This window comes from Aquimarina celericrescens, assembly GCF_042682765.1.
GTDB classification, from domain to species: Bacteria; Bacteroidota; Bacteroidia; order Flavobacteriales; family Flavobacteriaceae; genus Aquimarina; species Aquimarina celericrescens.
The window spans coordinates 346,029-387,689 of the sequence record NZ_JBHUHY010000016.1 but is presented as its reverse complement, the minus strand read 5'-3'; the positions used below and the strand labels follow the sequence as shown (position 1 = coordinate 387,689).

41 protein-coding genes (1 of these 41 cut by a window edge) are annotated in these 41,661 nt (G+C 33.2%); 22 read left to right on the top strand and 19 right to left on the bottom strand.

All coding sequences use genetic code 11. The features are described 5' to 3' along the window. Positions 1 to 146: 146 nt before the first annotated feature. Positions 147 to 983, bottom strand: coding sequence for a hypothetical protein (locus ACFSJT_RS16735; RefSeq protein ID WP_378321485.1), 837 nt, complete (start codon positions 981 to 983; stop codon positions 147 to 149). Between the two features lie 292 nt (positions 984 to 1,275). Here ACFSJT_RS16735 and ACFSJT_RS16730 point away from each other — a divergent pair, with 292 nt between their 5' ends. Next, complete coding sequence (locus ACFSJT_RS16730) at positions 1,276 to 1,785, top strand: DinB family protein (protein ID WP_378321484.1); 510 nt, start codon at positions 1,276 to 1,278, stop codon at positions 1,783 to 1,785. 26 nt (positions 1,786 to 1,811) lie between these two features. Here ACFSJT_RS16730 and ACFSJT_RS16725 read toward each other — a convergent pair whose 3' ends face one another. From ACFSJT_RS16725 to ACFSJT_RS16680, 10 genes are all read right to left on the bottom strand, one after another. Next, a complete protein-coding gene (locus ACFSJT_RS16725; protein WP_378321483.1) occupies positions 1,812 to 2,045 on the bottom strand; it encodes a DUF6095 family protein in 234 nt (77 codons plus the stop codon). Further along, positions 2,032 to 2,847 (bottom strand): N-acetylmuramic acid 6-phosphate etherase, encoded by an 816-nt coding sequence (gene murQ, locus ACFSJT_RS16720; protein WP_378321482.1) that lies wholly within the window; start codon positions 2,845 to 2,847, stop codon positions 2,032 to 2,034. Before murQ ends, ACFSJT_RS16725 begins: the two co-directional genes overlap by 14 nt. A gap of 53 nt (positions 2,848 to 2,900) precedes the next feature. Continuing rightward, positions 2,901 to 3,722 (bottom strand): DUF4249 family protein, encoded by an 822-nt coding sequence (locus tag ACFSJT_RS16715; protein WP_378321481.1) that lies wholly within the window; start codon positions 3,720 to 3,722, stop codon positions 2,901 to 2,903. Between the two features lie 4 nt (positions 3,723 to 3,726). Then, positions 3,727 to 6,111 (bottom strand): TonB-dependent receptor, encoded by a 2,385-nt coding sequence (locus ACFSJT_RS16710; RefSeq protein WP_378321480.1) that lies wholly within the window; start codon positions 6,109 to 6,111, stop codon positions 3,727 to 3,729. 276 nt (positions 6,112 to 6,387) lie between these two features. Beyond that, complete coding sequence (locus tag ACFSJT_RS16705; protein ID WP_378321479.1) at positions 6,388 to 8,613, bottom strand: NADP-dependent isocitrate dehydrogenase; 2,226 nt, start codon at positions 8,611 to 8,613, stop codon at positions 6,388 to 6,390. A gap of 966 nt (positions 8,614 to 9,579) precedes the next feature. Beyond that, entirely contained in the window at positions 9,580 to 9,930 is a 351-nt protein-coding gene (rplS, locus tag ACFSJT_RS16700; RefSeq protein ID WP_378321478.1) for a 50S ribosomal protein L19, read from the bottom strand. A 128-nt stretch (positions 9,931 to 10,058) separates the two neighbouring features. Then, the gene (gene trmD / locus ACFSJT_RS16695) at positions 10,059 to 10,736 is read right to left on the bottom strand and encodes a tRNA (guanosine(37)-N1)-methyltransferase TrmD (RefSeq protein WP_378321477.1); all 678 of its coding nucleotides are present in this window, start codon (positions 10,734 to 10,736) and stop codon (positions 10,059 to 10,061) included. Positions 10,737 to 10,803: 67 nt separating this feature from the next. Further along, entirely contained in the window at positions 10,804 to 11,418 is a 615-nt protein-coding gene (locus tag ACFSJT_RS16690; RefSeq protein WP_378321476.1) for a tRNA (guanine-N1)-methyltransferase, read from the bottom strand. 317 nt (positions 11,419 to 11,735) lie between these two features. Beyond that, positions 11,736 to 13,184, bottom strand: a complete 1,449-nt coding sequence (locus ACFSJT_RS16685) for a glyceraldehyde-3-phosphate dehydrogenase (RefSeq protein ID WP_378321475.1) — start codon at positions 13,182 to 13,184, stop codon at positions 11,736 to 11,738. Between the two features lie 144 nt (positions 13,185 to 13,328). Further along, the gene (locus tag ACFSJT_RS16680) at positions 13,329 to 14,753 is read right to left on the bottom strand and encodes a trypsin-like peptidase domain-containing protein (RefSeq protein WP_378321474.1); all 1,425 of its coding nucleotides are present in this window, start codon (positions 14,751 to 14,753) and stop codon (positions 13,329 to 13,331) included. A 162-nt stretch (positions 14,754 to 14,915) separates the two neighbouring features. Here ACFSJT_RS16680 and dapF point away from each other — a divergent pair, with 162 nt between their 5' ends. From dapF to ACFSJT_RS16660, 4 genes are all read left to right on the top strand, one after another. Beyond that, complete coding sequence (dapF, locus tag ACFSJT_RS16675; protein WP_378321473.1) at positions 14,916 to 15,701, top strand: diaminopimelate epimerase; 786 nt, start codon at positions 14,916 to 14,918, stop codon at positions 15,699 to 15,701. Next, positions 15,695 to 16,222, top strand: coding sequence for a GNAT family N-acetyltransferase (locus tag ACFSJT_RS16670; protein WP_378321472.1), 528 nt, complete (start codon positions 15,695 to 15,697; stop codon positions 16,220 to 16,222). Before dapF ends, ACFSJT_RS16670 begins: the two co-directional genes overlap by 7 nt. Next, positions 16,212 to 17,255 carry an endolytic transglycosylase MltG gene (gene mltG / locus ACFSJT_RS16665; protein ID WP_378321471.1) on the top strand — a complete coding sequence of 348 codons (1,044 nt, stop codon included), beginning with the start codon at positions 16,212 to 16,214 and terminating at the stop codon, positions 17,253 to 17,255. Before ACFSJT_RS16670 ends, mltG begins: the two co-directional genes overlap by 11 nt. A 351-nt stretch (positions 17,256 to 17,606) precedes the next feature. Continuing rightward, on the top strand, positions 17,607 to 18,257 hold the full coding sequence (locus ACFSJT_RS16660; protein WP_378321470.1) for a peptidoglycan-binding protein LysM: 651 nt from the start codon (positions 17,607 to 17,609) through the stop codon (positions 18,255 to 18,257). A 6-nt stretch (positions 18,258 to 18,263) separates the two neighbouring features. Here ACFSJT_RS16660 and ACFSJT_RS16655 read toward each other — a convergent pair whose 3' ends face one another. The 3 genes from ACFSJT_RS16655 to dnaA form a co-directional block, all read right to left on the bottom strand. Next, positions 18,264 to 18,992, bottom strand: coding sequence for an SAM-dependent methyltransferase (locus ACFSJT_RS16655; protein ID WP_378321469.1), 729 nt, complete (start codon positions 18,990 to 18,992; stop codon positions 18,264 to 18,266). A 116-nt stretch (positions 18,993 to 19,108) separates the two neighbouring features. Further along, entirely contained in the window at positions 19,109 to 19,573 is a 465-nt protein-coding gene (locus ACFSJT_RS16650; protein ID WP_378321468.1) for a low molecular weight protein-tyrosine-phosphatase, read from the bottom strand. Positions 19,574 to 19,599: 26 nt separating this feature from the next. Continuing rightward, on the bottom strand, positions 19,600 to 21,027 hold the full coding sequence (gene dnaA / locus ACFSJT_RS16645) for a chromosomal replication initiator protein DnaA (RefSeq protein WP_378321467.1): 1,428 nt from the start codon (positions 21,025 to 21,027) through the stop codon (positions 19,600 to 19,602). Between the two features lie 194 nt (positions 21,028 to 21,221). Here dnaA and ACFSJT_RS16640 point away from each other — a divergent pair, with 194 nt between their 5' ends. Beyond that, positions 21,222 to 21,626 carry an acyl-CoA thioesterase gene (locus ACFSJT_RS16640; protein ID WP_378321466.1) on the top strand — a complete coding sequence of 135 codons (405 nt, stop codon included), beginning with the start codon at positions 21,222 to 21,224 and terminating at the stop codon, positions 21,624 to 21,626. Here the strand turns inward: ACFSJT_RS16640 and ACFSJT_RS16635 are convergent. The 4 genes from ACFSJT_RS16635 to ribD are packed head-to-tail and all read right to left on the bottom strand — an operon-like array spanning position 21,623 to position 24,758. Continuing rightward, complete coding sequence (locus ACFSJT_RS16635; RefSeq protein ID WP_378321465.1) at positions 21,623 to 22,237, bottom strand: IMPACT family protein; 615 nt, start codon at positions 22,235 to 22,237, stop codon at positions 21,623 to 21,625. The two genes, ACFSJT_RS16640 and ACFSJT_RS16635, sit on opposite strands and share 4 nt — an antisense overlap. 10 nt (positions 22,238 to 22,247) lie before the next feature. Then, complete coding sequence (locus ACFSJT_RS16630; protein ID WP_378321464.1) at positions 22,248 to 23,117, bottom strand: EamA family transporter; 870 nt, start codon at positions 23,115 to 23,117, stop codon at positions 22,248 to 22,250. Further along, the gene (locus ACFSJT_RS16625; RefSeq protein ID WP_378321463.1) at positions 23,114 to 23,722 is read right to left on the bottom strand and encodes an HAD family hydrolase; all 609 of its coding nucleotides are present in this window, start codon (positions 23,720 to 23,722) and stop codon (positions 23,114 to 23,116) included. The genes ACFSJT_RS16630 and ACFSJT_RS16625 overlap by 4 nt, the downstream gene beginning before the upstream one ends. Beyond that, positions 23,715 to 24,758, bottom strand: coding sequence for a bifunctional diaminohydroxyphosphoribosylaminopyrimidine deaminase/5-amino-6-(5-phosphoribosylamino)uracil reductase RibD (gene ribD / locus ACFSJT_RS16620; RefSeq protein WP_378321462.1), 1,044 nt, complete (start codon positions 24,756 to 24,758; stop codon positions 23,715 to 23,717). Before ribD ends, ACFSJT_RS16625 begins: the two co-directional genes overlap by 8 nt. Before the next feature lie 313 nt (positions 24,759 to 25,071). Here ribD and ACFSJT_RS16615 point away from each other — a divergent pair, with 313 nt between their 5' ends. The 16 genes from ACFSJT_RS16615 (at position 25,072) to ACFSJT_RS16540 (ending at position 41,084) form a co-directional block, all read left to right on the top strand. Then, positions 25,072 to 25,560, top strand: coding sequence for a GNAT family N-acetyltransferase (locus ACFSJT_RS16615; protein WP_378321461.1), 489 nt, complete (start codon positions 25,072 to 25,074; stop codon positions 25,558 to 25,560). Between the two features lie 15 nt (positions 25,561 to 25,575). Next, positions 25,576 to 26,430, top strand: coding sequence for a peptide chain release factor N(5)-glutamine methyltransferase (prmC, locus tag ACFSJT_RS16610; RefSeq protein WP_378321460.1), 855 nt, complete (start codon positions 25,576 to 25,578; stop codon positions 26,428 to 26,430). 11 nt (positions 26,431 to 26,441) lie between these two features. After that, complete coding sequence (locus ACFSJT_RS16605; RefSeq protein WP_378321459.1) at positions 26,442 to 27,032, top strand: LOG family protein; 591 nt, start codon at positions 26,442 to 26,444, stop codon at positions 27,030 to 27,032. A 47-nt stretch (positions 27,033 to 27,079) separates the two neighbouring features. Beyond that, complete coding sequence (ligA, locus tag ACFSJT_RS16600) at positions 27,080 to 29,074, top strand: NAD-dependent DNA ligase LigA (RefSeq protein WP_378321458.1); 1,995 nt, start codon at positions 27,080 to 27,082, stop codon at positions 29,072 to 29,074. Beyond that, complete coding sequence (locus tag ACFSJT_RS16595; protein WP_378321457.1) at positions 29,071 to 29,760, top strand: lysoplasmalogenase family protein; 690 nt, start codon at positions 29,071 to 29,073, stop codon at positions 29,758 to 29,760. Before ligA ends, ACFSJT_RS16595 begins: the two co-directional genes overlap by 4 nt. A 2,019-nt stretch (positions 29,761 to 31,779) precedes the next feature. Continuing rightward, on the top strand, positions 31,780 to 32,082 hold the full coding sequence (locus ACFSJT_RS16590) for a hypothetical protein (RefSeq protein ID WP_378321456.1): 303 nt from the start codon (positions 31,780 to 31,782) through the stop codon (positions 32,080 to 32,082). A 447-nt stretch (positions 32,083 to 32,529) separates the two neighbouring features. Next, positions 32,530 to 32,859, top strand: a complete 330-nt coding sequence (locus ACFSJT_RS16585; RefSeq protein ID WP_378321455.1) for a hypothetical protein — start codon at positions 32,530 to 32,532, stop codon at positions 32,857 to 32,859. 119 nt (positions 32,860 to 32,978) lie between these two features. After that, the gene (locus ACFSJT_RS16580; RefSeq protein WP_378321454.1) at positions 32,979 to 33,500 is read left to right on the top strand and encodes a DUF6913 domain-containing protein; all 522 of its coding nucleotides are present in this window, start codon (positions 32,979 to 32,981) and stop codon (positions 33,498 to 33,500) included. Between the two features lies 1 nt (position 33,501). Beyond that, on the top strand, positions 33,502 to 34,377 hold the full coding sequence (gene dapA, locus ACFSJT_RS16575; RefSeq protein ID WP_378321453.1) for a 4-hydroxy-tetrahydrodipicolinate synthase: 876 nt from the start codon (positions 33,502 to 33,504) through the stop codon (positions 34,375 to 34,377). A gap of 12 nt (positions 34,378 to 34,389) precedes the next feature. Next, entirely contained in the window at positions 34,390 to 35,331 is a 942-nt protein-coding gene (locus ACFSJT_RS16570; protein WP_378321452.1) for an ion channel, read from the top strand. Positions 35,332 to 35,450: 119 nt separating this feature from the next. Further along, the gene (locus ACFSJT_RS16565) at positions 35,451 to 36,245 is read left to right on the top strand and encodes an outer membrane protein assembly factor BamD (RefSeq protein WP_378321451.1); all 795 of its coding nucleotides are present in this window, start codon (positions 35,451 to 35,453) and stop codon (positions 36,243 to 36,245) included. A 15-nt stretch (positions 36,246 to 36,260) separates the two neighbouring features. Next, a complete protein-coding gene (locus ACFSJT_RS16560) occupies positions 36,261 to 36,593 on the top strand; it encodes a DNA-directed RNA polymerase subunit omega (protein ID WP_378321450.1) in 333 nt (110 codons plus the stop codon). Positions 36,594 to 36,597: 4 nt separating this feature from the next. After that, positions 36,598 to 37,809, top strand: a complete 1,212-nt coding sequence (gene coaBC / locus ACFSJT_RS16555; RefSeq protein ID WP_378321449.1) for a bifunctional phosphopantothenoylcysteine decarboxylase/phosphopantothenate--cysteine ligase CoaBC — start codon at positions 36,598 to 36,600, stop codon at positions 37,807 to 37,809. Beyond that, positions 37,802 to 38,689 (top strand): type IX secretion system protein PorD, encoded by an 888-nt coding sequence (porD, locus tag ACFSJT_RS16550; protein ID WP_378321448.1) that lies wholly within the window; start codon positions 37,802 to 37,804, stop codon positions 38,687 to 38,689. The genes coaBC and porD overlap by 8 nt, the downstream gene beginning before the upstream one ends. Positions 38,690 to 38,771: 82 nt before the next feature. Then, positions 38,772 to 40,430 (top strand): DNA repair protein RecN, encoded by a 1,659-nt coding sequence (gene recN / locus ACFSJT_RS16545; protein ID WP_378321447.1) that lies wholly within the window; start codon positions 38,772 to 38,774, stop codon positions 40,428 to 40,430. A 156-nt stretch (positions 40,431 to 40,586) separates the two neighbouring features. Beyond that, complete coding sequence (locus tag ACFSJT_RS16540) at positions 40,587 to 41,084, top strand: CAP domain-containing protein (RefSeq protein WP_378321446.1); 498 nt, start codon at positions 40,587 to 40,589, stop codon at positions 41,082 to 41,084. Between the two features lie 29 nt (positions 41,085 to 41,113). Here ACFSJT_RS16540 and ACFSJT_RS16535 read toward each other — a convergent pair whose 3' ends face one another. Next, on the bottom strand, positions 41,114 to 41,661 hold the 3' portion of the coding sequence (locus tag ACFSJT_RS16535; protein ID WP_378321445.1) for an OmpA family protein. The gene runs 1,387 nt beyond the window's last position; the window shows 548 of its 1,935 coding nt (coding positions 1,388-1,935); its start codon lies beyond the right edge, outside the window; its stop codon occupies positions 41,114 to 41,116.

Below are 41,661 nucleotides of genomic sequence, written 5' to 3'. Positions count from 1 at the left end.
GATGGTTGGTCTTCCAGACTTGTGTGCGTTTCATATCTAAAAATACAAACAACACAAATCTTATCAAAAAAAAAAAGAAGCTGCCTTTTTAGACAGCCTCTCTTGAAAAATTTTATTTTGGGGCTCAAAATAAAATTCAGCATTAATTAATTTTCAACCATGTTGAAACTAGCAAATTGTTGCATAGCCGTTTGGGTAAGTTCTTTAGCTCTATTCACATAAAAAGTTTTTGTATCATCAAGAGATTCATTTTTCAATTCATTTTCACTTCTTAAATAATCTGCTTGTGATTCGAATGTAGACTCTTCATTGAGTACTACACTAAGTTCTTGCAATGCATTTTCCAGTTTTTTCAATGCATTTTCTGCTTTCGATTTTATTAATGTCTGCTCTTTTAGCTCAGCAGCACGTCTCGCTTCAAATTCAGCTTTCTGTCTATTCTGCTCTGCTATTTGTTGCTCTAATTCTCTTTGTTCAATTTCTAATTGGTGTCGTTTTTCTTCTAGTTCTTTTTGTTTACTAGATACTTCATGACTAATTTCTGCCATTACATTCTCCTCTTCAATTTCATTCTCCTCTTCGATCGAAACTTCTTCGTTATATGCATAATCACCAACATTAGCTTGACAAAACGTTAATTCCTCTAATAATTTAGAACCTAACTCTTTTGCGCGCTTCGCAAAAAATCTGCTTCGTTCATAAGTATCTTGTTCTAATGAACTTTGCATATCTACTTTAGCTTGATAAGCAGTCTCGTTTGCCTTTTTACAACCACATTGGTTTGCTAGATTTTCTACCTTTTCAAACGCTTCTATAGCTTTATCAGCATATTCCTGAGTGTGATATACATTATTCGATCCATGTGCTTTTTTACTGTGCGAGTACGCATAGCTGGCAGCAGTCAATGCATCGTCATACACGTTTTGAGCATTGATTTTGGGGATAAAACAAGATAAGAATAAGATAAATGCAATTTTTTTCATTCTATTGGGGCTTTTAAATCACGAAACAATAATACAATATTTTTTATGTATCATCCAAAAAAAAACGTCATTAATCGATAAAATACGTATTTTATCTTAAATTTTACGGGTAAACCTTAATTTTGGTGATAAATATCTTACTGTTTTGTAATAGAAGAACTTTATTATAACTTGAGTCTTTTGTTAAACGATATTATTGAATTAATATTTTAATATCACCTAAAAAAATAAATTTATATTTTCAAAGTATTTAATATGTAAGCTAATTATGTATATTACGTCTAAATGCCCTATGAAACGACAAATCATATCCTCTATCAATAATAATCTTAACCATGCTATCACCCTTTTAGATATGATAGATTCAAAGACTTATCAAGATGCCTCTACAGGACCCTATTATTCTAGTATAGGTTCTCATATTAGACATACTTTGGATTTTTTTGATTGTATTATTAATGGTTTAGATACTAATAATATTGATTTAACAGCACGTAAACGTGATGAGATCTTGTCTACAGATAAAGAAGCTGCAAAACATCAAATACATAATCTCCAGGAAAAGCTAGCTTCTTATGTTGATGTAAATACAGACTATCTCATCCATGTTACAGATAACATGGGACAAGGAAAAATAACTGTTAATTATACCCTTGAAAGTATTCTTGCTCATGCCAACAGCCACACTATTCATCATTATGCTACCATTGGGTATATCCTTAATAATCTTGGTATAGAAATAAAGATTCCTGGATTTGGCTTTAATCCTACGTCGCCAGTTAATAAGAGAGAAGGAATTTAAAAAATGGTTTCTAAATTGCGTGAGGTTTATTTTTTTCCAAACATCGATTCCATTATGGTTCGTATGCCTTTAAAGGCCATGAATATGGCAAATCCTGCACCTGCCAATCCCAAAAGTAGAATAGGAATATATAATGGGTGGTCTTGATTTTTGAAAGCAGAGTGAATAATCACAGGACTAATGAACATAAAAATAAGCGCGATTGCCATGCGTTGCACTCCTTTACCAAGTAATTCTTTATCGGTTCTATTTGGTTCCATAGTTGTCTATTGCATTACGAACACTGCCATACTTTTTTAACAATTCTGCAGCTTGTTCTCTATTGATATCGAGCTCCTCCATAATCATTCTCGTACCTCGATCAACTAATTTGTTATTACTAAGTTGCATATCTACCATTTTGTTACCTTTTACTCTACCCAATTGGATCATAGTGGCTGTAGAAAGCATGTTTAATACTAGTTTTTGAGCTGTTCCTGCTTTCATACGAGAACTTCCGGTAACAAACTCGGGTCCAACAGTTACTACAATAGGAAATTTTGCAGTTTTTGCCAAAGGACTTCCTTCATTGCAAGTAATACAACCTGTAATAATATTTTCTGTATTACAAATCTCTAATGCACCTATAACATAAGGAGTAGTTCCCGAAGCTGCGATGCCAATGACCACATCTTTTTCTGAAATATGGTGGTCTTTTAAATCTTTCCATCCCTGGGTGGTACTGTCTTCAGCAAATTCTACCGCTTTTCTAATTGCATGATCTCCACCAGCTATTATTCCAATTACCAAGTCATGAGAAACTCCAAAAGTTGGTGGACATTCACTGGCATCAACTATTCCTAATCGGCCACTTGTTCCCGCTCCTATATAAAAAAGCCTGCCACCATTTTTAAGCTTTTTCACGATTTCAGCTACTAAAACCTGGATCTGGGGAATAGATTTTTCGACAGCGATAGGTACTGTTTTATCTTCATTATTAATGTTGATAAGCAGCTCACTAACATTCATCTTTTCCAGATGATCATATTTTGAGGCTTGTTCTGTGGTTTTGGTAAAATTCATGCTCCAAAAATACTCATTTTTAAGGTGAAGATACTAGCTTCTGTTTTTAAATACTATCGTTCTTCTATACTAAACTCAAATCGATTGGCTTCAGAAAGATTAAAATATCCTAAAGGATAGTTGTCTTGGTCAGTAGTATTAATGATGTTGCCTCTAAGTACAGACGGTGGTGTTTGAAATGGATTTCCTCCTTCTTGATCACTTTGTTGTATAAGTAAGTCTGAATATTCAAAATAACGTTTGTCTATTCCAAGTATTTTTATGGTAACGTCTTGACCGGCGACCATATCTTCATAAAAATATGAAAAGTTAAATGCTTGTCCTTGGTAAAAACGGTCCTCACTTGGAAGGAAAAGGTTAAAGTCAAAATCAAAAAGGTAGAAATCGTCACGATTTCCGTTATCAGTAAAGAAAACGATTATTTCTGTTTCGTCTCCATCAAATAGGGTGCCGTCACCTTGTATAATATCGTCAATAGGAACGGTAGGTATAAGTTGTGCAGTAGCGATATAAGTTTCATTATCATAAACAACTGTTAGTTGATATGAAGTATCAAATTCAGGAACAAATTCCACGGTATCGGGTGTAAAAAGTCCTGGTTCTGAAGATTCAGAAAAGTTAATAATTGAATTATCATTTAAATTTGTGATAAACACTGTTGCATCACTTACTGTCGGAACTTCGTTATCAAAAAAAGGAGCTGATAAGGTAAGTTTTACTCCTCCTTCAATAGTTGTTGGATTTTCATTTCGATAATACTCAAATGATGCATCTATAACTAGTCTTGGTTCTCCTGTTGGAACATCTACTTCGATAACATCTTCACAGCTCGAAAATATTAGTGTCAGGACGAGTATATGAATTATTTTTTTCATTTTCTTAGAATTTAAAATTGTAGGTTACGGCAGGTATGATTCCAAAAATTGAGGTTCTAATAGCTTCGTTTCTAAACGTGTCTTCATTTCTTGTAAAGTTAATGGAAGCTGCATTTCTACGATTATACAGATTATAAATGCTAAATACCCATTCTCCTTGCCATTTTCGGGTTTTGTTTTTTCGCGGGGTTAAGGTAGCCGAAACATCTATTCTATGATACGCCGGTAAACGCTCGCTATTTCTTGATCCATCGAATACAGGTACTACTAGTCCTTGGTATTCAAATTGTCCAGAAGGATAATTGGTGGGTTGCCCGGTCTGAAATACAAAATTAGCACCAAATTTCCATTTTTGATTTAACTCATAAGAGCCATTAAATGATATATCATGTGTTTTGTCAAAAGGTGTATTGTACCATTCATTATTATTAATTCCTGGTTCTAGAGCTGTCCTGCCTGGCGTTCTTTGCTCAGACTTTGATAAGGTATAGGCTAGCCAACCTTTAAACTTTCCTTCGTTTTTGCGTAATAAAAATTCTAGACCATAAGCTCTAGCTTTTCCATTAAGAATATCTTGTTCGATGGCATTATTAGCAATTAAATCTGCTCCATCTATATAATCGATACGATTTTCGATATCCTTATAGAAAACTTCGGTTTCCAAAGAATATTCTCCATCATGTATACTCTTGAAATATCCAAGCGCATATTGATTAAGTAACTGTGGTTTTATGTATTTACCACTAGGGGTCCATACATCAAGTGGAGTAGGAGAATTAGTGTTTGAAAGCAGATGTAAATATTGAGCCATTCTATTATAACTTGCTTTTACCGAAGTATTATCGTTAAAAGCATACGCGAGAGCAACTCTGGGTTCTAAATTTGTAAAGGTTTCAATCTGATCGCTTCTGCTAAAAGTTTCGGTGCCAATAGGTTCTGCAGATTCATAAATCTGAAGTTCTTCATTAAATAAAAGGGGATTGTCATTTTCATAAATATTTAATTCATCTTGCCCTAGTCTTATAAAATTACTTAGTCTTAGTCCATATTGTAGCGTCAAATTATTAGAGATCTTATGCTCTGCATCGATATACGCTCCAAATTCGTTTGCATATTTGTCGATAAGTTTTTCTCGATTAATACCAGAATCTTCACTATTGGGTCTGATCTCTCCCGGGTTGAACCTATAGTAGATATTATTGATTCCGTAGTTGAGCTTAAAGTTATCACTAAGATAATGGTTCAAATCATATTTTATATTGAAATTTCTGATTCCAGAATCCCATTCAAAGCCTACAAAGTCTAGTTCCAATCCATAAAAGTAATCTGAGTATATTAGGGATAGGTTAGAGAACAGCTTATCTGAAAACAGATGATTCCATCTTAGATTTAGCACCGTATTACCGTAGGTGTTTTCAAAACTTTCGCTTATAGCAAAAACATCACGTCCAAAATATCCTGAAAGAAACAAGTTATTGTTTTCATTGAGCTTATAATTCAGTTTTGTATTTAAGTCATAAAAATAGGCTACGTTGTCGTTTCCGTCATCAACGATAGGTAGAAAAAGATGAGCGTATGAGGCTCTTCCACCGACCAAAAATGCACCTCGATTTTTTTTAAGAGGCCCTTCTGCCAATAACCTACTGGACACTGCTCCTAAGCCGCCACTCATTCTAAACTTTTTACTATTTCCTTCTTTCTGATATATATCCAATACCGAGGATACTCGACCTCCATATTTTGCTGGTATGCCACCTTTATAGAGTTTTATATCCTTTATTGCATCGGGATTAAATACAGAGAAAAATCCAAATAAGTGAGAGGAGTTAAAAATAATAGCCTCGTCTAGTAAAATTAGATTTTGATCTGCTGCACCTCCCCGAACGTTGAATCCCGATGCTCCTTCACCACCACTTGTAACGCCAGGCAAAAGAACGATCGATTTTATTACATCGGCTTCACCAAGAACGACAGGAATTTGCTTGATCGTTCCTGCAGTTAGTTTATTAAGGCTCATCTGGGGGGTTTTAATATTTAGTTTTTCTGCTTTTTCGGTTATCACTACTTCATCAAGCATTTCTGAAGCTTCAATCAATTGAAAATTCATTTTTTTATCCTCGCTCAGGTCTATTTCTTGTGTGATATCTCGAAAACCTAAATAACTTATTTGGAGCTTATAAACACCTTGTGGTAGGGTTATAGAATAAAATCCATATTCATTGGTTACTACTCCTTTTCCTATTTCAGGAAAGATTATATTGACACCGATTAGGGTTTCGTTACTGGACTGTTCAGAAACTGTTCCGCTTAGTGTAAACTTTTCTTGAGCAAAGATTGAGAATGGTATTATGAATGTGATTAATAAGCTAATGAAGGTATGCTTTTTCAAAAGGAAGATATTTTAAATTTATAATAGCTGGTATAGAATTTTATAATGCATGTTAGTCTAAATTAGATTGCAATTATTTTTTATCAAAAAATAATATACTAACTCTTAAAATCTATCTACCAATCTTATTCTACTGGCCATACATAGTAACGATCAAAACTAAGGACTATTTCAATAAGTACATGTTATTTAATTATTAAATCATGTGCGTAGAAGAATAAAAAAAACCCGTATGATCATTTCATACGGGTTTGATATTATCGATATTTTTTAATCTTATGCGTCTATGATCGCGTTTAGTGTTTCACTAGGACGCATTGCCTTTAATACTTTATTTATATCTGGCCAATAATATCCTCCCATATCTACTGGACTCCCTTGCGCATTATTTAGCTCGTCAATGATTTTGGTTTCATCATCAGCTAATTGTTTAGCAATTTCGGCAAACTCTTTTTGTAGATCAGCATCCTGAGTTTGTTCTGCAAGTGCTTGAGCCCAGTATAAAGCCAAGTAAAAATGACTTCCTCTGTTATCAAGCTCATTTACTTTTCTGGAAGGAGATTTTTTGTTATCCAGAAATTTTATTGTCGCCTGGTCCAAGGCTTCTGCCATTATTAACGCTTTGGAATTATTATTTGTTTCGCCCAGATGTTCAAGGGAAACGGCGAGTGCTAAAAACTCTCCTAAAGAATCCCAACGCAGGTGTCCTTCTTTATTAAATTGCTGAACATGTTTTGGAGCAGAACCACCGGCACCGGTTTCAAAAAGTCCACCACCATTCATTAAAGGTACAATAGAAAGCATTTTTGCACTGGTTCCTAATTCTAGAATAGGGAAGAGGTCTGTATTATAATCACGTAATACATTTCCAGTAACCGAAATAGTATCTTTTCCATCCTTAATTCTTTCTAGTGAAAAACGTGTAGCTTCTACAGGAGACATAATTCTTATATCAAGTCCACTGGTATCATGTTCTGGTAAATATGCGTTAACTTTTTTGATTAACTCGGCATCATGTGCTCTATCTTTGTCTAGCCAAAAGATAGCAGGAGTATTAGTGGCTCTTGCTCGATTTACTGCAAGTTTTACCCAATCTTTGATTGGGGCGTCTTTGGTCTGGCACATTCTCCAGATATCGCCTTCTTCTACATTATGTTCTATTAATATGTTTCCAGTAGTATCGGTAACACGAACAATTCCATCACTTTTTATCTCAAAAGTTTTATCATGCGATCCGTATTCTTCGGCTTTTTGAGCCATTAAGCCAACATTAGGTACTGTACCCATTGTAGTAGGATCAAAAGCACCATGTTCTTTACAGAAATCTATAGTTTCTTGATAAATACCAGCATAACTGCTATCTGGAATAACAGCCTTGGTGTCCTGTGTATTTCCGTCTGCATCCCACATCTGACCAGAATTTCTAATCATAGCAGGCATTGAAGCATCAATAATAATATCACTGGGTACATGAAGATTTGTAATCCCTAGGTCAGAATTGACCATTGCTAATTTAGGCCCATTCTCATAACACGTCTGTATATCAGCTTCTATTTCTTTCCTTTTCGCTTCAGGTAGTTTCTTAAGTTTATTGATAAGATCTCCGAAACCATTATTAATTTCTACACCAATTTCTTCTAAGACCGTTGCATGTTTTTCAAAAACATCTTTAAAAAAAACTTCTACAGCATGTCCAAATATAATAGGATCAGAAACTTTCATCATTGTTGCTTTCATATGTAATGAAAACAGCACATCTTTTGCCTTGGCATCGGCAACTTGTTCCTCCAGAAAAGAGATAAGTGCCTTTTTGCTCATTATGGTAGCATCGATAACCTCTCCTTTAAGTAATGCTATTTTTTCTTTTAGTATTGTTGTGTTTCCATTATTATCGATGAACTCAATTCTAATATCTCCAGCTTCAGATACTGTTACTGATTTTTCGTTTGAGCGAAAATCTCCATTCGACATCGTAGCAACATGAGTTTTAGAATTTGAACTCCAAGCTCCCATTGAATGAGGATTTTTTCTGGCATATTCCTTTACCGGTTTAGGAGCTCTACGATCAGAATTACCTTCTCTCAAAACAGGATTTACGGCGCTACCTTTAATCTTATCGTATCTGTTTTTGATTTCTTTTTCAGCATCATTTTTTGGTTCTTCGGGATAATTTGGTAAATCAAATCCCTGAAGTTGTAATTCTGCGATTGCAGCTTTTAACTGAGGTATAGAAGCACTTATATTTGGAAGTTTAATAATGTTTGCCTCTGGTTTTTGTGCAAGCTCACCAAGTTCTGCAAGAGCATCAGATTGTTTTTGTTTGTCTGTTAGTTTCTCAGGAAAATTAGCGAGAATTCGAGCGGCAAGTGAAATATCTTTTGTTTCGATAGTGATATTTGCAGCTTTTGTAAATTTTCTAACCAGGGGTAAAAAAGAGTAGGTGGCTAAAGCAGGTGCTTCATCGGTTCTTGTGTAAACAATTTTTGAGGTATTAACTCCCATATTTCTTGTTTTTTATAGAGGTATCTAGATTTTTTTACGACTTAGGATTTTGATACCTAATACATTATTCTATTTTTTATGGAAATGATTAGTCGCTTAATTTTTCTAAGACAAACAATACCGTTGGTATTTTTACTATGTCGTTACATATTGACAATTTGCCATAGAATTTTCCGTGCGCGAAGATACAAATCTAGTAATGTAAATGCAACCTATGTGTTGTTAGTTTTGAGTTAAAGGAATGTAATTGGAATTTCTTAAAATAAAGAAGGAAATAAATAATGGATGAATAATTTTTAACTTGATTTTCATTAAATTCATAAAAATAAAAAGCCATATCAAGAATATAAGAATATTTTGATATGGCTTCATTGAAAATAATAATCTACCATGTTAGCTGTTTTACCCGCTATAAAATAAAAACTTTCGTTTTTTATACCATACAATCGTTATTTCCAATTTTGAGTAGATTTAAATTTTTCAAATGATAATTTGATTAATTTATACACTACTCTTACGACTAATAGAGGTGTCTGAATTTATATAAATTACGATTGCAATTCTTCAGTTTTTCACTTACATAGTCTGATGCCATCTAAAATTAAAAAGGTGTCAAAACTTAATTTTTTCTTTTGAATTTCATTTTGAAATTATTTCAAAGTAAAGCCCTTAAATTGATTTCAAGGATGTACTCAAAAAAATAACTTTCGTTTTATATTTATTTTAATTTCAAATTGGTCTTTTAATTGTTCAAAGAACGTATTGTGTGTATTACAAAGTTTAGGAATCCTTTTGTCATCTCTTGAAACTTGTAATTTTGTTATTTAAAGATAATAAAAATTGATTAGTTGAACAATACTTGTTACTGTATTAGTTATCAACGTTTTATGAACTTATGTTATGAACTTTTGTTCATAAAAAAAGGTTGCATTTTTGCAACCTTTTACCTTGTATAAGAAATAAAAATTAACTTCTTTTTTCTTTTATACGTGCTTTCTTACCAGTAAGTCCTCTAAAATAGAATATACGTGCTCTACGTACTTTACCTCTTTTGTTTACTTCAATTTTTTGAAGAGCAGGTAAGTTTAAAGGGAAAATACGTTCTACACCAATTGTTCCAGACATTTTTCTAATGGTAAAAGTCTCTGTAGCACCAGAACCTCTTCTCTGGATTACAACTCCTCTAAAGAACTGTGTACGTGTTTTGCTTCCTTCTTTAATTTCATAATACACAGTGATTGTATCACCGGCTGAAAATTCAGGAATTTCTTTTTTTGTCACAAATTCGTCTTGTACGAATTTTACTAAATCTTCCATTTTATATAGTTTCTTTGGTTTTGTTAAAGCAACATTCACGGTTTTCGCCAGAGGTTGTTCTAATCAGGGTGCAAAAATAATGATTATTTGATTACATGCAAGCGTTTTACAAATGAATTTTAATTGCTTTAATCGTCTAATAGGTCCGGTCTTCTTTCTTGGGTTCTCCTATAGGCTTGTTCTTCTCTCCAGGTTTCAATTTTTGGGAAATTCCCAGAAGTCAGTACTTCGGGAACTTTCCAGCCCTTATAGTCTGCCGGTCTAGTATATATTGGTGGGGCTAATAGGTTATCTTGAAATGAATCAGTTAGTGCAGAGGTTTCGTTTCCTAAAACTCCCGGGATTAATCTTATGACTGCGTCACATAGAATTAAGGCTCCTAGCTCGCCACCAGATAAGACATAATCGCCCACAGATATTTCTTTGGTTATAAAGTGATCTCTCACGCGTTGGTCTACACCTTTATAATGACCGCAAAGGATTATTAAATTACCTTTTAATGATAATTGATTTGCAATACCCTGGTTTAGTGTTTCTCCGTCTGGGGTCATGTATATAACTTCATCATAATCTCTTTCTGATTTTAACTTAGAAATACATTTATCTATGGGTTCTATCATCATCACCATACCAGCACCACCACCAAATTGATAATCGTCGACCTGTTTATAGTTGTCTGTAGTATAATCACGTAAATTATGCAAGTGTACTTCTACTAATCCTTTTTCTATAGATCGCTTCATAATAGAAGCTTCAAAAGGACTTTTAAGTATATCAGGTACAACAGTAATAATATCTATTCGCATCTCATTCAAATTCGCTGTAAAGAGTGCAAAGATGCAAAAGAATCTATTAAAAATCTAAAAAATGAGGTTACTTGGCTCCAGCCTTGCGTTGTTTGTTTATTTCGTCTTGCAGTTTACGCATCACCTTTTGTTCGCGTTCAAGTGATCTTCTTCTGTGATCTTCAAATTCCTCTTCTGTCTCAGCCAAAGCTTTTTTGGCCTGTATGGTTATAGTATTACTATTTTTGAATTTATAAATAAAAAATCCCAAAAGTGCGAGAAGCGCTCCTACGATAACCCACATAATGGTTTTGTAGCTTGATTTAGAAACTGAAGCTCCGAAAAAACTCATACTGTCTTTTTCCTGAGTCACCAAAGCTAAATCTCCGTTTGTTTTAGCTAGTGATTCTTCTAGACCAGTTATAGTGGTTTGTTGATCAGCAATTTGCTTATTGGTAGTGGTTAGTTTGGCTTCCAGCGTCTTTAATGAATCCGTTACATTGGCCTTAAGTTTGTTTATCCATACTTGTTTAATGACCTTGTATTCCTGATATCTTCCAGATTTTTTAATTACAATATTAAATTGATCTTCTATCTTTTCTTGTTTTAACGCTTGCTCAACAGATACGCTTTCTTGTCCATATATTCCTGCAGAAAAAGATAATAGTGCGATTAAAACTAATAGATACTGTGGTAATTTCATGTGATTATTCTTCTTATTTTAATGGTTGTATGTTGTTCATACCTACTAAAAGGTAATCCCTCTGACAATCAAAACAGTGAGTTTTAGTATTACTGTGTGATTTGTATTCTTCTAAGACTTCTTTTATTTGTATGGGACTAATTTCTTCTGTAACGACAATAAATGTACGATATTGTGGATAATTAAAAAGTTTTTTTTGAGAGAATTTAAGGGAAGGTGAAAATGTTGTTAATTTATTGAAAATTAACACTTTGAATAAAGGAGATAAAAAAAGCCGCTATCAATAGCGGCTTTACAGATTTTTACAAATTTTTCTATTAATAATATGTGAATCGTCTTACTTTGGCAATGTATTTTGATAATCGTATTACCTGGTGGCTATATCCATACTCATTATCATACCATACATACAAAATAGCATTGTGTCCACTGGCATCAACAATCGTCGCGTTACTATCATATATTGATGGGGCAGAAGATCCTACTATATCACTCGACACCAACTCGTTATCAAGAGAATACTTGATTTGTTCTACCAGGTTTCCTTCTAAAGCGTATTTTTTTATTATTGCATTCATACTTTCTTTAGAGGTTTTCTTTTCTAAATTAAGATTTAGGATTGCCAATGAGCCGTTTGGAACTGGAACTCGAATTGCATTTGAAGTTAATTTTCCTTCAAAGCTTGGTAATGCTTTAGAAACTGCCTTACCGGCACCAGTTTCTGTAATCACCATATTAAGCGCAGCAGCACGACCTCTACGGTATTTTTTATGCATATTGTCTACCAGATTCTGATCATTGGTATAAGCATGGATAGTTTCAAGATGACCATTGACTACACCAAAACTATCATCAACAGCCTGTAAAATAGGTGTAATGGCATTGGTTGTACAAGATGCAGCAGAGAAAATGTCTACTTTATCAGGATCATATTTTTTGTGATTTACCCCATGTACGATATTAGGAACTCCTTTTCCGGGCGCTGTAAGTAGAACTTTATCTACGCCTTTGGCTTTTAAGTGTCTTCCCAAAGCTTCTTTGTCCCTAAAAGCACCGGTATTGTCAATAACAAGTGCATCTATGATTCCGTAAGCAGTGTAATCTATATCTTCTGGATTATTAGCATTTATAATATTTACAGTGGTACCATTAATGATAAGAGCATTGTTTGCTATATCTGTTTCTACAGTTCCTGCAAAATCTCCATGAACAGAATCATTTCTTAATAATGAAGCTCTTTTCTCCAGAACTTCTTCGGTTACTTCTCCTCGAGTAACAATGGCCCTAAGTCTTAACTGACTGCCTTTTCCTGTAATGGTCATGAGCTCTCTGGCAACAAGACGGCCAATTCTTCCAAATCCGTAAAGAACTACATTTTTAGGCGAAATGGGTTTTACCTTTTTTGCATCTTTAAGTTTATCCTGAACAAAGCGATTTATAGAACCATATTCATCATTTGACAAATGATATTCGTACGTAAGTTTACCTATATCTAGTTTTGACGGTGGTAAATCCATCAATTTTATTGCCTGTGCAATTTCAGCAGAGTCAAAAATTGATATTGGTTTTTGTACAAATTCGCCAGCGTACTCATGTAGATTTATAATCTCACTTACATTTTTATCAATCAACTGATTTCTGAAAAGTACCAACTCGATAGAGTTATCGTACCATAAATCGCTTACAGTTTTAATAAATGCTACCGTTGCGCGGCGTCTATCTGCTTGAAAAGCGAGTTCTTTTTCATAAACTTCGTTAGAGCTCATAATTTTGTTGTGTTTTTTACAGTCTTGAAATTTCGTGCAAAAGTATATATTTCAAACGTTTTCGTGAAACCTTTTTTCATAAAAAAATCCCATCACTCTACTAAAGCAATGGGATATACTGTTTTTTTATGGTTTGCTGCTTAATTATTGAAAGACAAATTCTCGTTTATCACCATCTCTGTCGATCAAGCTTATAGTAATATCTTCATTTGGATACTTACTTTCGATAATTTCCTTAACTTCTAAGACACTTTTTACTTTTTTTCCATCAATTTCACTAATAATAAGACCTTCTAGATTATATCTTTTCATTCTCGAGCTCAGTGCTTTGCTAATTACAACTCCATGATCTAGATTAAATTTCTTCAAATATCCTTTAGGAGGGTTAACTACTTCAACGCCAACATCATTTAGATTATAGTTTTGGATTTCATATTTAGTCAAAGTAACGGGTAAAACAAGTTCTTGATTTTTTCTTAATACTCTCACATTGATTACGTCATTTGGTCTTTTACTATTTACATAACCCGTAAGATCGGCAAACTTTCTGATAGGTAAACCATCAATTTCCTTAATAACATCACCCTCTTTTAATCCAGCTTTTTTAGCTCCGCTATCTTCAGCAACAGAAGCAACAAAGACTCCTTGTGATGTTGAGATATCGTATTCTTCGACCGCTTTAGGGTTTATGGTTCCTCCTGTAATACCAATGATACCTCTTTGCACATCCCCAAATTCAATAATATCATCTATTATTTTTTTGGCATTATTGGAAGGCACAGCAAATGCGTATCCTACATAACTTCCAGTCTGGGAAGTAATCGCGGTATTGATACCAATCAATTCGCCCTTTACATTTACCAGTGCACCACCACTGTTTCCCGGATTTATAGCCGCATCGGTCTGAATAAACGATTGAACATTATTATCATATTCATTTAAATCTCTTGATTTTGCGCTGATAATACCTGCTGTTACTGTTGATGTCAAATTAAAGGGGTTTCCTACTGCCAACACCCATTCTCCAATTTTGGCCGAGTTAGAATCTCCAAATGGAATATACGATAGCTTTTGATCAGCCTCTATTTTTATTAACGCAATATCAGATTGTGGTGCGGTACCCACTACTTTGGCTTTGTAGGACTTGTTGTTGTTTAAAGTAACTTCAAGATCTGTTGCTCCATCGATTACATGATTATTGGTTACAATATAGCCATCTTCAGTTATAATTACTCCAGAACCTGCTCCTTGGATTCTTCGTTCTTGAGATCCTCCATTTCTAAAAAATTCCATTAAATTTCTGGGAGCACGAGTAACTCCGTATTGCTTAACATGTACTACTGCATTAACGGTTTTTTCTGCGGCTATCGTAAAATCGATACTCGCTGCCGAAGCAGTTGTACCGGCTGTGGTATTTAAAGATGCATAATTTACCGGAATCGTGCTTGTTTTAGCTTCACTTTCATGTATAACCACAGTTTCGGGTTCAATAAATAATTTATATGCGCCTAATGTCATAACTCCTGCCAGGATCGCTACGACTAATAAACCTAAAAATCTTTTCATCATCTTTTCTTTTTTTTGTTTAATTTAATTAGTTCTATATAAATAGACTGTACATTACATTTAAAATTACAATTATAGTATACTTTTTTTAAGATATTTAACTCACAATTAACAACGTTTTTATGTCTGCATTCTTTGTACCTTTGTCTTTGTAATTAAATAATAATGACGCTTACTTTTTATAAATATCAGGGTACAGGTAATGATTTTGTGATCATTGATAATCGAGAATCTATTGTATCCAAAAATAATACCAAACTGTTTGCCAGACTTTGTGACAGAAAATTTGGCATAGGTGCAGATGGTTTAATGTTGTTAGAATTGCCTGAAGATGACAAAGATGATTTTACCATGGTATATTTTAACGCCGACGGAAACGAAAGTTCTATGTGTGGTAATGGAGGGCGATGTTTGGTTGCTTTTGCAGCTTTTCTAGGGGTTATAGAGAATAAGGCTATTTTTACGGCAATAGATGGTAAACATCATGCCGAAATTAAAGATGGATTGGTATATCTACAAATGCAAAATGTTTCAGAAATAGAAAAGTACGATTCTCATTTGTTTTTAGATACGGGATCACCTCATCATGTTACCATGGTAGAAGGGTTGGCAAGTTTTGATGTAGAAAATATAGGCAGAGAAATAAGAAATGGTGCTCCTTATTTTGATTTGGGAAGTAATGTGAACTTTGTGGAAAAAAGAAATGGAAACTCTTTTGCGGTACGAACTTATGAAAGAGGAGTAGAAGATGAAACCTTGTCTTGTGGAACAGGAGTTACAGCGGTAGCTCTATCTATGCATGCTATGCAATTAACCGATAAAGAGCAGGTTTGTATACAAACACCAGGAGGAGAGCTTAAAGTGACCTTTACAAAAGGTGAAAATGGATACGAAAATATTTTTTTAATAGGTCCTGCAGAACAGGTTTTTAAAGGAGAGATCAAATGTTAACTTTAAAAGGAAAAAATATCTTCCTGAGAGCTCTTGAACCAGAAGACTTAGATTTTGTTTATGTCATAGAAAATGATGAACAAATTTGGGAGATGAGTTCAACACATACACCATATTCTCGTTTTTTGATTAAACAATACTTAGAAAATGCCCATCAGGATATTTATGAGGTAAAACAATTGCGACTGGTTATTTGTACTAATGATGAGGCATCCATAGGGCTTATTGATTTATTTGATTATGATCCAACACATAATAGAGCAGGGGTTGGCATTGTTATCGCTGAAAAAGAAAACAGAGGTAAGGGTTATGGTGCAGAGGCTTTAGATTTAGTCATGAAATATGGATTTACACATCTTCGGCTACATCAGTTATATGCTAATATATCTGAGGATAATTTCACAAGTATCAAATTGTTTGAAAATTGTGGTTTTAATAAAGTGGGAATAAAAAAGGAATGGAATTTAATCAATAACTCGTATAAAGACGAGCTTTTATATCAACGAATATATGTACATTAAAAAAATACTATTAGGAATTGCTTTATTAGGCCTAGTTGCAGGAGGAATTTTTGCTTACTATGTGTATCAGGCCATTTTTTCACCAAATACTAGTTTCGAAACTGAAACGGCAACTGTATATATTCCTACCGATGCCACATATACAGAACTTATAGAAGAGATTAGTCCTTTGGTTGAGGATATTTACAGTTTTGATCGAATTGCAAGAAGAAAAGGATATATCAATAATATAAAAGCAGGGCGCTACATCTTAAAAAAAGGACTTAATAATAATGATATGATTGGTGTTTTACGTAGTAAAAATACTCCTATTGATGTTAGTTTTAATAATCAAGAGAGACTTGAAAATCTTGCCGGAAGAATTGCAAGCCAGATCGAGGCCGATAGTATTTCTTTGGTGAAGTCGTTTAGAGATTCTACTTTTCTTAAAAATAAAGGTTTTTCTGAAGAAACTGCTCTTTCTATGTATATCCCAAACAAATATGAATTTTTCTGGAACACCTCTGCAGGCCAGTTTAGAGATAGAATGTTTAAGGAGTACAATCGTTTTTGGAATGATAAACGTACTGCAAAAGCGAAAGAAATAGGGTTAACTCCAAATCAGGTGATAACTTTGGCATCTATAGTGCAAAAAGAAACATCCAAGGTTGATGAACGGCCTCGGGTTGCGGGTGTCTATATGAATAGATATACCAATGGCTGGAAATTGGATGCAGACCCAACAGTAATATATGCAATAAAAAAACATCATAAGGACTGGGATACGATTATCAAACGTGTTTTATATAAAGATTTAGAATTAGATAGTCCTTATAACACATATAAATATGCCGAATTACCACCTGGTCCAATTACAATGCCAGACATATCTTCTATTGATGCGGTACTGAATTATGAAAAACATGATTATTACTTCTTTGTTGCTAATGTAGAGAATATGGGATATCATAAATTCGCGAAGACGATTAGTCAGCATAATCAGAATAAAAAACAATACGTAAATTGGATTAATAAACAAGGAATAAAGAGATAATATTTGAGAGTTAATTTTGTAGGAAAAAAATAGATTTTTTTTGTAAAAGACTCAAAATTGAATCTAAGTTATTAACAAATTTATCATTTTTTTGTGAACTACTCCCTAATTGATACAATCAGTTTTTTTCGGTTAAAATACACAATCTGACGTTTAAGTGTCTTTTTTTTTGGTTTTTTTAAGATTTTTGGGGCTTTTTCCCCTTCTTTTTTTGTGTAAATAACTGTTTTTCAACATTATAATTATTTTAACACATCTTTCTAATTTGTTTTAAAAAAAACCGTATATTTGCACGGCAAAAATTTAAGTAGATGGGACCATTTTTTTAGTGGCTACTTAGAAATTTTTTATATGATAAAGAGGATAGCAGGATTATCTATTTTACTTACAATTGGGGGAATACTTTTGCTAAGTTTTACAACGAAAGAAAAGACTGATTTTAGTTCATACAGTACTGCAGGTTTAGACTTATATTATGTCGCTCCTAATTTTAATGAAATAGAAGATAGTGACGACTTTATCTCTCCTGAGTTAGGGAAGTCGTATTTAGGATTTAAAGAAGCTGTTGCTTTTAAAGAGTCTAGAGGCGATTATGGAGTGGTAAATCAATTTGGTTACATGGGAAAGTACCAATTTGGAAAAGGAACTCTGGATTTAATTGGTATTAGAGGAATAAGCAAAAACGACTTTCTTAATAATCCTGCGCTTCAAGAAAAAGCATTTTATGCATACCTTTCTAGAAATAAATGGGTTTTACGAAGAGACTTAAAATGGTTTGTTGGTAGAACAATGAATGGGGTAGAGGTAACAGAATCTGGTGTTCTTGCTGCTGCACATCTAGCAGGGCCAAATGCGGTTAAAAGATATTTACGTAGTGGGGGTGTTGATGGGTTTGCTGATGCATTTGGTACCACTATCCGATATTATATGAAGAGGTTTGGAGGGTATGACACTTCTTTTGTGCTGCCTAACAGAAAGGCAAAAGCACAGCTAGAGCTTTAGTTTTTATCAATCTCTTTGGATTATGTATATGGTTGGTCTTTTATGAAGATCAAGTTCTTCTTTCTTCCATTCTTCAACAGTTTTTGTGGCAATAAATTCTGTAGTTAATGTAATATCACACGCTATACATAAACGTGTGTTTGCGTGTAGTATGGACTTCAAATCAGCGAACATTTTGTCATTTCTATAGGGAGTTTCAATAAAGATCTGAGCTTGGTTTTTTTCTAAAGAAGTTCGTTCTAAATGTTTTATAGTAGATTTTCTTTCATTTTTGTCAATAGGAAGATATCCATTAAATGTAAAGTTTTGACCATTCATTCCGCTACTCATCATAGCTAATAGGATAGATGATGGACCTACCAATGGGACGACCTGTATCCCTTTTTCGTGTGCAATTTTTATAACTTCTGCTCCGGGATCTGCAATACCTGGACAACCTGCATCAGATAATAAGCCAATAGATTCTCCATTAAGACATGGGGTTAAGTAACCGGGTATCTCTGATACGTCTGTATATTTATTTACTGTATGAATAACTAAGGAGCGCTGTGATTTACTGGGACTTACCTTTTTAATAAATCTACGAGCGGGTTTTTCATTTTCTACAATGTAGTGATTCACCTGTTCTAATACCTTTTTTATAGATATCGGAAGTACTTCTAACGGGACGTCATCACCTAATCTGGTAGGGATTAAATATAATTTTCCTTTGGGATCTAGGGGTTTAAGCTCCATATAGGGTGTATTTGATACTAGTTTGGTTAAGTTTTTCTATTAATTCTTTGCTTACTTGCTAAAATATAGCTTGTATATGTAAATTTAAATATACAAAAACTTTAAGTCTGAAAAAGTTAATACGATCTCTCAAGATTATAAACGATAAGATCACAAGCTTTATTGAGCATTTGATAAACATCTTCAAAACCTTGTGCTCCTCCATAATAAGGATCTGGAACATCTAGGCCGCTATCCGGGTGAAGTTCTTCGAGAATTAGCTTTACTTTATTTTTTTCAAGATCACTGCTGGCAAGCTTTAGAATGTTTTGATAATTAGAATTATCCATAGCATAGATATAATCGTATTTCTTGAAATGACTGGTAGTAAATTGCGCTGCCCTTTGGTCTGTAATATCGATTCCATGTTTGTTGGCGATGTCAATTGATCTTTTATCTGGTTTGCTACCAATGTGATAACTGCTTGTACCACAAGATTCCACTATATATTTGTTAGGATCTAATTTAGATTTTAGAATTCCTTCTGCCAATGGAGATCTACAGATATTGCCAAGGCATACCATTAAGATGTTAATTTTCATTTTTGGTAAAGGATTTTACTTGGCTTTTACAGCGTGAGTTTCTTGCCTAAGTCTTCTACATATTTTCTAAACTGCTTATCTGTAGAAGATAGGTTGTCTACAGTTTTACAGGCATGAAGAACAGTGGCATGATCTCTTTTTCCGATCTGTGTTCCGATACTGGCTAATGATGCCTTTGTAAGCTTTTTTGCAAAAAACATAGCCAGTTGACGAGCTTGAACGATATGGCGTTTACGTGTCTTCGACTGTAGTGTTTCAACATCCATTTGAAAATAGTCGCTTACTACTTTTTGAATATAGTCGATTGAAACTTCACGTTTTGTATTCTTTACATAGTTGTCAACTATTGCTTTTGCAAGATCAATAGTGATATCTTTTTTGTTGAAGGATGAATGTGCGATTAAGGATATAATTGCTCCTTCAAGTTCACGAATATTTGTTTTGATGTTATTCGCGAGAAATTCTACTATTTCCTCTGGCATTTCAACACCATCACGATACAGTTTGTTTCTAATAATAGAAACTCTTGTTTCAAAATCGGGCTGGTGTAGCTCTGCAGATAATCCCCACTTAAAGCGAGAAAGCAATCGCTGTTCGATATCCTGCATATCCACAGGAGCCTTGTCACTGGTTAAAATAACCTGCTTTCCGTTTTGGTGTAAATGGTTGAATATATGAAAGAATACATCTTGAGTCCCGGCTTTACCAGATAATAGTTGTATGTCGTCTACAATTAATACATCTATAATTTGATAAAAATGGATAAAATCGTTTCTATTATTCTTTTTTACAGATTCTATATATTGCTGAGTGAATTTTTCTGCAGAAATATACAGCACTGTTTTTTCAGGATAATTATCTTTTATGTTCACCCCAATTGCATGGGCCAGATGTGTTTTACCAAGTCCGACTCCTCCAAAAATAAGTAATGGATTAAACGATGTTCCCCCTGGTTTATTGGCAACAGCCATTCCAGCAGAACGAGCTAATCTATTTGAGTCTCCTTCTAAAAAATTTTCAAAATTATAACTGGGATTGAGCTGGGATTCTATTTTAACATTCCTTATTCCAGGAATAACGAATGGATTTTTTAACTCTGGATTTTTACTTTTAATAGGTACATCTACCTCTTGAGAGTTAACTGCAGTACGATTAGCACTAGGAATCTTCTCAGTAAACGGTTTTTTATTGCCGTATGTATTTTCCATTTTAATAACATAAACCAACTTTGCGGTTTCTCCTAACTCGCGAGTAAGAGACACCTTGAGTAGATTCACATAATGCTCTTCCAGCCATTCATAAAAGAACTTACTGGGTACTTGGATACTAAGCGCGCCATCTGTAAGTTTTACAGCTTTGATTGGTTCGAACCAAGTTTTAAAAGCTTGTGGTGTAATGTTATCTTCTATAAAAGATAAACAATTATCCCAAACTGATTGCGCAGTTACATTCATTCGAGTGGTTAGATTTACTTTTTTGTTAAGTTACTAAAAAGAAATTGTGAAAAACTCCTTACTGTTTTTGCATGACAAATATGTGAACAAAAAATGTAAAAAAAAAACGTTTTAGGTGTTGAATTTTAATTATTTTTTTTGCATAATTTGATAGTACTACTTTTAACAACGTTAATAATCTTTCAATTAAATACATGTCAATCACTTCAGAAACTAAATTAAAAGTACGGTATTCCGAAACTGATCAAATGGGTATCGTTCATCACGGAAACTACGCACAATACTTAGAATTGGCCCGAATTGACTGGTTATCCCGTTTGGGAATTTCTTATAAATCAATGGAAGAAAATGGTATTATGCTTCCTGTGTTTACTTTAGACCTTAAATTTAAGAAATCTGCCTTCTTTGATGATGAATTGACTGTTAAAACTTTGATGAAGAAAATTCCTACAGTCAAAATTATTTTCGACTACGAAATTTTCAATAGTAATCAAGAATTATTAACAGTTGCTTCTACAACACTGGTCTTTGTTGATAGTAAAACAAGAAAACCTATCGCATGCCCTTCTTATTTACTTGAAAAAATAAAAAACTATTAACGCTCTAGTTTTTTAATTTTCACTTGATACAACGGGGAAAAAACTTCTTTTATTTTGTTTGAAACCTGTTTTCTTACCGAAATGTAAATTTTACAATCTAATCCAAGTTCTTGCTTTGTGATATTTAGGTTGTTTTCTTTTATAATACGCATCACTTTATTCATGTCCTTATATTCGAAAGAGATGAGATAATCGAGATTAATCGTTTTTTGTATAATTTTAGATGCCTCAAGCGCCATTTGAGCCGTAGTTCTATATGCATTGATTAATCCGCCAACACCTAGTTTAATACCTCCAAAATAGCGAACAATAACTATTAAGATGTTAGTTATTTCAAAAGATTGTATTTGACCATAGATAGGTTGTCCTGCAGAATTCGATGGTTCTCCGTCATCATTAATTCGATATCTAATGTTTTCTGTCCCTATTTGCCAGGCATAGCACCAATGTCTTGCAGAATGGTGTTGTTTTTTGAGATTTTCAATGATATTTTTTACGTCTTCTTCAGAAGAAACAGGAAAAGTATATCCAAAAAATTTACTGTTTCGGTCTTTGAAAAGGACTTCTTCTCCTTTGGTTTGAATTGTTTTGTATGTATCTTTTATTTCCAACTCATGCAAATTATATAGAAAACGCGACTAATAAAATACTTAGTACTGCCAGAGCAATACCTATCCAGTTTTTGAGCGTTAATTTTTCTTTAAAAAATAAGATCCCTGCAAGAGTAGAAACCAAAAGTATCGCTACATTGTTAATGGTAAATACCGTTGAACTATCCATATGCTCATGACGTAGTGCCTGTATTAGAAAATATATTGAAAAATAATTAGGGATCCCTAATCCAATTCCTGCGATAATATTTTTTGCGGCTATTTTCAAGGTTCCTGTTATTCTTTTGTAGCATAAGGTAAAAAGGCCAATAATTGCAGCAAATCCAAAAATGGTTGCCGAAAAAATAGGAACATCATCTTTGGCTACAAAGTGAGTTTCAAAATATTTTAGGCTGGTGTCAATAATACCACTTCCAATAAATACCAATAATGGAAAAATTAGATTCTTTTTTGTTATTGAAACCCCTTCACCGGTTTTCATAGAGGTCAAATAGACAGCTATAAGAGCAATAAGAATGCCTGTTATCTTTAATAAACCGGTACTTTCGTTGTACACTACTACCCCGAATACAATAGGAATAGCCAAACTCATTTTAGTGGCAACTGCAGCGACCGACAGTCCATTTCTTTGTGTAGTAATAGCCATTAAATTAAAAACAGCTATAAAAATTATCCCCAATACCATAGCGCCATAAAACCAGCCTTGTGTCGATATTTCAGTTATATGTATGGGCTGAGAGTACGCTATAATCCCAGAGATACACGCTACAATATAGTTTATAATGATTGCTTGTAGTGTATCTACATTATACTTAGAGAACAACTTGAAAATTATAAAAATTAAGCTAGAGGCTAAAACACTAAGAATTAGGTAGATCAAAATAAATGAGATTTTAAAGTAAACAAATTAGTAATATCTTGGGATTTAGGGTCATTATTCCAAACATGAATACCAAGTTGTGCTGCCGAATCTGTATTTTCTTTAGTGTCATCAATAAAAATAGTTTTAGAAGGCTCAATTTGATGTTGTTCTAATACAAATTCAAAAATATCGATGTTCGGTTTTCTTAAGTGTATCTCGTGTGATAAGTAAAATGCATCAAAACATGATCTAAATGTTTCATAAAACGAAATGGTTTCCTTAACCTTATCAATATGCAATTCATTAGTATTGCTCAAAAGTATAAGTTTGTAATTTTGACTTGAAACCAAATTTTGCAGAAAATCTAAACGATATTTTGGAAAATCAAGTAAAATAGCATTCCAGGCTTCAATTAATTGCTGTTGAGCAGCGTTAGGAAATATTTTTTGGTAATTATTCAGAAATTCACTGGTAGAAACTTTGCCCACTTCATATAGATTATTTAATTCCTGCATTTTGGGCGTCCATTTAAAATCACCTAGTTTAGAAAGCTCTCTGGGAGTAGCTAATTTGTCTAAATTGATAAATACATCTCCAAAATCAAAAATTATGGTCTCAATCATTCTGATAAATTTTTAAGGTGTCTGTCATAATTTTTTCTTCAGAAATTAAATTTCCTTTAATTACAGGAGCTTTGACTCCATTTTCAAAAATAGTATTTCCTTCAAAAACTCTGGCTTCGTCCCAAATGTTTTCATCAATAAATGATTGAATGGTGAATGTTCCTCCTTCAATAATAATTGACTGAATGTCTTGCCTATAAAGAATATCACATATCTGTTTGACTTGTTTAGTTTTAGGCTCTATGATTTCGTAAATAAGGTTCTTTGTATTGTCTTTTTCAAACTTTTCTGAAGTAATGACTATCGTTTTTGTTTTTTTATCAAGTACGGCAGAATTTTTTGGAATACTACCAGATCTGTCAATAATAACTCTTACAGGATGTTTACCTTGCCAGTCTCTTATGGTAAGTTTTGGATCGTCCTTTATCACGGTTTGATTGCCTACCAAAATGCCTTGCTCTTCTGCACGCCATTTATGCACTAATTGTCTTGAGTATTTGGTTGTGATCCAAACCGGAGCTCTTTTAGTCGTAGTATCGGGTGCTATAAAGTTATTTTTGGTTTGTGCCCATTTCAGAATAATATAAGGGCGCTTTTTTTTATGAAAAGTGAAGAATCGTTTATTTAATTCTTGACATTCTTTTTCTAAAATACCTACAATAACATCGCAACCGGCATTCATTAATCTCTGAATTCCGGTTCCAGATACTTTGGCAAATGGATCTATCGTACCAATAACCACCTTTTTAATGCCTTTCTCGATGATTAGGTCACTACACGGAGGAGTTTTGCCATAGTGGCTACAAGGCTCCAGGCTAACATAGATGGTCGCATCTTTTAATAAAGATTCATTCTTGACCGATTGTATTGCGTATACTTCGGCATGGGGTTCTCCCGATTTATAATGCCAACCTTCCCCAATGATTTTATTTTCATGAACAATAACACTACCAACCAATGGATTGGGATATGTAGTCCCCAAACCATTCCTAGCTAGTTGAATGCATCGTTTTATGTATTTTTCATGACTAGTCAACGTATATGAAGATTTTTCTTTTTTCCTATCTTTTATTGTTGAAGACTATTTCTGCTTCAAAGATATTATAAGTTAAATATAAATTAATAAGTTTTTGTTTTTCAATGAATTAAACGGGTGGGTTTTTGGTAAAAAGTTTCCTCATAAAACACTGAAAAGTTGTTGATAATAATAGAAATTTCTTCATTGATTACTGATTAGATTTGACGTATATTTCAATATCCTTTAGAGATTTATTTTTTTATTAAGATTCTAACAAAAAACATTTATAAGTTATTTGTAGAATGAAAGCAAAAGTAGTGTTTAAAATATAATGGAAGCAATAAAAATACGGGCAATAAAGCGTGAAGATAATAAAGCTATCGCACAAGTAATTAGAGAAGTTCTGGTAGAGATGGGGGTGCCAAAAGTAGGCACAGCCTATGAAGACGAAGCTTTAGATAAGATGTTTGAAACCTATGATTTGCCAAAAAGATCTTATTTTGTGGTAGAAGAAAATGATCAAATATTAGGAGGCGGGGGGATAGCTCCTTTAGAAAATGGAGATCCAGACACCTGTGAACTTCAAAAAATGTATTTTTTACCAATGGCCAGAGGAAAGGGGTTGGGAAACAAAATGATAAAGCAATGTCTTGATTATGCAAAAGAAGCGGGGTATACCAAATGTTATTTAGAAACAATGCCCTATATGGAATCTGCAAGAAAATTATATAAAAAAGTTGGTTTTACAGAGTTAGAAGGTCCGATTGGTGATACAGGCCACTATAGTTGCGAGACGTGGATGATAAAGGATTTGGTCTAAAGTAAATAGTTCACATTGAAAATAAAGGATTTAAGGGTTGCTTTTAAGAAGTCTTTATCAGAAATTTATGAGGCAGAAGAGAGTATGTCTTTTTTCTACCTGCTTTCTGAAAAGATATTGGGATTAAGAAGGGTTGATGTAGCGTTAGATTTAGAGAAAGAGGTATCAGCAAGTGAAATCGTTCAGTTTAATGAAGCAAAAACAAGACTTTTAGATCAGGAACCGATTCAATATATTATAGGACATACTTATTTCTATGGATTATCTTTTATTGTTAATAAAAATGTACTAATTCCTAGACCAGAAACAGAAGAACTGGTGGATTGGATCTTAAAAGATCAGGAAAATTTAGAGAACGCTATAAAAATCTTAGATATTGGTACTGGTAGTGGCTGTATTGCTATTGCTTTGGCCAAAAATTTACCGAATGCCAAAGTGTATGCTATGGATATTTCAGAACAGGCAATAGAAATAGCAAAAGTGAATGCAATAAAAAATGAGGTAAAGGTTGAATTTATTAACGAAGATGTATTGGCGAGTGAGCATTTGTTTCAGGATTTTGATATCATTGTTTCTAACCCTCCCTATGTGCGAGAATTAGAAAAGGATGAAATAAAGCCTAATGTACTAGATAATGAACCGCATCAGGCTCTATTTGTTTCAGATCATGATCCTTTAATTTTTTATAAGAAAATTACCAAATTGGCAAAAGGGAGATTAACTCAAACGGGATCTTTGTATTTTGAAATTAACCAGTATTTGGGTTCAGAAACATATAAAATGATTAAGTCTTTAGGTTTTAGTGCTGTGGCATTGCGAAAGGATTTACATAATAATGAGCGTATGATTCGCGCTCGTTTTAATTCATAATATTTTTGGGGATGAATAAATTAAATTCAATTTGTGTATTTTGTGGGAGCAGTGAAGGGAACAACACTGCTATAATATCTGAAGCTTTCTTTCTAGGGAAAAAACTGGCACAACAGGAAATAGCCTTGGTGTATGGAGCTGCCAGAATTGGCATCATGGGGCATGTAGCCAAAGGAGCACTTGCTCATAAGGGAAAAGTCATAGGTGTAATTCCTGAGTTTCTCAAGCTAAAAGAATTAATTCATCAAGGACTAAGTGAGTTAATCACCACGAATAATATGCATGAGCGTAAAATGAAAATGCATGAACTTAGTGATGGTTTTATTACTTTACCTGGAGGTTTTGGTACTCTAGAAGAACTCTTTGAAATCATCACCTGGTCTCAATTAGGGTTGCATCAAAAACCTATCGGACTTTTAAATATTGGTGGTTTTTATGATAGCTTACTGGCTTTGCTCGAAAATATGGTTCGAAGGGGTTTTTTAAAAATGGAAAACTATGAGTTGTTAATTGTTGATGACGATATTGATCGTCTTTTAGAAAAAATGAGAGCTTTTAAACCAGTACAAGTGCCAAAATGGTTGAAATTAGATAGAACCTAAACATATTTTATCATATTTCGTGGATTTTTGAAATGAGAAATTAGACAATGAATATAGAAGAGCAAATCAATCAATTAAGAGAAGACTTACGCCAACACAATTACAATTATTATGTACTCGATGCTCCTACAATAAGTGATTACGAGTTTGATATAAAACTCAAAGAACTTCAAGTTTTAGAAGAGAAGCATCCAGAGTTTTATGATCCCAATTCACCAACACTTCGAGTAGGAGGAGAAATTACCAAAAGTTTTGAAACTATTGTTCATGAACATCGAATGTATTCTTTGGATAATTCTTATTCCAAAGAAGATTTATTGGATTGGGAAAAACGCATCAAAAAACTGGTTGATGGTAAGGTTACTTACACTTGCGAGCTTAAATATGACGGAGCCTCAATTAGTTTGACTTATGAACATGGAGAATTGCTAAGAGCGGTTACGAGAGGAGATGGTATTCAGGGAGATAATGTGACTACGAATGTAAAAACAATCAGGTCTGTTCCTTTAAAATTGAAAGGAGATTTTCCTGCAAAGTTCGATATTCGAGGAGAGATAGTGCTGCCATACGAGGGTTTTGCAAAAATGAATGAAGAACGAATTGCAGCAGGGGAAGAACCATACGCGAATCCTCGTAATACAGCTTCGGGGAGTTTGAAATTACAAGACAGTAGCGAAACTGCGAAACGCCCTCTCGATTGTTTGCTCTATAGTATTACCGGTGATCGATTAGGGATTAAAACACAATTCGAGAATCTGGAAAAAGCAAGGGAATGGGGTTTTAAAGTTCCTCAAGAATCAAAAATGGTAAACTCAATTGATGAGGTTCTTGAATTTATTGAATATTGGGATGTACATCGGCATGATTTACCTTATGAAACTGATGGTGTAGTGATTAAGGTAAATGACCTTCAGCAACAAGAAGAATTAGGTTTCACTGCAAAAGCGCCCAGATGGGCCATGGCCTATAAATTTAAAGCAGAACAAGTCTCCACAGTCCTTAAAGAGATTACGTATCAAGTAGGGAGAACAGGTGCAATTACTCCGGTAGCTAACCTAGAGCCCGTGTTATTAGCAGGAACTACTGTAAAAAGAGCTTCTTTGCATAATGCAGACCAAATTGAAAAGTTAGATATACGAGTTGGGGATACCGTTTTTGTAGAAAAGGGGGGAGAGATTATTCCTAAAATAATAGGGGTAGATTTTCAACAAAGAGATCAAAATTCTGTTCCAACGCAATATATAACTGCATGTCCAGAATGCGAAACTCCATTAATTCGCAAAGAAGGAGAAGCACAGCATTATTGCCCTAATTATCAAGGGTGTACGCCACAGATTGTTGGTCGCATCCAGCATTATATTTCTCGTAAAGCTATGGATATAGAAGGTTTAGGAGGAGAAACAGTAGCTTTGCTAGTGAACGAAGGATTAATAAATAATTATGCTGACTTGTATGAATTGAAGAAAGAACAAGTGGTTCCTTTGGAACGGATGGCAGAAAAAAGTGCAGAGAATCTTATTGAGGGAATTGAAAAATCAAAAGAAATTCCTTTTGAAAGAGTTTTGTTTGCTCTAGGCATAAGATATGTCGGAGAGACGGTTGCAAAAAAATTAGCAAAACATTACAAGTCGATACAGGGGCTCGTAGCGGCTAATGAAGAGGAGTTGGTGGATGTTGATGAAATCGGTATTAAAATAGCCCAGAGCGTAACAGAATTTTTTGCTTCTGAAGAAAATAAAATTTTGATTAACAGGTTACAGCAATATGGAGTTCAATTAGAGATTTCTGCAGAAAAATTAGCAAATCAGACTGATACCCTCCAAGGGCAAACTATTGTTGTATCTGGTGTTTTTGAAAAAGTGTCCCGTAATGAACTTAAAAAGCTAATCGAAGATAATGGGGGTAAAGTTTCTAGCTCAATATCTTCAAAAACCTCTTATATCGTAGCGGGTGCTAATATGGGGCCTAGTAAATTAGAAAAAGCAAATAAATTGGAAGTACCTATTATAAGTGAAGATGAGTTTTTGCATAAAATAAAATGAAAATAAGAACTCTTACAAAAATACTGTTATTGTTGGCAGGGGGACTTTGTGTCTTAAGTAAGGCTATGCAATGGGAAGAATTAGAACTCTATGCAAAACCTGCTACAGTACCTTTGTTATTAATGTTATATTGGTTTAGTGCAAAAAAATTAGACGCCTTATTTTTGATAATATTACTTCTATGTTTTTTAGGGGATATCTTTTTGTTAACTGATATAGATAATAGCTTTATGTATGTTCTTTTAAGTTATGCTATATGCTATTTAATCTTGTTTTATTATTTGTATAAGAATTATACACCTATTGATTATAGTAGTACAGATATCGTCTATTTAGTGATCTTTTTTGTAGCATGGACTTTTATTGCCTACGAGATTTACAATGTCACAGAAGCTGCAATGGGCAAAATAAGGCCTTATGGGGTAGGCTATATAATTATATTGTACCTGCTTTTTATTGGAGCAGTTTTTCAATATGTTAATGTAAGATCAGCACAATCATTATGGTTTTTGATTGCTGTTTTAAATTTCGTAATTAGTGATTCTTGCTTTGCTCTAAATAGATTTTACATACACTCGATAGAATTTGAGATAATCAATTCTGTTTATCAATTATTAGCAGTCTTTTTCCTGGTTCAGTTTAAGATATCCAGTCCTACCTCACTAAAACTAAAAAAGAATTTCTGAAAAGAGAAAGTTTCAGTGATTTTTAGTTGTTTTAAAATTTACTATATTGTCACAAGGAAAAATCACACATCTGTTTTACCAGGGGAGTATTCAAAATTAATCAGTATTAATTTTTGGGTGCAAATGAATTTTAATGAATGGAGAAAAACTACTAAAACTTTTAATTTCTTTTTTAATAATAACACAAGTTCTAGGGTTTATATTTAAAAATACTTTTTTAAATACTTACTCTGGTATACTTATCATCTTATCCATAATTATACTATATTTTGGAAGTACCAGAAGAATAAATGCATTTCATGTTATTGTTCTTTTAGTTCTCTTTTTAACAGAGTTGATATCGTTTTTTAGCGTCAAAAATATCTTAGAATTCCAGATTATTTTGCGAATAAGTATGTATATTCTGTTGTTTTACTTTTTGTATTACAATCATAAATCATTTCTTTATAGCAAAAGGGATACTTTTACCCTTATTCTTGGAAGCTTGTTATACACTGTGATTTTTTTTATGGCGTATCAGGTTCTTAGAGAAACAATGAGAGATTTACACATACTTGGCTTTATTCATCTATTGTTGCTTTATATTTTACTGGTAGTAGCAGGGATGCACTTTGTTAATATTAGATCAGAAAAATCACTTTGGTTTTTTTTGTCAATGCTAAATTTTACATTCAGAGATTATATGTGGTTGATTGATCAATTTTATTTACCATCATACGAATTAAAGGTTCTTATACTCATTTGTAATCCTTTGGCTATGGTTTTTTTAGTTAACTATATGGTTACAAGGTCTTTAAAACTTAAATCAGATGAATTTGAAGGTTTATAAAGTAAAAGGCATCAGTGTTTGAAGATACAAAAGTTTACATATCAGCTATTTTATATCGCAAGTTTCTTAACCTTACTTGTTGCAATTTTTGCTAATCATCTGATGATCTATTTTAAGCCAATCGTGATTCTATCATTATGTGTATTATATGTAGTAAATACAGAGCATAGAAACTATTTTGTTTTATTTAGTTTATTGTTGATTTTGGTATGTGAGATACTGTTTTTTCATGATTATTTAGGAAACTTCGAAATCTTACACATTCTACTCGCTACATATTATTCCTTAAACATTACTTTACTTTGGAAAAGCTTGCAAATAGTAAAAATACAACTCAAAAAAGTATTTACTTTTCAGTTGGTAATATCAATGTTGTTAATTAGCTACGTTTTATATGCTGTAGCAGAGCTCATATTACCCCAAATTATAGATCATAAGAGGGTACTTTTTATACTTATTTTCTTTTTTGCTTTTTTTATAGGGGTTTGTTATTATATTTATTTAAATAGCAAAACTGTAGTTAGTTATTCATTAATGGTTGCTGCTTCTTGTTTTTTGATAACTAACATTATCACTGCCTTAGATGGATTTTATATACATCTCGAGATCTTCCCGATTATAACCACGGTCATACAAATTTTTGGACAGTTTTTTCTAATCAAGTTTTTTATGGAACAACATAAATTGATACCAAACAATAAAGATTACTTCTAGAAAAATAATCAAATTTGTCTTCAAAATATGTATATATTTAGTTCTGTATTGTAAAGCTTAACCTTCTTTTGAGAAAAATAGATATAGCATATTGGTTTTTTTATGGTTTTTTCGTAGTAGTTATAGGTGTTGCTATTTTTTTTGATAAAAGTTTATTGGTATACACCAAGCCAATTGTGCCGTTGTCTCTAATTGTCATATATATTAGGTGGTCAAAAAAAGTTAATGTTTTGTTTATACTGTCTATGATTACAATTATGATAACAGATATTTTCGTTTACATTAATTTTGTAGAGTACTTTCGTGTCATTGCTCTACTAATTACAGTCTTTTATATATTTTGTGTGTTTTTGTTGTTGAAGTTTGTTTCTAAACAGGATCTAAAATTAAAGCAACTTATTTCTCCGCCTCTTTTTATAGGAGTTATGTTGATTTTCTATCTAATATTTTCTATTACACAAATGGTTTTGCCAAAGATGAGTGATTCTATAGGATATATTATTAGTATTGTTATAAGTATGCTGTCATTTTCGGCAATTGGTTTTGTTATTTATATAGCAGATAGGTTTGAAAAGTCGATTTACTTATTTGTAGCTACGTGCTGTACGTTATTTGTAGATGCCCTTTTGGCGGTAAATGAATTACTTTATTATAATAGGGTGTTTACAGTTTTAATTAATATTGCAGAAATAGGAGGTATTTATTTTTTTACCAAGTTCTTGATTGAAACAAGAGATAAGAATAAGAATATAGAACCTCAGGAAGACAATTATTTTTAAACACAGAGCATTAATTCTAATGGTATAGCTCCTATTATTATTTATTAAAAAATATAATTATTAAAACTTTTTTTGAAAAATTCGAATTTCACATACATATTTTTTTATAGTTCTTTCTTAGTGGTCATTATAGTGGCAATGTTTTTTAATGAGGGGTTATTATTATATTTTAAACCAATGATTCCCTTATCACTGATTCTATTATATGTAAATTCAGTCAAGAAAATTAATTTTTTATTTCCTGTAAGTTTATTGGTTTTGGCTATAACTAATATTTTTGTTTCCTTGGATTTTGTTCGATATTATGATGTAATAGCAATACTTATAACGAGTTACTACCTCTTATGCGTTTTCCTTTCACGGGAATTTATTTCAAAACAGGACATTAAACTAAACAAATTAACTTCGCCACCAGTAGTGATAAGTATAATATTGATAGTTTATGTAATGTTTTCTATTGCAGAGTTAGCATTACCAAAGATTAAAGACTCTTTGGCTGGAGTAATATCAGCGTTAATCAGCATGTTGTTATTTGCTACCATTAGTTTTTTTATCTATTTGTCTGATAAATATGAAAAAGCAATTTTTCTATTTGTAGCCGCTTGTTGTACACTTGTCGTCAATGCCCTTTTAGGAATAAATGAACTTTATTATTATAGTAGAATTTTTACTGTACTGATTAACATCGTAGAAACTCTAGGTATTTATTTCTTTACTAGATTCTTATTGGAAACGAAACCGGTAAATAAGGAGTTTTTGAAAGAAAAGTATTTTTAAAAATGATGAAGTTTTAGATAAGTTATGCTGATTTTCAACGTTTTCCTTTTTCTTGAAGTTGTTGAAGTGTTTTTAATTTGTAAAATAGCTACATTTGTGGCTTTGTAATCTTTTGATAAATGATTTTAAAGGGGCTTAAAAGGAATGCTATAAAAAAAAGTGTTGAAGCACATCTGGAGAAAAGAAATGTCTCATCACAAGCTATTTCTAAGCTTAAAACTCTTGCTGTACTCGTTGATGCTTCTTATGATATCAACATCTCATCTTTGATCAAATTAGCAAACGAATTGGGAGTTACTTCTGATAAATTAAAAATAGTAGGATATAAAGAAGATAAAGAAATTGAAGATGATAACAATGTGGTTTATTATAATGACAAAAATTTTGGAGTAAAAGGTGTGGTGAAGAGTGGATCTTTGCAAGAATTCATGAACAAAGATTACGATGTTTTAATAAGTTTTTATGAAGAGAATAAAATAGAGTTAAACTATGTGGCCGCTGCCTCAAAAGCAAAACTTAAGGTAGGTTTTGCAAAAGTTGATCATCGAATCAATGATTTAATTATAGGAGCCACGGTAAACAATCCTAATCTGTTTATTAAAGAACTTAAGAAATATTTAAAAATTTTACAGGTTATATAGCATGAGTAATTTTCTTAAAGGAACAGGGGTAGCTTTAGCTACTCCGTTTAATAAAGATGGTTCAATAGATTATACGGGAGTTACCTCATTGGTTGATTTTTGTATCAAAGGCGGGATAGAGTATCTGGTTATTTTAGGTACAACTGCCGAGTCAGTTACACTTTCAAAAGAGGAAAAAAGAGATCTAGTAGACCATATTGTTAAGGTAAATGATAATAGGCTTCCTTTGGTGATTGGCATTGGGGGAAATAATACTGCAGCAATCCTTAAAGAAATCCAAGAGACCGATTTATCATATTTTGATGCAATACTGTCAGTGGTTCCTATGTATAATAGACCAAGTCAAGAAGGGATTTATCAGCATTACAAAAAGATAAATGATATCGTTCCTATTCCAGTTTTGCTGTATAACGTCCCTTCTCGTACCGGTACTAATATGGCTGCAGAAACTACTTTGCGTCTTGCACAATTAGAAAATATTATTGGTATAAAAGAAGCGGTGGGAGATTTTACTCAAGTATTAAAAATTATTAAAGACAAACCAAAGGATTTTCTTGTAATTTCTGGGGACGATACTTTAGCACTACCTGCAGTAGCCGCGGGTGGAGATGGTGTTATAAGTGTTATTGGACAAGGATTTCCTCAAGAATTTTCTGAAATGATTCGATTAGGTTTGGCAGGAGAAACAGAAAAGGCATTTCAAATACTATATAAACTCTTACCAATTCTAGACTACGCTTTTGAAGAAGGTAATCCAGCAGGAATAAAGAATATTCTAAAAACCAGAGAGATTTGCCAAGATTATCTTCGATTGCCCCTAATTCCTGTTTCAGAAGGCTTAGGAGAAAAAATAAAAGAGTTTATCCAGAATTTTTGAGGTTCTATAGCTATGGCTAAAAAGGTAAAAGACCCTGGAATTGGAATAAGTTCGAATGAACGTGCTAAACGGTTTATTGATCCTGATGGTTCTTTTAACATAAAACATATCAATAGGCCCAGCTCATTGTCTGAAAGCTATGAGTATTTAATCAGTATACCTTGGAGCAAATTTTTTTTATGGGTGTTACTAGGATACGTATTGATTAATACCTTATTTGGAATAATCTACCTGGCCATTGGGATATCAGGCATTACAAAGCCAACTGGAAGTATTTTTTTAGATTTCCTAAATGCATTTTTCTTTTCGGCTCAAACCATCACAACGGTAGGGTACGGAAGAATGGCACCCAAAGGCATGCTTTTGGGAGTAATATCCTCGTTTGAGGCATTAATAGGTTTATTGAGCTTCTCATTTGTAACTGGATTATTGTATGGAAGATTTTCTAAACCAAAGGCCAATATCCAATTTAGTAAAAGTATAATCCTAAGAAAGCATAATGGAATTGACTGTATTATGTTTCGATTAATGAGTAGAAGTACTAATATAATGATTCGCCCCAGAATAGAAGCTACTTTATCATTATCGCAAAAAGGAAATGATGAGAAGTACATTAATAATTTTTATAACCTAAAACTTGAACAAAGCTCAATCACCTATCTACCAACTACCTGGACTATTGTGCATGCCGTAGATGATTCCAGTCCATTGAAAGATTTTGACAGGCCAGAATTATCTCAGCTTCATGGGGAAGTATTGTTATTGATAAGCTATTATGATGAGTCTTTTGCCCAGGAAGTGCATCAAGCACACTCCTATATTTTAAAAAATATTCGGCATGATGAAAAGTTTATTCCGGCATTTTATTATGATGATAATGGATATACAATTCTTGATCACAATAAGCTTGATAAAACCTTGGATGATGTTGAGGATAAGAGTTATGATCCTTAATTCTAGTGGATGAGTTGATATTTGTGCAACACAGGCTGAAATTTATAGTTATTAATTGATGAGCTAAAGTTTTTGTAATACGGCAGAAATATATATTTTTGCCAGATGTTTTTTTATATATGAAGAGATTATTTTATTTACTTATTTTTGTATTACTCTTAGGGTCTTGCAGCGAGTACCAAAAAGTATTAAAGAGTGAAGATGTGGCGGTTAAGTATAAGGCGGCAGAAGAGCTATATAAAGAAGCTAAATATAAAAAAGCACTTCGTCTTTTTGAGCAAATAGTACCTCAGTACAGAGGAAAGCCTCAGGCAGAAAGAATAATGTACTATTATGCTGATACGTATTATCAATTAGAGGATTATTATTTGGCGGGATATCAGTTCGAAAGATTTGTAAAATCATATCCAAGAAGTGATAAGGTAGAGGAAGCATCGTACAAAGGAGCAAAAAGTTATTATCAGTTGTCTCCAAGATATACGCTTGATCAAGAAGAAACTACCAAAGCTATAGAAAAACTTCAAAACTATATTAATACGTATCCGGATAGCGAGAAACTAAAAGAAGCCAACGCTTTGGTGTCAGAGCTTAGAGAAAAGAAGGAGAAAAAAGCATATGAAATAGCTAAGCAATATCATCATAGAGAAGATTATAAAGTTGCTATTGCTGCCTTTGACAATTATCTTGTAGATTATCCCGGATCTATTTTTAGAGAGAAGGTGTTATATTATAAATTAGAGTCTGAATATCTTTTGGCAATCGGGAGTTACGAAAGCTTAGTAAAAGATCGTTTAGAAGTTGCACAAGGATACTATAACAACTACAAGAAATATTATAAAACCGAAGGAGAGTATATCGATAAGGCTGAAGAAATTGGAACAGATATACAAAATAGATTAGAACAATATAATTAGATAATACCCAAGAAGATGGATTTGAAAAAAAGTAATGCGCCGGTAAATACAACTACTATTGATAAGAATCTTATTGATCAGCCCACAGATAATATCTATGAGGCGATTTCGATTATATCAAAAAGAGCTACTCAAATTAATACCGATATTAAAAAAGAACTTCTTGAGAAGTTAGATGAATTCGCTACTTATAATGATAGTTTAGAAGAGATTTTCGAAAATAAAGAACAGATCGAGGTATCTAAGTTCTACGAAAGACTTCCAAAACCACATGCCTTAGCTGTGCAGGAATGGTTAGAAGACAAAATTTATTACAGAAATACAAAAACAGACACCGAATCATTATAAATCTATGTCTATTTTAAGCGGTAAAAAAGTTTTAATTGGTGTTACCGCTGGTATTGCTGCATATAAAACTGCTGCTCTAGTACGATTATTTATAAAGGCTGGAGCAGAAGTTCAAGTTATAATGACTCCCGCAGCAAAAGATTTTGTCACTCCGCTCACATTATCTACACTATCAAAGAATCCCGTTCTTTCTTCATTTTTTGATGAAGAAGACGAGAATGCTGTTTGGAATAATCACGTTGATCTGGGCTTATGGGCAGATATCATGATTATTGCACCTGCAACAGCAAATACCCTATCAAAAATGTCGACTGGAGCCAGTGATAATTTGTTATCGGCAACGTATCTATCTGCTAAATGTCCTGTGTATTTTGCTCCGGCTATGGATTTAGACATGTACGATCATCCTTCTACACATAAAACCTTTTCAAAATTAAAGGAATTTGGTAATATAATGATACCTGCTGAGTCTGGAGAACTTGCCAGCGGATTGGTAGGTCAAGGTAGAATGGCAGAACCCTCTACTATTATAAATTTCATAGAAAATGATATTTTAGGTAAACTCCCGTTACGAGGAAAAAAAGTTTTGATAACTGCAGGTCCCACTTACGAAGCAATTGATCCCGTTAGGTTCATAGGAAATCATTCTAGTAGTAGAATGGGAATAGAACTTGCTAAAGCAGCAGCCAACCTGGGGGCTAGTGTAAGTTTTATATTAGGTCCTTCCTCATTAAAGATAGAACATAGTCTTATAAAGGTGATCAATATAGTTAGTGCAGAAGAAATGTACAAAGCGGTTGTTGCCAATTATACTGATTGTGATATTGCTATCGCAGCAGCAGCAGTTGCAGATTATAGGCCTAAACACATATCAAATCAAAAAATTAAGAAAGCGGATGCTGCTTTCTCTATAGAACTTGAAAGAACAACAGATATTCTAAAGTGGATGGGGTCTAAAAAGAAAAGTCAATTTTTGGTTGGTTTTGCTCTAGAGACAGAAAATGAAGAGGAGAATGCCAAGAAAAAGCTTAAAAGTAAAAACCTGGATTTGATCGTTCTTAATTCTCTTAACGATGAGGGTGCCGGCTTCAAAGGGCAAACTAATAAAGTAACCTTGATTAATCATAAATTAGAAACTAAAGCGTTTGATTTAAAAACAAAGTCTGAAGTAGCTAAAGATATATTCGACGAAATTAATCTGCTTAAAAATGGATAGATTCTTATTAATAATAGTACTTACATGGTGCTTCAGTGTAAATTCTCAAGAATTCAATGCTAAGGTATTGGTGAATGCAGAGCAGACAGGGAATCCTAATTTGCAGGTGTTTAAAACATTAGAACGTTCACTTGCAGAGTTTATTAATAATACAAAATGGACAGATACAGATTATCGTACAGAAGAACGAATTGATTGTAGTTTTTTCATTACAATTGCGAGTTATGATAATGATTTTTTCAACGCTACTCTTCAGGTTCAGGCTTCGCGTCCTGTATATGGATCAAATTATAAGACTGCTATTTTTAATGTGAATGATAAGCAGTTCAATTTTAACTATCTCGAATTTCAGCCTTTAAATTATAACCCTAATAATTTTGAGTCAAATCTTATCTCTGTGGTCTCTTTTTATCTGTATATGATTCTTGGGGTTGATGCAGATACTTTTGAACTCAATAGCGGAACAAAATACTACGAAGAAGCTAAAAATATAGTAGGGAATGCTCAAAGTAGTAATGCCTTGGGGTGGAATGCCCAGGATGGAAACCAGTCTAGATTTAGATTAAATGATGATTTGTTATCTGGTACCTTTGATGGGTATAGATCTGCTATGTATATCTATCACAGAGAAGGCCTGGATGTTATGCATAACAATGTAAAAAAAGGAAAACAAACAATTACGCAGGCCATGGAGTCTCTTGAAAAAATGCATAATGTAAGGCCCAATTCTTATATAATGCGAGTCTTCTTTGATGCGAAGGCAGATGAGGTCACGAGCATTCTTTCTGGTGGTCCTTCGGTTAATATCGCAGACACTGTTGAGACGCTTAACAAGATTGCTCCGACCTATACAGATAACTGGAAGGATATTAAGTTTTAAAAAATTAGAGATAAACAGATTAAATCTTTTTAAAACTGTAGTATATTTACTTTCATTAAAACAATAAAAATTTTTCTGTCCCTTGCTTAGAGGTCTTTCCATAAAAAACTTTGCGTTAATAGAACAGCTGCAGGTATCTTTTGATTCTGGCCTTATTACGATTACGGGAGAAACCGGTGCAGGAAAATCATTGCTATTGGGTGCATTGGGTTTGTTGCTGGGTAAAAGGGCAGATTTAAGCAGTGTTAAAGACAATTCTCAAAAATGTGTGATTGAAGGTAGTTTTGCTATCAACCAATACAATCTTTCTTCTTTTTTTGAAGACGAAGAATTAGATTATGAAGAAGAAACAATCATAAGAAGAGAGATCTTACCGTCAGGAAAATCCAGAGCTTTTATTAATGACACTCCTGTTACGCTACAATCTCTTGCTGCGCTAGGTGAAAAGTTAATAGATATTCATAGTCAACATCAAACGCTAGAGGTAACTACAAATGATTTTCAATTTGAAGTTCTGGATGCATTGGCATCTGCAGATCGAGAGATTAAATCATATAAAAGGGGACTTCGGTTACTTAAAGAAAAGGAGAAAGAGGTAGATATCCTAATTGCAAATCAAGAGAGTTTTACCAAAGAGTACGAATATAACTCCTTCCTGTTAAAAGAATTGGAAGAGGCTAAACTCCAGCCAGGTGAACTGACAGAATTAGAAGAACGTTATGAGCAACTTAATAACATAGAAGAGATTCAGGAACGACTGTCTGGATCAATTTCTGTAGTTTCTACAGAAGAAATAGGGGTATCTGATCAATTAAATACGATAAAAATAAATCTTTCTAAAATAGAATCTTATTCAAGCGGATTAAAAGAGCTTTCAGAAAGAATCCAGAGTATATATATAGAATTAGATGATATACAGGTGTCTTTGGTAAATGAGTTAGAAAGCCTAGAGGCAGATCCTCATCAATTAGAACAAACTAGCCAGCGTTTACAAATATTACATAATCTACAAGTTAAGCATAAAGCTGCCAATATTGATGAGCTTATTGTGCTTAAGAATGAGCTTAACGAAAAGGTGTCCAGAACAGAATCCCTTTCAGAAGATATAGAAAAACTGAAGGTAGAGATAACAACGATTCATTCTCAATTAGATGAGTTAGCAATAAAAATTCATGAAAAAAGGAAAAAGGCATTGCCACAGTTGGTAGAAGAACTCGAAAATATTCTTAAAGCGCTCGGTATGCCTAATGCAAGTTTTAAGGCTTCTCTTGATTTACAAGAAAAATACCTATCTAATGGAAAAGAAACGTTAGAGTTTTTATTTTCTGCTAACAAAGGAGGTGCCTATGGAGCGCTTAAAAAAGTAGCTTCTGGAGGAGAATTATCAAGAATCATGATTGCTATTAAGGCTATTTTATCAAGATATGCGCAACTGCCAACTATAATTTTTGATGAAATAGATACTGGAGTATCCGGTGAAATAGCTCAGAAGATGGCCGATCTAATGATGACTATGAGTAAAAATTTGCAGGTTTTTAGTATTACACACTTACCACAGATCGCTGCTAATGGTCAAAGTCATTATAAGGTGTATAAAGAAGATATTGATCATACCACAGTAACACAGCTAAAGCTATTAAGCGAAGAAGAGCGTGTCAAAGAAATAGCAGAAATGATCGGGGGTAAGGACATTTCTGATTCTGCCTTGACTCATGCAAGATCGTTATTGAAATCAAAGTAATATTTAGAATTTTCTTGTCTTTTATTTTATCGATTATATGCATTTTTAATCGATAAAAAGTATGTTTTTCATCGATTTTAACATTTTTTGAAGGTTTTGCGGATAATTATTTTGTAGTTTCACCGTTGTAGTTCCAAATCTACAAGCCCCAAAATCATGAAATTACCTGTTAAATTTTTATGCTATATTGCGTGTATAGCTTTTTTTTCTGTTTCTTGTTCGACTAAAAATGTTGACGATGAGTTAAATTACACCGATAAGGAGTTTTTTATTCCTGAAGTTAAATCTATTGAAATAGAGATTTTGGAACGAATTAATGATTATAGAATTTCTTTGGGTTTAAATTCTCTTCAATCTTCTTCTGTGATAAAATCACAAGCGTATAGCCATACTGTATACATGATAGAACAAAATAATATGTCTCATGATTATTTTCATGTAAGAAAAAATTATCTTGTTAATAATGCAGGAGCAAGTAAAGTTGCCGAGAATGTAGGTTATGGATACTCATCGGCAGCGTCTGTAGTTGATGCCTGGCTTAAAAGTGATGGTCATAGACGAACAATAGAGGGGGATTTTACGAACTTCGATATTTCGGTAGAACAAAACAGCGAAGGAGTGCTTTACTTTACTAATATTTTTATGAAAAACTAAAGATCTTACACACTACAGAATTTGAGTGACTACAAGTAATCATTACTTATTTTAAACATCGAACGTCGATTCTCTTCATGTTCTTTTTCAGTACATCGCTTGCATTGGTGCAATAATTGCGATTCACCATATCCTACGGCACTAGGTATTCTAGAAGGATCAATCCCTCTGGATAAGATATAGTTTTTTGTAGCATTTGCACGTCTTTCAGATAATTTCATATTATATTGATCCGTACCACGGTTATCTGTGTGTGATTCAATATTAATAATCATTTTGGGGTTATCTTTCATTACATTAACAAGATTTTCCAGCTCATAAGCCGAATCCGGGCGAATGTCATATTTATCAAAATCAAAGTAAATAGGGTTAAGTACGATTTCTTTATTTATTATTAACGGTGTAAGATACAAATCCAATGTATTCTTGGTTCCATTGGTAGCTGTTGTCGAAAATTGTTTATTATCTGATCTATAATCTTTTTTGGTTGCAAGAATGGTATAGGTTTTAGAACATGATATTTCTGCAAAATTATACTGTCCGTCTTCATTTGATATGGTCGTACTAATGATCTTAC

Excerpts from the sequence above, each read along its gene's own strand:
- ACFSJT_RS16735 (WP_378321485.1), bottom strand. The coding sequence starts at position 983 with ATGAAAAAAATTGCATTTATCTTATTCTTATCTTGTTTTATCCCCAAA.
- ACFSJT_RS16730 (WP_378321484.1), top strand. The coding sequence starts at position 1,276 with ATGAAACGACAAATCATATCCTCTATCAATAATAATCTTAACCATGCT.
- ACFSJT_RS16725 (WP_378321483.1), bottom strand. The coding sequence starts at position 2,045 with ATGGAACCAAATAGAACCGATAAAGAATTACTTGGTAAAGGAGTGCAA.
- murQ (WP_378321482.1), bottom strand. The coding sequence starts at position 2,847 with ATGAATTTTACCAAAACCACAGAACAAGCCTCAAAATATGATCATCTG.
- ACFSJT_RS16715 (WP_378321481.1), bottom strand. The coding sequence starts at position 3,722 with ATGAAAAAAATAATTCATATACTCGTCCTGACACTAATATTTTCGAGC.
- ACFSJT_RS16705 (WP_378321479.1), bottom strand. The coding sequence starts at position 8,613 with ATGGGAGTTAATACCTCAAAAATTGTTTACACAAGAACCGATGAAGCA.
- rplS (WP_378321478.1), bottom strand. The coding sequence starts at position 9,930 with ATGGAAGATTTAGTAAAATTCGTACAAGACGAATTTGTGACAAAAAAA.
- trmD (WP_378321477.1), bottom strand. The coding sequence starts at position 10,736 with ATGCGAATAGATATTATTACTGTTGTACCTGATATACTTAAAAGTCCT.
- ACFSJT_RS16690 (WP_378321476.1), bottom strand. The coding sequence starts at position 11,418 with ATGAAATTACCACAGTATCTATTAGTTTTAATCGCACTATTATCTTTT.
- ACFSJT_RS16685 (WP_378321475.1), bottom strand. The coding sequence starts at position 13,184 with ATGAGCTCTAACGAAGTTTATGAAAAAGAACTCGCTTTTCAAGCAGAT.
- ACFSJT_RS16680 (WP_378321474.1), bottom strand. The coding sequence starts at position 14,753 with ATGATGAAAAGATTTTTAGGTTTATTAGTCGTAGCGATCCTGGCAGGA.
- dapF (WP_378321473.1), top strand. The coding sequence starts at position 14,916 with ATGACGCTTACTTTTTATAAATATCAGGGTACAGGTAATGATTTTGTG.
- ACFSJT_RS16670 (WP_378321472.1), top strand. The coding sequence starts at position 15,695 with ATGTTAACTTTAAAAGGAAAAAATATCTTCCTGAGAGCTCTTGAACCA.
- mltG (WP_378321471.1), top strand. The coding sequence starts at position 16,212 with ATGTACATTAAAAAAATACTATTAGGAATTGCTTTATTAGGCCTAGTT.
- ACFSJT_RS16660 (WP_378321470.1), top strand. The coding sequence starts at position 17,607 with ATGATAAAGAGGATAGCAGGATTATCTATTTTACTTACAATTGGGGGA.
- ACFSJT_RS16655 (WP_378321469.1), bottom strand. The coding sequence starts at position 18,992 with ATGGAGCTTAAACCCCTAGATCCCAAAGGAAAATTATATTTAATCCCT.
- ACFSJT_RS16650 (WP_378321468.1), bottom strand. The coding sequence starts at position 19,573 with ATGAAAATTAACATCTTAATGGTATGCCTTGGCAATATCTGTAGATCT.
- dnaA (WP_378321467.1), bottom strand. The coding sequence starts at position 21,027 with ATGAATGTAACTGCGCAATCAGTTTGGGATAATTGTTTATCTTTTATA.
- ACFSJT_RS16640 (WP_378321466.1), top strand. The coding sequence starts at position 21,222 with ATGTCAATCACTTCAGAAACTAAATTAAAAGTACGGTATTCCGAAACT.
- ACFSJT_RS16625 (WP_378321463.1), bottom strand. The coding sequence starts at position 23,722 with ATGATTGAGACCATAATTTTTGATTTTGGAGATGTATTTATCAATTTA.
- ACFSJT_RS16615 (WP_378321461.1), top strand. The coding sequence starts at position 25,072 with ATGGAAGCAATAAAAATACGGGCAATAAAGCGTGAAGATAATAAAGCT.
- ACFSJT_RS16605 (WP_378321459.1), top strand. The coding sequence starts at position 26,442 with ATGAATAAATTAAATTCAATTTGTGTATTTTGTGGGAGCAGTGAAGGG.
- ligA (WP_378321458.1), top strand. The coding sequence starts at position 27,080 with ATGAATATAGAAGAGCAAATCAATCAATTAAGAGAAGACTTACGCCAA.
- ACFSJT_RS16595 (WP_378321457.1), top strand. The coding sequence starts at position 29,071 with ATGAAAATAAGAACTCTTACAAAAATACTGTTATTGTTGGCAGGGGGA.
- ACFSJT_RS16590 (WP_378321456.1), top strand. The coding sequence starts at position 31,780 with ATGAGTGATTCTATAGGATATATTATTAGTATTGTTATAAGTATGCTG.
- ACFSJT_RS16585 (WP_378321455.1), top strand. The coding sequence starts at position 32,530 with ATGTTTTCTATTGCAGAGTTAGCATTACCAAAGATTAAAGACTCTTTG.
- ACFSJT_RS16580 (WP_378321454.1), top strand. The coding sequence starts at position 32,979 with ATGATTTTAAAGGGGCTTAAAAGGAATGCTATAAAAAAAAGTGTTGAA.
- dapA (WP_378321453.1), top strand. The coding sequence starts at position 33,502 with ATGAGTAATTTTCTTAAAGGAACAGGGGTAGCTTTAGCTACTCCGTTT.
- ACFSJT_RS16570 (WP_378321452.1), top strand. The coding sequence starts at position 34,390 with ATGGCTAAAAAGGTAAAAGACCCTGGAATTGGAATAAGTTCGAATGAA.
- ACFSJT_RS16565 (WP_378321451.1), top strand. The coding sequence starts at position 35,451 with ATGAAGAGATTATTTTATTTACTTATTTTTGTATTACTCTTAGGGTCT.
- ACFSJT_RS16560 (WP_378321450.1), top strand. The coding sequence starts at position 36,261 with ATGGATTTGAAAAAAAGTAATGCGCCGGTAAATACAACTACTATTGAT.
- coaBC (WP_378321449.1), top strand. The coding sequence starts at position 36,598 with ATGTCTATTTTAAGCGGTAAAAAAGTTTTAATTGGTGTTACCGCTGGT.
- porD (WP_378321448.1), top strand. The coding sequence starts at position 37,802 with ATGGATAGATTCTTATTAATAATAGTACTTACATGGTGCTTCAGTGTA.
- ACFSJT_RS16540 (WP_378321446.1), top strand. The coding sequence starts at position 40,587 with ATGAAATTACCTGTTAAATTTTTATGCTATATTGCGTGTATAGCTTTT.